44 protein-coding genes are annotated in these 45,761 nt (G+C 54.4%); 22 read left to right on the forward strand and 22 right to left on the reverse strand.

What is annotated here, in order from left to right; genetic code table 11:
• Window positions 1-396 precede the first annotated feature (396 nt).
• From MKMG_RS02955 to MKMG_RS02975, 5 genes are all read left to right on the forward strand, one after another.
• Window positions 397-1,737 (forward strand): DnaJ domain-containing protein, encoded by a 1,341-nt coding sequence (locus tag MKMG_RS02955; protein WP_165075386.1) that lies wholly within the window; start codon window positions 397-399, stop codon window positions 1,735-1,737.
• A 96-nt stretch (window positions 1,738-1,833) separates the two neighbouring features.
• Window positions 1,834-2,979 (forward strand): glycosyltransferase family protein, encoded by a 1,146-nt coding sequence (locus tag MKMG_RS02960; protein WP_165075390.1) that lies wholly within the window; start codon window positions 1,834-1,836, stop codon window positions 2,977-2,979.
• Between the two features lie 276 nt (window positions 2,980-3,255).
• Complete coding sequence (locus MKMG_RS02965) at window positions 3,256-4,284, forward strand: DUF2117 domain-containing protein (RefSeq protein WP_165075393.1); 1,029 nt, start codon at window positions 3,256-3,258, stop codon at window positions 4,282-4,284.
• A 38-nt stretch (window positions 4,285-4,322) separates the two neighbouring features.
• The gene (locus MKMG_RS02970; RefSeq protein ID WP_165075490.1) at window positions 4,323-5,444 is read left to right on the forward strand and encodes a hypothetical protein; all 1,122 of its coding nucleotides are present in this window, start codon (window positions 4,323-4,325) and stop codon (window positions 5,442-5,444) included.
• A 45-nt stretch (window positions 5,445-5,489) separates the two neighbouring features.
• Window positions 5,490-6,251 (forward strand): hypothetical protein, encoded by a 762-nt coding sequence (locus MKMG_RS02975; protein ID WP_165075396.1) that lies wholly within the window; start codon window positions 5,490-5,492, stop codon window positions 6,249-6,251.
• Here the strand turns inward: MKMG_RS02975 and MKMG_RS02980 are convergent.
• Both MKMG_RS02980 and MKMG_RS02985 read right to left on the reverse strand, forming a co-directional pair.
• Window positions 6,244-7,884 carry an ATP-dependent DNA ligase gene (locus MKMG_RS02980; protein WP_165075399.1) on the reverse strand — a complete coding sequence of 547 codons (1,641 nt, stop codon included), beginning with the start codon at window positions 7,882-7,884 and terminating at the stop codon, window positions 6,244-6,246. The genes MKMG_RS02975 and MKMG_RS02980 overlap by 8 nt on opposite strands.
• 9 nt (window positions 7,885-7,893) lie before the next feature.
• On the reverse strand, window positions 7,894-8,670 hold the full coding sequence (locus MKMG_RS02985) for an MBL fold metallo-hydrolase (RefSeq protein WP_165075402.1): 777 nt from the start codon (window positions 8,668-8,670) through the stop codon (window positions 7,894-7,896).
• Window positions 8,671-8,944: 274 nt separating this feature from the next.
• On the opposite strand from MKMG_RS02985, the gene MKMG_RS02990 reads away from it, so the two are divergent.
• The 5 genes from MKMG_RS02990 to MKMG_RS03010 all read left to right on the forward strand — a co-directional run bounded on the left by MKMG_RS02990 (window position 8,945) and on the right by MKMG_RS03010 (window position 12,904).
• Entirely contained in the window at window positions 8,945-10,129 is a 1,185-nt protein-coding gene (locus MKMG_RS02990; RefSeq protein ID WP_165075404.1) for a putative sulfate/molybdate transporter, read from the forward strand.
• A gap of 399 nt (window positions 10,130-10,528) precedes the next feature.
• The gene (locus MKMG_RS02995; protein ID WP_165075407.1) at window positions 10,529-10,699 is read left to right on the forward strand and encodes a hypothetical protein; all 171 of its coding nucleotides are present in this window, start codon (window positions 10,529-10,531) and stop codon (window positions 10,697-10,699) included.
• Window positions 10,700-10,833: 134 nt separating this feature from the next.
• A complete protein-coding gene (gene hisD, locus MKMG_RS03000; RefSeq protein WP_165075410.1) occupies window positions 10,834-12,081 on the forward strand; it encodes a histidinol dehydrogenase in 1,248 nt (415 codons plus the stop codon).
• Between the two features lie 197 nt (window positions 12,082-12,278).
• A complete protein-coding gene (locus tag MKMG_RS03005) occupies window positions 12,279-12,494 on the forward strand; it encodes a type II toxin-antitoxin system HicB family antitoxin (RefSeq protein ID WP_165075413.1) in 216 nt (71 codons plus the stop codon).
• Window positions 12,491-12,904: a type II toxin-antitoxin system HicA family toxin gene (locus MKMG_RS03010; protein ID WP_165075416.1), complete on the forward strand. Its 414-nt coding sequence runs from the start codon at window positions 12,491-12,493 to the stop codon at window positions 12,902-12,904. The genes MKMG_RS03005 and MKMG_RS03010 overlap by 4 nt, the downstream gene beginning before the upstream one ends.
• Before the next feature lie 225 nt (window positions 12,905-13,129).
• Here MKMG_RS03010 and MKMG_RS03015 read toward each other — a convergent pair whose 3' ends face one another.
• Window positions 13,130-14,533, reverse strand: a complete 1,404-nt coding sequence (locus tag MKMG_RS03015; RefSeq protein ID WP_165075419.1) for a condensation protein — start codon at window positions 14,531-14,533, stop codon at window positions 13,130-13,132.
• 218 nt (window positions 14,534-14,751) lie between these two features.
• On the opposite strand from MKMG_RS03015, the gene MKMG_RS03020 reads away from it, so the two are divergent.
• Both MKMG_RS03020 and MKMG_RS03025 read left to right on the forward strand, forming a co-directional pair.
• Complete coding sequence (locus MKMG_RS03020) at window positions 14,752-16,320, forward strand: hypothetical protein (protein ID WP_165075421.1); 1,569 nt, start codon at window positions 14,752-14,754, stop codon at window positions 16,318-16,320.
• A gap of 123 nt (window positions 16,321-16,443) precedes the next feature.
• Window positions 16,444-17,325 carry a hypothetical protein gene (locus MKMG_RS03025; RefSeq protein ID WP_165075423.1) on the forward strand — a complete coding sequence of 294 codons (882 nt, stop codon included), beginning with the start codon at window positions 16,444-16,446 and terminating at the stop codon, window positions 17,323-17,325.
• A gap of 25 nt (window positions 17,326-17,350) precedes the next feature.
• On the opposite strand, the gene trpA is transcribed toward MKMG_RS03025, so the two are convergent.
• From trpA to MKMG_RS11420, 14 genes are all read right to left on the reverse strand, one after another.
• Window positions 17,351-18,169, reverse strand: a complete 819-nt coding sequence (gene trpA, locus MKMG_RS03030; RefSeq protein ID WP_165075425.1) for a tryptophan synthase subunit alpha — start codon at window positions 18,167-18,169, stop codon at window positions 17,351-17,353.
• Window positions 18,156-19,322, reverse strand: a complete 1,167-nt coding sequence (trpB, locus tag MKMG_RS03035) for a tryptophan synthase subunit beta (RefSeq protein WP_165075428.1) — start codon at window positions 19,320-19,322, stop codon at window positions 18,156-18,158. The genes trpA and trpB overlap by 14 nt, the downstream gene beginning before the upstream one ends.
• Window positions 19,319-19,888, reverse strand: coding sequence for a phosphoribosylanthranilate isomerase (locus MKMG_RS03040; protein ID WP_254059066.1), 570 nt, complete (start codon window positions 19,886-19,888; stop codon window positions 19,319-19,321). The genes trpB and MKMG_RS03040 overlap by 4 nt, the downstream gene beginning before the upstream one ends.
• Window positions 19,879-20,628: an indole-3-glycerol-phosphate synthase gene (locus MKMG_RS03045; RefSeq protein ID WP_165075430.1), complete on the reverse strand. Its 750-nt coding sequence runs from the start codon at window positions 20,626-20,628 to the stop codon at window positions 19,879-19,881. Before MKMG_RS03045 ends, MKMG_RS03040 begins: the two co-directional genes overlap by 10 nt.
• The gene (gene trpD / locus MKMG_RS03050) at window positions 20,625-21,641 is read right to left on the reverse strand and encodes an anthranilate phosphoribosyltransferase (protein ID WP_216842865.1); all 1,017 of its coding nucleotides are present in this window, start codon (window positions 21,639-21,641) and stop codon (window positions 20,625-20,627) included. The genes MKMG_RS03045 and trpD overlap by 4 nt, the downstream gene beginning before the upstream one ends.
• Window positions 21,638-22,213, reverse strand: a complete 576-nt coding sequence (locus MKMG_RS03055) for an aminodeoxychorismate/anthranilate synthase component II (RefSeq protein ID WP_165075435.1) — start codon at window positions 22,211-22,213, stop codon at window positions 21,638-21,640. The genes trpD and MKMG_RS03055 overlap by 4 nt, the downstream gene beginning before the upstream one ends.
• On the reverse strand, window positions 22,210-23,700 hold the full coding sequence (locus MKMG_RS03060; RefSeq protein WP_165075438.1) for an anthranilate synthase component I family protein: 1,491 nt from the start codon (window positions 23,698-23,700) through the stop codon (window positions 22,210-22,212). The genes MKMG_RS03055 and MKMG_RS03060 overlap by 4 nt, the downstream gene beginning before the upstream one ends.
• Before the next feature lie 295 nt (window positions 23,701-23,995).
• Window positions 23,996-25,273, reverse strand: coding sequence for a serine--tRNA ligase (gene serS, locus MKMG_RS03065; RefSeq protein ID WP_165075495.1), 1,278 nt, complete (start codon window positions 25,271-25,273; stop codon window positions 23,996-23,998).
• Between the two features lie 115 nt (window positions 25,274-25,388).
• On the reverse strand, window positions 25,389-25,769 hold the full coding sequence (locus MKMG_RS03070) for a cupin domain-containing protein (RefSeq protein ID WP_165075441.1): 381 nt from the start codon (window positions 25,767-25,769) through the stop codon (window positions 25,389-25,391).
• 171 nt (window positions 25,770-25,940) lie between these two features.
• Window positions 25,941-26,510, reverse strand: a complete 570-nt coding sequence (locus tag MKMG_RS03075) for a hypothetical protein (RefSeq protein ID WP_165075443.1) — start codon at window positions 26,508-26,510, stop codon at window positions 25,941-25,943.
• Window positions 26,507-27,070, reverse strand: coding sequence for a hypothetical protein (locus MKMG_RS03080; RefSeq protein WP_165075445.1), 564 nt, complete (start codon window positions 27,068-27,070; stop codon window positions 26,507-26,509). Before MKMG_RS03080 ends, MKMG_RS03075 begins: the two co-directional genes overlap by 4 nt.
• Window positions 27,071-27,225: 155 nt before the next feature.
• A complete protein-coding gene (gene tsaA, locus MKMG_RS03085; protein ID WP_165075448.1) occupies window positions 27,226-27,804 on the reverse strand; it encodes a tRNA (N6-threonylcarbamoyladenosine(37)-N6)-methyltransferase TrmO in 579 nt (192 codons plus the stop codon).
• 18 nt (window positions 27,805-27,822) lie between these two features.
• Window positions 27,823-28,068 carry a hypothetical protein gene (locus MKMG_RS03090; RefSeq protein ID WP_165075451.1) on the reverse strand — a complete coding sequence of 82 codons (246 nt, stop codon included), beginning with the start codon at window positions 28,066-28,068 and terminating at the stop codon, window positions 27,823-27,825.
• Between the two features lie 884 nt (window positions 28,069-28,952).
• Window positions 28,953-29,159: a hypothetical protein gene (locus MKMG_RS11420; RefSeq protein WP_216842866.1), complete on the reverse strand. Its 207-nt coding sequence runs from the start codon at window positions 29,157-29,159 to the stop codon at window positions 28,953-28,955.
• Window positions 29,160-29,228: 69 nt separating this feature from the next.
• On the opposite strand from MKMG_RS11420, the gene MKMG_RS03100 reads away from it, so the two are divergent.
• Window positions 29,229-30,224 (forward strand): hypothetical protein, encoded by a 996-nt coding sequence (locus tag MKMG_RS03100; protein WP_165075453.1) that lies wholly within the window; start codon window positions 29,229-29,231, stop codon window positions 30,222-30,224.
• Window positions 30,225-30,603: 379 nt separating this feature from the next.
• On the opposite strand, the gene MKMG_RS03105 is transcribed toward MKMG_RS03100, so the two are convergent.
• Both MKMG_RS03105 and MKMG_RS03110 read right to left on the reverse strand, forming a co-directional pair.
• Window positions 30,604-32,016, reverse strand: coding sequence for a COG1361 S-layer family protein (locus tag MKMG_RS03105; protein WP_165075456.1), 1,413 nt, complete (start codon window positions 32,014-32,016; stop codon window positions 30,604-30,606).
• Window positions 31,950-33,248 carry a COG1361 S-layer family protein gene (locus tag MKMG_RS03110; protein ID WP_165075458.1) on the reverse strand — a complete coding sequence of 433 codons (1,299 nt, stop codon included), beginning with the start codon at window positions 33,246-33,248 and terminating at the stop codon, window positions 31,950-31,952. Before MKMG_RS03110 ends, MKMG_RS03105 begins: the two co-directional genes overlap by 67 nt.
• 300 nt (window positions 33,249-33,548) lie before the next feature.
• Here MKMG_RS03110 and MKMG_RS03115 point away from each other — a divergent pair, with 300 nt between their 5' ends.
• Entirely contained in the window at window positions 33,549-35,759 is a 2,211-nt protein-coding gene (locus MKMG_RS03115) for an RND family transporter (RefSeq protein WP_254059067.1), read from the forward strand.
• Between the two features lie 23 nt (window positions 35,760-35,782).
• Here the strand turns inward: MKMG_RS03115 and MKMG_RS03120 are convergent, their stop codons facing one another.
• Genes MKMG_RS03120 through MKMG_RS03130 form a run of 3 tightly spaced genes read right to left on the reverse strand, consistent with a single transcriptional unit; the run spans window position 35,783 to window position 38,098 of the window.
• Window positions 35,783-36,823 carry an HD domain-containing protein gene (locus tag MKMG_RS03120; protein ID WP_165075461.1) on the reverse strand — a complete coding sequence of 347 codons (1,041 nt, stop codon included), beginning with the start codon at window positions 36,821-36,823 and terminating at the stop codon, window positions 35,783-35,785.
• A gap of 29 nt (window positions 36,824-36,852) precedes the next feature.
• Window positions 36,853-37,575: a glycosyltransferase gene (locus MKMG_RS03125; RefSeq protein WP_165075463.1), complete on the reverse strand. Its 723-nt coding sequence runs from the start codon at window positions 37,573-37,575 to the stop codon at window positions 36,853-36,855.
• A 7-nt stretch (window positions 37,576-37,582) separates the two neighbouring features.
• Entirely contained in the window at window positions 37,583-38,098 is a 516-nt protein-coding gene (locus MKMG_RS03130) for a DJ-1/PfpI family protein (protein ID WP_165075466.1), read from the reverse strand.
• A gap of 97 nt (window positions 38,099-38,195) precedes the next feature.
• Here MKMG_RS03130 and MKMG_RS03135 point away from each other — a divergent pair, with 97 nt between their 5' ends.
• The 8 genes from MKMG_RS03135 to MKMG_RS03170 all read left to right on the forward strand — a co-directional run bounded on the left by MKMG_RS03135 (window position 38,196) and on the right by MKMG_RS03170 (window position 45,750).
• Window positions 38,196-38,612 (forward strand): PaaI family thioesterase, encoded by a 417-nt coding sequence (locus tag MKMG_RS03135; RefSeq protein ID WP_165075468.1) that lies wholly within the window; start codon window positions 38,196-38,198, stop codon window positions 38,610-38,612.
• Between the two features lie 129 nt (window positions 38,613-38,741).
• On the forward strand, window positions 38,742-39,188 hold the full coding sequence (locus MKMG_RS03140; protein ID WP_165075471.1) for an NfeD family protein: 447 nt from the start codon (window positions 38,742-38,744) through the stop codon (window positions 39,186-39,188).
• 4 nt (window positions 39,189-39,192) lie between these two features.
• Complete coding sequence (locus MKMG_RS03145; protein ID WP_165075474.1) at window positions 39,193-40,302, forward strand: SPFH domain-containing protein; 1,110 nt, start codon at window positions 39,193-39,195, stop codon at window positions 40,300-40,302.
• A 221-nt stretch (window positions 40,303-40,523) separates the two neighbouring features.
• Window positions 40,524-42,110, forward strand: a complete 1,587-nt coding sequence (locus tag MKMG_RS03150) for a CTP synthase (RefSeq protein ID WP_256366057.1) — start codon at window positions 40,524-40,526, stop codon at window positions 42,108-42,110.
• A gap of 6 nt (window positions 42,111-42,116) precedes the next feature.
• Window positions 42,117-43,034 (forward strand): glutamine-hydrolyzing GMP synthase, encoded by a 918-nt coding sequence (gene guaA / locus MKMG_RS03155; protein WP_165075479.1) that lies wholly within the window; start codon window positions 42,117-42,119, stop codon window positions 43,032-43,034.
• Window positions 43,035-43,062: 28 nt separating this feature from the next.
• Window positions 43,063-44,196 (forward strand): aspartate aminotransferase family protein, encoded by a 1,134-nt coding sequence (locus MKMG_RS03160; RefSeq protein WP_165075481.1) that lies wholly within the window; start codon window positions 43,063-43,065, stop codon window positions 44,194-44,196.
• Entirely contained in the window at window positions 44,177-45,241 is a 1,065-nt protein-coding gene (locus tag MKMG_RS03165) for a histidinol-phosphate transaminase (RefSeq protein WP_165075484.1), read from the forward strand. Before MKMG_RS03160 ends, MKMG_RS03165 begins: the two co-directional genes overlap by 20 nt.
• Window positions 45,238-45,750: an adenylate kinase family protein gene (locus tag MKMG_RS03170; RefSeq protein ID WP_165075487.1), complete on the forward strand. Its 513-nt coding sequence runs from the start codon at window positions 45,238-45,240 to the stop codon at window positions 45,748-45,750. Before MKMG_RS03165 ends, MKMG_RS03170 begins: the two co-directional genes overlap by 4 nt.
• Window positions 45,751-45,761 lie beyond the last annotated feature (11 nt).

The raw sequence follows: 45,761 nt of genomic DNA on the forward strand, positions 1-45,761 counted from the left end.
ATGGGAGAATTTAGGTAAAATACTCGCATAGCAGGCATTTTAGATTGGTATTGAGGGGTGAGTCTGAGAGAAAGGGTCTGCCGGATTTTAAAGTACTGTTACTCTGCAGAACGGTGACGACCAGCCTGCACTATTTTTTTTGCATGGCTAACGCACATGGCCGATCTCCTCCAACGTCAACTACCCATGACTACAGTCGTGGGCTTCCCGCCTGTTTGATCGTGAAGATGCAAAAGGAGTGCCGGCTAAAGGATCGATGCTGCCGGTTTTCAAAAGATTCATATTAATAATTTACTCAAATAACGATCCAATTGTAAAAAAATATAAATAATATTACAATGATCACCATTTAAATCATCCATTACAGACGATCAAAAATAGTTAGCAGATGACACAATGGAAACAGAATGTCAATATTATGAGACACTGGGACTGAGCCGTGATGCAAGCCCCTCAGAGATCACCAGAGCATACCAGATTCTCGAAAAAATGCATCATCCCGATGCATCGTCACATCCAAAAGCACAGAAAAACTTCCGAAAAATTCATGAGGCGTATGCAGTTCTTTCAGATGCAGAAAGGAAAGAAGCATACGACACCTCTCTCAACACCCCCGGACAGAACCGTGAGTCAGAGAACGAGGGCATCTGCTTTGAACATGAATTTTATGTTCAAAACGAGAGTTTCAACAATGAAGGGGGAAATTTCGTTGTTGACCATGTTCACCACCTCATCATCAATGGTGAAGAGTTTCTGGAATGTAATGGAGAATTATTTACATACGAAAGAGATAGGATTCCTTTTGATCTCCACGACATCGAAGCTGAGTATTACACAACCAATGAGACCATAACAATCGACGGAGTCGACTACCGCTTCGAAAACGCCCACCATATCGTCATCAATGGTCGGGAGTATATCGAATATGACGGGGATTATATTCCGTTTAACAGGCCGGGATACCCGGAGCATACAGACAACAACAGGGAAAAGCCCCATCCGGTGTGGAATACCAGAACGATGCTGGTCAAACTGGTGATCATTTTTGTTGTTGTATTTACGGCCACCCACGGCATTTTAATGATAAAATCATCCGCAAATACCGATCTTTCACCCGGCAGTCTTATCCGTATACTTTCCGCCCTGAATATCCCGTCTCAGGAAAAAGAGTGGGCTTTGCAGATTAGGGATGCGATGGATGCACAACACCCGACAACAAGGGATTATGCCCTTTCACTGATTGACAAATCCCATACGGGCGAGAGAAACATTGCTCAGCTATGCGACATATGGGAAAAAACGCATAAAAAATGGACGTATGTCTCCGACCCGAAAGGACTCGAATACTTTTCTCCTGCAAGCAATACCATCGAACTCGGCCTGAAAGGGGATTGTGACGATTTTGCGATTTTAATCGCATCACTGGTTGAAGCAACAGGGGGTGATGCCCGTGTGATTATGGCAGAGGGCGCAGACGGAGGGGGCCATGTCTATGCTGAGGTCTTTGTGACCGATAATAAACAGGACTTCGAGTCAATTTCACAGTATATATCAGATCGATATAACTGCCGGACCGTGGCATACCGTATCGTATCCGATGAGAATAAAGAACCTCATTACTGGCTAAACCTTGACGGGCAGTCCCACCATCCCGGGGGAGAGTTCTATGACAGCAACGGGAAACTGACAGCATATAATTCCAACGGGCAGTATCACAGGCTCAGATCCAACACCTGACATCGCGCCCTGCGTTCGGTGCTCACCACACCCATACCATGCTTTTTTTCTGTTTCTTTATCCAATGTGTGTTCATACAGGAGCGAAGCGTTGCAGATGACAAAGAGAGAGCACCAAACCCCTGCCAGCCAGTCAGGCCACCCGGTCATCCTCTTCTTTGTCTGCGGAGAAGGGCTGGGACATACCTCACGCTGCCTGAAGGCGGCACAATACTGTGAAGCACAGGGTGCCGTCTGCCATCTCGCCGCCTACGGCCAGTCCCACACCTTCCTCACCAAAGCAGGGTGGCCGCGCCTCCGCACCACTCCCCGGGAAGTGACGCTCGCAGGGAACATGGGGCTCTTCTGCATCAGAAAGACGATCTGGAATTCAAAAAGCGTGCCGCGTGACCTCGCCCGGTCATACCGGCAGGCACGAAACCTGATAGCAGACATACAGCCTGACATCGTCATCGCTGATACGATGTATGCGCCTGTTGAGGCGGCCCGGCGTGATGGCGTGCCGGTGCTTTTCATCACCAACCAGAACCGGTTCTCCACCCTCGCAGGCGGCGGAGAGAACGGATGGGCTGCCCTGGGCCGGCTGGTCTCATGGTACCTCACCCTGCCGGACAAGGTCATCATCCCCGACTTTGCCCCGCCTGCGGCCGTGAGCCGCTACAATATCGCAATACCACCCGGACATGAGAGCCACTACCGGTTCATCGGCCCCCTCATCGACATCTCCCGTGACGAGTATCCGTGTAGAGAGAAGACCATCTTTGCATCATTCGGCGGCGAACCGTTCAAAATCCCCCTCTACCGGCACCTGGCAGAGATTGCCGGACGGCACAGTGACCTCTCCTTTGAAGTCTTTGCCCAGGCGCCGGGACTGCCGGATACAACAGACAACTTCCACACCCATGGCTATGTGCCGGACCTCTTAGCCCATCTCTGCTGTGCCGAAGTTGCCATACTCCACGGCGGACTCACCACCCTGCACGAGGCACTCTTCTTTCAAAAACCGGTGGTGATGGTAATCGACCCGCACCACCCCGAACAGGGCAATAATGCCCGTGCCATCACCGAGATGGGGGCAGGGGTGATGATCCGCGGGGATGAGGCGGACACAGAGCGGCTGGAAGCGGCCATCGAAGAGGCACGGAGACTCTCTGTGCCGGACTTCTCCCCACGGTATGCGGCAGAGAACGGAAGAATGCTTCTCTGGAACGAGATTCAGGAAACCCTGCGTCATCCACGGTGACGGGTGGCAGACGGCACGCTCACTGTTGCCATCGGAACATATCAGTCATCCGGAAACTGCCGGGCAGCACCATAACCATTTTTTCCTGCGTCAACCAACGCTGGTGTATGGACCGCGATACGATCATCCGGGTTGAGGCAGGGGACGCATTCTGCACCTGCCCAAACTGCCATTCCCGCTTTGATATCGGAATGAAGACACGCGAACCATTTATCTAACCCCCCATGACCAAAAAAATACCCGAAACAGAAAGGCCTGCAATGAGGAGATACCAGAATGCCTGAAGGCTGCACCATCATCGCCCACGGGCCGGAGGTCTTTGATGCGGGCGACATCGAGATGGTCAGCGCCGCACTTCTCCCGGAAGAGATGATCGTGGCAGGCGTGATGGCCCGGACAGCAGCAGAGGAATCCGGGTTTCCCTGCCGTTTCAATACCCGGCCGCCGTCGCTTGTAATCCGGCACCTGCCCCCCGGAACGGATGCATGGCTTCTCAACCGGGGCAAAACACCTGCTTCAGGCGAGGAATTCGGACGAATTGTGGCAGCACGCTGTGACCGGCCGGTGTATCATATCGAATGCAGCAGCAGGATTGTCTTTGGGTGGAACGGGACGGACCCACGCCGCACAGAGGAGGCAGCACGCCGCCTCGGGTTTTCCGCAGTGTTCCGGACCGCAGACGTCAGGGTGCAGAAAGACTGCATACGGGAAATCCGCGGGTGCATACCGGGGGAGCCTGTCTTTGTCAATGGCATCGTCATCGGCCATGCCACTGCAGAGACAGCCGTACTTGCACCGGACAAGGAAGGGATACAATCCGTATCCGGCATCACTCTCAAGGCCCACGGCATCGAAAAACTCCTCAGGAACGGGCCTGTTGACATCTCCCGGGCATGGTGCAAGTCAGGCCCTGTCCGGTCACAGAGAGCACAGGTGGCAGAGAGACGAAAACCCTCCGGGCGCATTGCAGTCATCGACCACGCCGCCTGCGACCTATACGCCCATGTGGATACCACCACCTGTGGTGTTGTCTCCATCGGCGATGACACCACAGCAGTCTGCGGCCACATCTGTGCCCACCTGGGCATTCCCATATTCGGCGTGACCGACGGTGACGCAGACACCGTTGTTGATCACTCCTGCTGCAGGGGTTCTGTCATTGTGGAGGTGACCGAGGGCAGGGATGATGAAAAAGGGCTTGAGATTGCAGAGACAGTTCCCACAGCACCGTGCCACTGGGACCACTGGGTGACAGCCACACTCCGCACCCGCCGGGACATCCGCATCGTGAGGGATGCCCGGTGAGACCCGGCCAGCTCTGCTCACAGTGCAAGGGCAAGGGTATGTGCGGCCTCCCCCGGTGCCCTGTGATGTCACGGTTCCATGCCTCCATCCGGGTGAAAGCCTCTGACTCCTATATGGGCGGGGCACCGTCGGTCTTTGTCGGGACACATGCCTATCCAAAGATGGCCGGGGGGCCGCTCCTCATCGGTGAGAGCGACAATCCGGAAGTATGGGTGGAGAAGGCATACAGCATTGATGACATCGTCAGCGTCCGGTCCCGGACCATCCGGGGGAATACCGCCGCCACATCCCGCGGGGCGGATGCCATGCAGGAGATTGCCCTATCTGCTGTCCCCCTTGATGTGGAGGTCGCGTTCACACGGCCGGTCGCATTCGACCTCCGGTTTGACGGGACGATTGCCCCGGTCGGCCTCTCGGGGGATATGAGAAAGATAGATGTCCTGGATAATGCCAGGACCCCCCGCCCGGTCGAAAAAGCAGTGGGCGACACCGATCTGAAGGCAGCCGATGCGGTATGGGACCTCTACCAGGACGGTGTGGGCGTGCATCAGGTCTCCCAGCTGTTGAGTGCCGGCCTTCTGGGCAGACAGCGGAAGGTGGTCCCGACCCGGTGGAGCATCACCGCAGTCGACGACATGCTGGGAAAGGCAGGCAGGGCAGCCGTCTCCCGGAACACGGCACTCGACGAATATCTCGTCTTTACTGCCACCCTGCACGGGAACACCATCGTCTGCATCCTCACCCCCGGAGATTTTCGCTATGAGATGATCGAGCACTGGCAGGCGGGCAGTATGTGGGGCGGCACGACGGGCGCCGTCATGACAGACGGGGAAAGCAGGAAAGGGAAATCCGGGTATTCCCCCATAGCCGGTGCCTACTACTCCGCACGCCTCGCTGTCCTCGACTATCTGCGCACCACCGGCAGATCAGCCCGGGCCATCGTCATCAGGAGTGTCGCCGGTTCATACTGGGCCCCCCTCGGCACCTGGGTCATCCGGGAGGCGGCACGCCGGGCGATGGCACAGCCTCCCGCAGCCTTTGAAGACCTCGCAGGGGCACAGGGATATGCCACCGCCATACTGGGCACGGAGGCATGGGCAGGTCACAGCACCCTGCTCCGGGAGATTACCACCCAGAAGAACCTCTTCGATTTCGTCTGAATAAATCACGATAATTAAATACCTAAAACCTGAAGCATAATTTATATGAATATGTGTTGGGGAACACTATTTGGGTCCGGGGTGGCAGCAGCGATTGCTGTGCCCGTCCGGGCAGCAGGGGTACATCAGGTCTACGACGGCCTGAGTGCAAACCAGTATCTGGAGATCATGATTGCAGCGCTCATCCTGGTGGCCGTCTTCATCGGTATCTTCTACTTCATCGGTAAGAGAAACACCCGGCGGACAAAAGTGAACCCGGTCGCAAAGAGTCTGGCTCTGATTCTTGCTATTCTCTACCTGATTGTCGGGACATTTCTCCTGATAACAGACTTCATTGTGCTCATTGAACCGTATGTGGCAACAGATGCATTCGCCTATGTTGTTCAGATATTCCGGTATTATTTTCCCGAACCGGTCTTTGGCATCATCATCGTCGGTGCGGCGGGTCTCCTGCTCTATCTGGTCGGTTTCTACATCATGATCTTTGTGCGGGACTCGACAGGAATAGTAAAAGATGCAGAATCCTATCACATCCAGACCTCTTCTGCGGTGGATATGGATGCGGGCAGGGAGAGGGCGGACCACACCAGACTTGCGTTTCGTGTCACGGACTGGGAAAACGGGGAACCACTCTCAGACGGTAAAATCTGTCTGGAGACAAAAGATGGCACCCTGATGATGATCAAATACAGTGATTTCACGGGAGAGGTGGACTTCGGCAAACTCCGTGGCCATGAGGATGACTACTATGCCTATGTCGAAGGTGATCATGAGCGGCAGGAATACCGCATCGTCACTCTCACCTAGCAGACTGTGCGGCAAACCGTTCTTCAATCATCCGGAGGGATTCAATCTCCTCCGGGCTTTTATCATCACGCAGACGGATAAAACGTGGGAACCGGAGGGCAAATCCACCGGCATAACTGGGGCTCTTCTGAACTTCCGCATACCCCACTTCCACCACAATCTGCGGTTCAACATGAACCTGTTTTCCTTCCTCTGAAATAACAAGACCGGAGAGGGCCGCATACATATCCTGCAGGGCCTCGTCCGAAAATCCGGTCGCCACCTTGGAGAGCGGTATAAACGACCCGCCTTCACCCAGACAGGAGAGAAGGAATGACCCGAAGACATGCGCCCGTTTTCCTTCACCCCACTCCGCACCGGTGACCACCAGGTCGATGGTGTCCACCGCTGGTTTGATCTTCACCCAGAATTTGCCCCGGACACCCGGCGTATACGGGGAGCGGGGGTCTTTGATCATGATACCTTCATGCCCGTCGTCGAGGGCCGTGCGGTAGAGAAGATCAATCTCATCTTCATCCCCGCTCACCAGCTGCGGGGCGACATATGTGTCAGATACGGCTGCCTCCAGACGCTGCCTGCGCTCGGCAAAGGGCAGGTCGATGAGCGTCTCACCGTCTATCCAGAGCATGTCAAAGATATTCGGTTTGAGGGTTATCTCTTCAATGTGCGAGGCGATGTCATGTTTGCGTCTGAATCTCCTGAGCACATACTGGAAGGGCAGGGGACGACCGTCACGAACAGCGATGACCTCACCGTCAAGGATGATATCATGCGGTGTGGCCGCATCGAGCATTGCCACGACATCAGGAATCGCATGCGTCACCTCTTCCAGTCTCCGGGAGTACATCCGGCAGGTGCCGCCCACTTTATGGAACTGAAACCGGGTGCCGTCATATTTGTATTCTGCTGCAAGAACCCCAGTCTCACTGAGCATACCGGTCACCGTCCCCTGTTTGGCAAGCATCATCTTCAGCGGCCGGAATGGCTCGACATGAACCTCATTCAGGGCATCCTCACCACTGCGTGCGATGAGTGCCACCTCACCAAGGTCATTTGATGCCTGACAGGCATGCTCCACGGCAGCGGGGCTGACTCCAAAGGCCCCTGCGATCGCATCCCGCATCGTCCCTTCGCCGATGCCGATCCTGAGCTCACCAAGGAGGAGACGGGCAAGATACCGCCCTTCGAGAGGGGAGGCGTTCGCAAAGAGCCTGCGCAGCACCCGGTCCTTCTCCTTCTGTGACTTATTGCCGCCGGTTGCGGCAAGGAGAGTGAAATCACGCCCGATGTCAGCAAGTGTCAGGGACTCTGTAAAAAAGGACGTCTGCTCTTTTTTTGCGAGCAGAGACTCAACTGTTTTTCCGGGATCACCGCTGCGGTTGACTGCACTGACAACCGCCCGGCGGTCCCTGCCTGCCACATAGGCCACCGCGTCATAGACACTGCCCGGCCCGACACCGATCTTCTCCTGGCCCCAGTCAGGGAAGGGCCGCCCCATCAGGTAGCGGATGAAAAGCGGGATGTCCGCCTCATCCAGAGACGAGAGGGCGTCCCGGACAAGAGCTGTCATGGCAATTCTGCCCGGGGTATCTTCCAGTGTCTCACAGATCTGGGAAAATTCCAGAAAATCCATCGGCATCTTTCACACCTCAATGGTCCGGGTCACGGCATGCTGCAGGCCGACTTCCAGTTCCACGTCATGAGAAAAGAGCGAGAGTGTCTCGCGGGCTGTCGCAAGGGCCTTCTCCGGCGTATTGTTCTCCTCTGAGAGATGGGCAAGCACCGCTACAGAGAGATCGGGGCAGAGTTCACTCAACACATTGGATGCCGCCCGGTTGGAGAGGTGGCCCCGGTTTTTGTCTGCAATCCGCTGTTTTAGAAATACCGGATAGGGACCGTTTTCAAGCATCACCGGGCAGTGGTTGCTCTCGAGGACGAGGGCATCACAATGGGAGAGAAATTCCATCATCACAGGGGTCACCATCCCGGTATCGGTGCAGACACCCATGGTCACCTCACCGTCTGATATACAGAACCCGGTCGGGTCTGCTGCGTCATGGGAGGTGGAGAACGGGGTCACCGAGAACGTGCCGGTATCAAACACCTCCCCCGGTATGACCCGGTTAAGGGAGGTTGTTCCCGGGGATTTCAGGGTCTCTTTCACCCCGGCAAGCGTGCCCCCGGTGCCGAAGACTGTCATCGGACACTGGCGGGTGAAGACATCAACGCCACGTATGTGATCGGAGTGCTCGTGGGTGATACAGAGCCCCTCCACAAGAGAGATGTCCCCCCCGCAGGCCTCAACAGATGACCGGATACGGCGGCTGCTAATGCCTGCATCCACCAGAAGGGCACCTCCGTCACCTTCGATATAGATGCTGTTTCCTTTGCTGCCGCTCGCAAGGACGGTTACCTTCATTGTCAATATGTTGTCTCCCGCAGATGGTAAAAGTCACCTCTTTGCACCCGCTGTCACCCGGCGAAGAAAAAGAGATGGGCGGGCTTAATCCGCCGTGATCAGAGTGCCGGGATTTTCACCGTTGAGGGCACGTTCCAGTGTGCCGCGCTCATGGCCGTTTATGATACGTACCTCCCTGATATTTTTTACTGCAGAGAGACAGTGATACCACAATACCTATGATAAAAAAAATATAATACTACTTTGATTTCCCCGGGAATGAGGCGTAGACTACATGAATATTCTGACACAACACCCTGATAATGCAGACAAACTCCCGAAACCTGCCTTTACCCTGAGGGAGGCTGCAGGGTCGGTTGGCGACTTCGGGACCATTCTTCCGATCGTCTTTGGGGTGGCCCTCGTCTCAGACATGAATATCAGCCATATCCTCTTCTTTTTCGCTGTCTGGTTCATCATTTCCGGGTTATACTATCGCCTGCCGGTACCCATTGAGCCGATGAAGGCTATCGGGGCCGTGGTTATTGCAGGCTCACTCACACATGACATCATCGCTGCGTCAGGCATCATCATCGGTATCTTCTTTCTTCTGGCCGGACTGATGCGGTGGATGGAGGCACTGAAGCGATACATACCGCAGAATGTCATCCGGGGTGTGCAGGCGGCCCTTGCACTCCTGCTGCTCCGCTCAGCCTTTGGGTTTGCGACAGGGGACATCATTCCGTTTGCTGTGGCCACGCTTGTCATCGGACTCTTCTGGGTCGGTGCGAAGTACACCCGGATACCGGATATCTCGGCACTCCTTGTGGTCTTCGGCGGTGTGGGAGCAGGAATTCTCATCTCCGGAATGCCGGAATTTATCATTCCCGCCCTTCCCAGGTTCTTCCTGCCCTCACCGGAGGTGTTTTTCCCGGCATTCACTGACCTTGTCCTCCCGCAGGTGCCGCTCACCATCACCAATGCCATTCTCGCGACATCCCTGCTGACCCTTGACCTCTTCCGTCACGAAATCAAACCGGACCGCCTCTCTGCAACCATTGGAGTGATGAATCTGGTCACTGTTCCGTTCGGTGGATTTCCCATGTGCCACGGCGCAGGCGGTATGGCCGGACAGTACCGCTTCGGTGCACGCACCGGCGGGGCAAATATCATCGCAGGCATCATCCTGCTGGCCTTTGCCATCTTCTTTGCATCAGCCGGCGTGCTCTCAATCATTCCCACCGGCATATTCGGTGCCCTCCTCCTGTTCGTGGCGATTGAGCTGGGCATTCACGCAACCAAAACAGACTCGCTCGCCGTGACCGGCATCATGGCGGTCATCTCCTTTGTGGGCAGCATCACCCTCGCGTTTGTGATCGGCATGATACTTGCATGGGGCCGAATCTGGTACCGGAGACGCAACGGGCTCGAAACAAACGCTGAGAAGAGCAGTGCTGCAGAAGATGAAACGGAAGAATAACAGAGGAACCGTCGTATGGGTGCAATATGTCAGAGACACCCGCTATGACGGAAGGCCACCAAGGACAGAGCCGGAATGAGCGGGCCGGTTCAGGCTGAAAAGAACTCTGCCTGAATACAAAAACCACCTGGGCCGCTCACCGGGTTTGTGGAAAGCATGGTGTCACTGGAGCGGTATATATCCTCTGCCCTGTCCCACAAGGGGGCCGGGTGCGAGAGAATCAGGCCTTATGATACGGCCGCAGGTTGTGAACCCCTGTCCCTGAGATTGATTTTTCTCCCATACGGGAAGAGTTGATGATTCCACATTGGATAAATGGGACAGGGGGGCACAGGTTCGTGCAGGGCGGAAGAGGGAGGAAAACACCAGAGACAGCCCGGCCGGAGGAGTGAGAATACGTTGAATGAGCGTATGGGCGAGTATCCCGTAAACGGCCGGGGTGTCTGCATGAGGCACGAAAGACACGAGGTGTGGTTCTGTGCCGCCGTACCTGCGATACCCGAAGCCCCCTTCCGCAGGGCCTTCGGCATCCGGTTCAGATATCCTCACCAGAGCATCGGGCGTGTCTGAATATAATCCTTTACATTTGCATGAATGTTAATCTCAATCACTTGACCAGACCCGACCAGTCTGCCGGGTTTTCATGCAGCAGGAATACCTGCCAGACGTAGTATTATGACATTCTGAAACGAACGCATCTCCATATGTTAAAACCGCTGCAGGTCGGGGCCTGGGTGCAGTCCCGCCGGTCCGACATTGATGGTGTACGTGAGCCGGTTGAGGCGATCATCCAAGAGGTGCAGGAGGGGAAGGACGCCGCTCTGCGTGACCTGACTGCCCGGTTTGACGGAATCGATATCGAAGATTTCCGCGTGACAGAAGATGAGATTGAGGCGGCCTATGATGAGGTCGAAACCGAGATCACAGAACGCCTCATCGAGGCAGAGGCCCGTATCACCCAGTTCCACGAACTCCAGAGACGCACCGGTATGTGGCTGCAGGAGACCGAGCCCGGCATCACCCTCGGTGTGAAGACGACGGCGCTCTCCCGCATCGGCGCCTATGTGCCGGGCGGGCGTGCTGCATACCCGTCCACCGCCCTGATGACCGCGGTTCCCGCACGGGTGGCAGGGGTCAAAGAGATCTGCTGCTGCACACCGCCGCCCATCCACCCCCTGACTCTGGTGGCTCTCGATATCGCAGGCGTCTCTGAGATATACCGCCTCGGCGGGGCGCAGGCCATCGCAGCAATGGCCCTCGGAACCGAGTCTGTGGCACCGGTCCAGAAGATTGTGGGACCGGGGAATATCTATGTGACAGCGGCAAAGATGCTCCTGCGTGACCATGCAGAGATTGACTTTCCGGCCGGTCCCTCTGAAATAGGCATCATCGCAGACAGAAGTGCTGTCCCCGAGTATATCGCAGCAGACATCCTCGCCCAGGCGGAGCATGACCCGAAGGCCGCCTGTATTCTCATCACCACCGACCCTGCCATTGCAGAGGCAGCATCAGCGGAAGTGGCCCGGATGTTTGAAAAGAGCCCGCGTCAGGAAATAATCCAAAAAGCACTGGATAACTCCGGTTACATCATCGCGGAGACGCTGGACGAGGCCGTCAACCTGATGAATGAGATTGCACCCGAACATCTCTCCATCCAGGTGGCGGACACCTTTGCGGTGCTCTCGAAAATAGAGAACGCAGGCTCCATCTTCGCCGGTCCCTTCACCGCGGTTGCCTGCGGGGACTATGCATCAGGGACCAACCACGTGCTCCCGACGGCAGGATACGCACGCATGTATTCGGGCCTCAATGTGGATCACTTCTGCAAAACCTCGACGATTCAGATGATCGACAGGAAGGGGCTTGAGGCGATCGGGGATATTGTCGAGACGCTCGCGGATGCCGAAGGGCTGCATGCCCATGCAGAGTCGGTGCGGGTGCGGCGGAAATAAAAACAACCCCTTGTTTTTTGAACCATTTGTATGCGATCTCCTGAAATGAGAGCAAAGACGAATAATCATCTCATTAATAGACACCGAATAATCATCTCATTAATAGACACCGAATAATCCGCATAAATCAGCATCCTCACAAAAAGCTAATACCTACGCGACAAATACCAGGATACCAATACGGGGACATATTATTCATGAAACTCGATATCGTTCTTGAAAAGGAAGAAGACGGAGGATATTCAGTCCACTGTCCGGCCCTGAAGGGCTGCCATTCTCAGGGAAAGACCCGTGAAGAAGCACTCGAAAATATGCAGGAAGCCATTGAACTTTATCTTGAGGTCGCCCACGATATTGCCTCCCGGAAGGTAACATCACAGCCGGGTTCAATCCTCGTTGATCTCGCAGTATGAGTACAAAGCGTCTTCTTCCGATATCTGGGAGTGAGATGGTTCGTGTCTTTTCAAAAGTAGGGTTTGAGATTGAACGCAAAAAAGGCAGTCACATCATTATGAGCAGGGGTGTTTGCAATGTTACAACCACTTTGCATAAAAAAACAGGAAATATTGCAAAGTCAGACAATGGCCGGAATACAACGTATTCTACAAAAGAAGAAGAATGTACAGAGATATGTACAGAGAATAGAGAGACTTCGCGTACTTTACATGAGTCATACAGCAATCCGGGTGAAGGGGCCCTCTCTGATGGGTACGTGTGTGACCCAAAAAATATTGTAAACCGATCAACAAATTCTATGCAGGAGAGGCAAATTGACAATTCAGATAGGGAAATGCGCCCAAACAGTTTGCAAACCGGATTGTAAAGTGACTGCTAACTATCTAAATGCAGAGAAAAAACAGCAGTGAGGGGGCCACCCTCACGCTCCACGGAATCTCCAACCACCCACTGCTGCAGAGATATCTGACCCTCCCACTATTTAGTAACAATTCCTTAGTACCAACACCGGTAATATCCAAAATCCTTTTGCAGGAAATAATCCAAAAACGGCTGCCACCGCAGTAATGTATCCGTTTCCGCACGTCCCTGTTCACGGCAGATACCCGTCCACCAACACCAGAAACTCCTCGACCGTCTCCCCCGAATACGGCCCCTCCTCATAGGCCGTGACAATCGTCATCGCATCGCGGAAGGTGGAAAGAGACATCAGAAAGCCATACGGCCAGCAGACACACGGGAGAAAGCTGATATCCCGGAGACTGAGGGGGCGACCGTCAGTTCCGGCTGTTTCATCCATTCCATCCATTCCATCTGTTCCATCTGTTCCTTCCTGTGGAAGAAAATCATCTTCCCGGAATATTCCGACATTCGAGAAGACCGGGTTTTTCTGGCCGATTGTTTCGTAGCCCTGCATCATCCCGTCAAAGAACTCCCTGACCGCAGGCATCCCACCCGCACAGATCTCCTCGTAGAAGAGAATGCAGCCAAGCCCCATCCCCAGACCCTCCGCCTTCCGCTGTTTCGTCACCGCGGTCACCTGACCGATGACATCCTCAAGTTGTGCGTCTTCACCGGCGGCGAGGGTGACTTCAAAGGCGACCGAGCGGTTCATCGGCAGAGATGTGTCCGTGCGGGATGCGTTTTCCTCCGGGCCGCACGGAATGTCGAGGAAACGCCGGAGGTCTGCCGAGGTCAAGAGGGAACGGGGCGCACCGATATCCGTGGGATCGTTGCGGATCTTCTGGAAGGCAAGGAAGAACGCAGCGATCATGATGTCGTTTATCGTGGCCCCGTGCGTTTTCCCGAATCTTTTTGCCCGCACCAGGCGTGCGGGAGACAACGTCCGGGAGGCAATCCGGGGCGTTCCCCTCCCCGTTCTCTCACAGGGGAAATGCCAGCGGTCAACGAAGGGCTCCTCGTTTTTCTGTGCCGCCTGCATCTCCTCTGCGCTGAACCGGGCAAGAACCGGCGCCATGCTGCGGTCGTACCACCCGGCGGAAGCGGGCCGGAAGTCCGGATCGGTTTCAATTTCCCGGCAGGTGGCAAAGAGCTGCCGGGCCAGATCCCGGAGCCCGCCTGCGTCACAGAAGCCGTGATGGCAGGTGACCGTGACCTGATCGCCTTCCTCTTCTCTCAGGAGTGTGACCCGCAGCTGCGGCCCCTTCCGGACATTGAGCGGTGCGGGAGGAGTTTCGGGAGGAAATGAATGGGCATTTATCTCTCCGCCCTCCCCATCGGAGGGGATAATAACAAAGGCCCGCTCCCACTCCACTTTTGGGATCTCCTCCCAGCGGGGCATACCTGCTCCTTCGGTAAACCGCGACCTCAGACAGGGGTCGGATTCAAGCAGCCGGAGCGTGGCCGTCCGCAGCACCGCTTCATTAAGGTGCCCGTCGAAGGCAAAGACTAGGTGCATCGTCGGGTCATAGATACGCTCGAAATAGACATTGAAGAGGTCGAAGGCAGGGGCGGGATGGCCGGAGGGGAGGGTCATATCACATACTATTCTTTCAGAGGAGGATATGTGCTTTCACCCACCGGTTCGCTTTTTTCACCGGGAAACAAAAAAGAATACCGGAATCCATCCTGTTTCCAGATACCACGGAGGAAACGGCAAACAGGGATGAACGGTGCGATAATATCCATCGTAAGATTACCTTTTTCGTGAACGGTGCTCTATTCTCAATATGAAGCGACTCCCGAAGGCGGCTGATGACTGACAAACATCCTGCCTTTTACAGTGCCATCATCGGTATCATTGCCGGGGTAATTATCACCGGGCTCATATCCCTCTTCTCCAAAGGCTGGTGGGATCTCATTTCATATAACCAGAATCTCATGGGAATAGAAATCGTCCACATGTTGATATCCCTTCTGCTGGTGCTCTTCGTTGCCGGATGCTGCATTCCCTTCATGCTTCATACCGATTCCCGGCGCACGATTCTCCTGCATGCCGCCATGACCGGCCTCATCGCCGCGGCCGTGGCCCGTGTCCTGCCGTTTATCGGGAATCCTGCCTATATTATCTCCTCACTTCTCTCAACCGTGCCACAACTGCTCATCATCCTCGCCTGCGGAGTACTGGCGGCCACCTTCGGGGCACTCTTTGCCTCATTCATCGGAAAAGATGAGGAACAGGGATTCGCCCCTCTTCTCCCGGTGGCCATTGTCACCGTCGCCGTGATCGTTCTTCCGCTGCTTCTGGCCGCAGGGGGCGTATCCACGGGCATCATTCCCCCCGCTCCGTATTCATGCGGCCCGTCTGAACAGCCAACCGACCTCTCTGTAATCAAACTCTCCCCTGGTGACAATCTCGAATGGAAAACAACCGTGGACATCAGCACCTACGACGGAGCAGACACCCTCACCGAATATGCAGACGGCTACGCCATCGCAACGACAGAATACCGTCAGGAGTCCGGTCTCGTGCATCTGATTCTGTTTGACCGGGAGGGGAACTACTCCCGGCAACCGGAAGTCAGAACCGGATTAGGTCAGGTATCAGCCATCGTCCCCGCCCCGAACGATGGATTTATCCTCGCAACAGGAAGACCGGGTATCCTCCGCATCGATCACAAGGGAGAAACCATCTGGACAAATTCTCTGGGATACGAGAGTCATAGCGTGCCGCCCGTCTCCCTTCTGGCCCGTGCAGACGGCAGCTTCGTTGCTGCCTGGGCGAACCAGACCGCCTGCCTGACCGACAACAACACCGTGCTCTGGAACACCCCCCTTAACACCAGCAGCGGGCCAGAGGAAATATTCCTCTCACCGGCGGATGCAGACGGCATCCTCGTCTGCACCGCGGGGAAACACATCTTTACCGGCGAACATTTTGAGATTCCCCTAAAGGCAATTCGTCTGGATACAGACGGCACGATACTCTGGGAACAGACCATCGCCACCGGGATTGGAGATACCCTGCTGGGCGTCTGGCAGAACCCACCGGGCCACACAATTATCTACCGGACAACCACATCCGGGACTGATCTCTGGGGCAAATTCGTGCACACATATACTCTTCACCTCATCACTCTGGATGACGCAGGCACCGTAACCGGATTATATGAAGTGGAGGACATCGGCAGGGACGTGATCCCGTCACCCGTCAGAGGATACCTCTCAGTTGACATCGGTGAGGAGAGCATCGCCGTTACCGGATATGAACTCGGTCAGAAGGCCTGGGAAAATGAGTATGATTTACAGGCCAGACCATATTCTCTCAAAGGCATCGGAACAACTGACGGCGGGTATCTCATCGCCTTCTCCTCTCCCCGCTAACGGGTATCGTATGATGATAGGCAGGGAGATCTGCCCAATCAATCCTTCCCCCGCATGTGCCGGTAATGCAATATCGGCAGACATATGGACACAGACCTGATATCTGCAAAACAGAGAACAAATATGAATATTATACAAACCATCTTCGACGATTTCTTTCATTCATTCGCTCTGGTCAGTGTTGCCTTTGCATTGTTTTCGGTTCTGATATACCTGATAGTACGGAAGATCAGGAATGAGAACTACCAGTTCATTACCGCAATTGCAGGCGGTTTTTTCCTGGTGGCAGTCTCCGGCTTTGTTTCCGGTGTCGATTTAACCAGTGATATTACCCGGACGATTGGGACTGTGCTGATACTCATCGCACCCCTGATTGTCTTTAAACGATATCTGCATACAAAAGACGAACTGATAGCAGTGTTTCTCATATCTGTCCTCTACCCGGCATACTTTCGCTCCTCACAATACCAGTGCGGAGGCCCTGCCATGGTCGGATACTACCCGTGGTACGTCGCGGTTCTGGGAGACTGTATCGGCCCCCTCATTCTTTCACTCGCTGCGGTAAGCACTCTGATTGTTATCAGACAGGTCTATGAAAAACTGAAGCCGGAAAAATACCAGTTGATTATATTGGGGTTACTCATTCCCACCACAATATGGTTCACCTACTCCGTCGCATCAGCCTCGGTTGCAGTGCTGATACTCATCATTCTCAATGCATGCATGAAAGATGCAGGGAATCACCGTGATTTCAGGATTTCAGCAACAATGGTCATCTCAGCGGTAGTGATCGCTCTGCCCTGGCACTTCGTGGCAGAACTTCCGTGCATCCGGAATGTTTTCCCAATATGGATTATTCCTGTTCTTGCGGTATCCGTTGGAGCCGCTGCTCCTCTCTCCTGCATACGATCAAAGATACCGGAAAAATGGATGGAAATCTCTGCCTTCACATTCTGTTTCATCGTTTCAGTGTTGATATTGCCTTTTACCGGTCTGATCAGCTGATGTTCAGAGAAATATCTGTGCTGTCTCACACAGAATTCTGATCTTCATCCGCCGGGACGGAACCCACCACTGCTGCCTTCATCCGCGAGATGTAGTCCGAGAGTTCCCGTTCCATGCCCTTTGCATCCCCGACATGTCTCTCCACAATCTCCACGATGGCGCTGCCGACGATGACTCCGTCAGCGCCTGCCGCCACCGCCTGCCGGGCATGGGTCTCGGTGGCAATCCCGAAGCCGAGGGCGAGTGGCATATCCGTCTCTTCCCGGACGCTTTGGATCAAAGGAAGGGCAGCCTCCGAGAGCGTCTCACGTTTCCCAGTCACCCCGGAGAGGGAGACGAGATACAGAAACCCGCCCGCATGCGCTGCAATCTTTTTTACCCGCTCGGGCGGGGTGGTCGGGGTCACCGTGAATATCGGCGCAATCCCGGTCTCTGTTGCATACGCCAGCACCATATCCGCCTCTTCGATTGGCATATCAACAATTAATATCCCGTCCACACCGGCCTCTTTTGCTTCCCGGTAGAAACGTTCCGGCCCGCGGGCAAAGACCGTGTTGCAGTAGACCAGCAGCACAACCGGGACATCCGACTCCCTGCGGACATCCCGCACCAGTGCAAAGGCCGAGTCAGTCGTCGCACCGGCACAAAGTGCCCGTTCATCGGCCCGCTGGATAACCGGCCCGTCACCCACGGGATCAGAGAACGGGATGCCCAGCTCAAGGATATCCGCTCCGGACTGGATGAGCGTCTGCGCCACCACACGCGAGGTCGCCGGGTCAGGGTCGCCTGCCACCGTAAACGCGATGAACGCCGGCCGCTCAAAGACCGTTTCAAATCTGTTCATGCACCACCTCCCGTGATATATCCTTGTCACCCCTCCCCGAGAGGTTGATGATGACAATGTCGTCTCTTTCAAACCGATCCTGCTCCCGGATAAGATAGGCCACCGCATGCGCCGACTCCAGAGCCGGCACGATGCCCTCCCTGCGTGAGAGGTAGCGGAAGGCCTTCAGGATGTCAGCATCCGGCACGCTTTCATAGTGCACCCGGCCGGCATCTTTGAGCATGCTGTGCTCCGGCCCGACCGCGGGGTAATCCAGACCCGCTGCCACCGAATGGGTATCGATGACCTGTCCGTCATCGTCCTGTAGCAGGTAGGAGAGGGCGCCGTGCAGAATCCCCGGACGGCCGCTCTCCAGCGAGGCACCGTGCTCACCGGGTGCGTTGCCCCGGCCCCCGGCTTCGACACCAACAAGCCTCACATCATCCTGCAAAAAGGGATGAAACATGCCGATGGCATTGGAACCGCCGCCCACACAGGCGATCACCTCATCCGGGAGACGCTCCTCCCGCTCAAGAATCTGCCGCCGGGCCTCGGTTCCGATCACGGTCTGGAAATCCCTGACCATCTCCGGGTAGGGGTGCGGGCCGACGACAGAACCGAGGATATACGCCGAATCCCCGCTGCTGGCCGCCCATTCCCTCATTGCCTCGTTGACCGCATCCTTGAGGGTTGCCGTGCCGCCCTTCACCGGGATGACCTTTGCACCCATCAGCTCCATCCTGAAGACGTTGAGCTGCTGGCGTTTACAGTCAGTCTCCCCCATATACACCTCAACCGGGAGGTTCAGCACGGCGCCTGCTATCGCTGTCGCCACACCGTGCTGCCCGGCACCGGTCTCGGCAATCAGTCGTTTCTTGCCCATATGGCGTGCAAGAAGACCCTGCCCGAGAGTATTGTTGAGTTTGTGTGCCCCGCTGTGAAGGAGGTCTTCCCGTTTGAGATAGACTTTGCAGCCCATATCGTCAGAGACATTCCGGCAGAAGGTGAGAGGTGTTTCCCGTCCGGCATACTCCTTCAGGTAGAACGAAAGCTCGTCCCGGAACTCCTGCGTCGGACATATCACGTTCCGGCCTTTTTCCAGCGCCGTTACCGCAGCCATGAGAGTTTCGGGGACAAACTGTCCGCCATAGTCACCAAACCGTCCGTTGCTCATGGGAACCTCCTGCATGCACTGACGAATGCACGCACCAGTCTGAGATCTTTTACTCCGGGCCGGCTCTCGACGCCTGACGCCACATCAAGGGCATAGGGGCCAAGGGCCGCTGCCGCCCCGACATTGTCCGGGGTCAGCCCTCCGGCAAGAACAGCCGGGAGGGGACAGTTCTCCAGCACCTGCCGGGCAAACTCCCTGTTGAAGGGCAGTCCCTTCCCCCTGCTTGCGTCGATGACAACGGCATCGCAGTGTCGGGATGGTCTCTCTCCGGGGCCCACCATGCGCAGGACACGGGCAGGGGTGCGGGGGATGGAGACATCTGCCCCCACCTGCACGGCCGGGGGCCGGAGTGCGAGCATATCATCTATTTCTTCAGTGTTTTCTGTTGCCGTCACACAGACCCCGGTGATGAAGGGGCCAAGGGAGTCAAGAATTTCTCCCGCACGCTCCACTGCTACCGAACGCGGCGAATCGCTGAAGACGACGATACCCACCGCATCGGCACCCGCCTCTTCTGCAAGACAGGCATCCCCGGGTGAGGTCACCCCGCATATCTTTATGCGCATACCAGTTCCTCCAGCACCGTTTTCGGATCCTTTGCTGACATCAGGGCCGTCCCTGCAAGGAAGGCATCGGCATGGGGGGCAAGCCGCCGGATATCCTCCGGCCCCCCGATGCCGCTCATCGAGACAACGAGCCTGCCGGCATCGCGTATGGGTTTTGCCAGTGCGGCCGTTGTCTCCGGCCGGACCTCCATCGTGCGAAGGTCACGGTTGTTGATGCCGATCATCTCCGCACCGGATGCAAGCGCCATATTCGCCTCATCGGGTGTGTGCACCTCGACGAGGGGTTCAAGCCCTGCGGCACAGGCAGCGGAGACAAAGTCACTGAGCCGTTCTTCGAGCAGACCGGCAATCAACAGCACGGCATCCGCCCCGAGGGCTCTCGTCTCTGCAATCTGGCGTTGATCGATGATGAAGTCCTTTCTTAACACCGGAAGGGGGACGGCGCTCTTCACCGCTGCAATATCTTCCGGCCTTCCCCCGAAGAAATCAGGTTCGGTGAGAACCGAGAGAGCCACACAACCGCCCTTCTGGTATTCTTCTGCTATCTCCCCCGGACTGATCCGCTCCCGTATCCGGCCCGCAGACGGTGAGGAGAACTTGATCTCGGCAATCACCGCGTGCCTGCCCTGAACAGACGTGATCGCCTTTTTCAGGCTCAGCGGGCTGTTGCTTGTCTCTGTGTCCTCTTCAGGCTCCCGGATGCGAAGCTGTGTCGCCCGGATAATATCATCCAGTATCATGGTGTTTCTCCTGTCATGGTAATCAGTGACGCCAGTTTTTTCCGGGCCCGTCCCGAATCAATCGCATCCTCCGCACGGCGTATACCCTTTTCAAGCGAATCTGCCTCTCCGCCGATGCAGATCGCGGCCCCGGCATTCATGAGCACGATGTCGCGTGCCGGGCCCTCGTCTCCTCTGAGCACATGCCTGAATATCGCTGCATTCTGTTCTGCATCGCCTCCCCTGAGCATCGCCGGGTCGGCTTTGGGGATGCCAAAGTCACGGCACTGAATCTCGTAGTGTTCTATCGTTCCGTTCTTCAGCTCTGATACCCGGGTTGTCCCGGTCGTGGTGATCTCATCCAGCCCGTCACCGTGGACGACCATCGCCCGCTCTGTGCCGAGCATCTTCAGGGCTTCGGCGACGGTCTCCGTCAGTTCAGGGCGGTAGACGCCAACAAGCTGGGCCTCTGCCCCGGCAGGGTTTGCCAGCGGCCCGATAATGTTGAAGAGGCTGCGTGTCCCGATCTCCCTTCTGGGCCCCGCCAGCGTTTTCATGGCCGGGTGGTGAAGGGGTGCATACAGAAAGCCGATGCCAGTCTCTTCGATGATACGGCACGTCCGCTCTGCCGGGATGGAAAGGCAGACGCCCAGCTTCTCCAGCAGATCCGCAGAACCGCATTTGCTGCTCACACCCCGGTTTCCGTGTTTGACAACAGGGACACCTGCACCGGCGGCGACGAACGCGGCCGTCGTGCTGATATTGAAGGTCCCCCGCATATCCCCGCCGGTGCCACAGGTATCAACAAGCGTGCCCGCCACCTGAGGGTGTATTGATGCGGCATGTTCTCTGAGCACACGTGCACAGGCGGCAATCTCTGCTGTTGTCTCTCCCTTCATGCTCATTGCGGTCAGAAAAGCGCCGATCTGCGCATCGGTGGCACCGCCGGTCATCATCATATGCATGGCGGATGCGGCTTCACCCGCAGTGAGGTCAATCTGAGCCGCGGCCTTTGCGATGCTCTCCTGCATCACCGGCACCCACTCCCGAGGAAGTTCTCCATCAAATGCATGCCCTGTTCTGTGAGTATGCTCTCCGGGTGAAACTGGATGCCCTCCACCGGATAGTCACGGTGCCGGACGCCCATGACGTAGCCGTCATCACAGCTGACCGCGGTCACTGCCAGTTCATCGGGCAGCGTCTCCTTATCCGCGATGAGGGAATGGTACCGGGTCGCCGTAAACGGATTATTTATTCCCGAAAATATGCCTGCTCCGTCATGCGATATTTTGGAGGTCATCCCGTGCATCAGGTGCTCTGCCCGGACTATTTCCCCTCCAGAGTTCAGGCATATCGCCTGATGCCCGAGACAGACCCCGAGTGTCGGAATATCCTGTGAAAATGTGTTGAGTGCGTGCAGACAGAGCCCGGATTCCTCAGGGCGGCCGGGCCCGGGTGAGAGGATGACCCGCTCGACATCCCGGAGACTGACCTGTTCCGGCGAATGGTCATTGTGCACAACCACCGGTTCTGCCCCCAGGTGGCCGATCATCTGGCAGAGGTTGTAGGTGAAACTGTCATAGCAGTCAATCACAAGCACCTTCATGATCCCTCCTCCACCATCCTGATCGCTGCAAGCATGGCCCCGGCCTTCATCGTGGTCTCGGCAAACTCCTTTTCCGGCACGGAATCTGCGACGATGCCCGCTCCTGCCTGGACAAAAGCCTTTCCGTCTTCAATGATGACGGTCCGGATGGCGATGGCAAGGTTCAGGTCACCGTTCAGCCCGATGTAGCCTGCCGCTCCGGCATATATGCCCCTCAGGTCGTCTTCGAGTTCATCGATGACCTGCATCGCCCGTATCTTCGGCGCACCGGAGACGGTTCCTGCGGGAAAACAGGAGACAAAGGCATCAAACCGGTCGCAGTCATCCCGGAGTTCGCCGCTCACCCGTGAGACGATATGCTGGACATGGGAGAACTTCTCAACTGCCATGAAGGTTTCCGGAGCGACCGAGCCATATGTGCAGACCCGGCCAAGGTCATTGCGTGCGAGATCAACAAGCATGAGGTGTTCTGCACACTCCTTTCTGTCGGCGAGCAGGTCTCTGGCAAGTTCGATGTCCTCTTCACCATTCCGACCCCGTGGACGGGTGCCGGCGATGGGGACGGTCGTGACCGTGCGTCCTTCCACTCTCACCAGCATCTCCGGGCTGGATCCGATTATTTGTCGCTTCCCGAAGTCGAGGAAGTACATATAATTGCTCGGGTTTACTTCCCTGAGGGCGGAATACAGGGCGAAAGGCGGTGCAGTGAAGGCACATGTCATTCTCCGGGAGAGGACTGCCTGGAGAATCCCGCCCGCGTGGACGTAGTCCCTTGCCTGTGTTACCCGCTCTTCAAAGATTTCCTGTGTGAGGTTTGCGGACGGCTGTATCTCTACATGCTTTACGGGTTGATTCTCCTGTATTGCAGTTTTTTCCTGCATTGCTGTTGGAGACGCCCGTTCCCGGATGCGTTGTTCTGCCTTTTTGTATTCCTCTGAAGGGGTTGAGTCTTCCGTGATCAGCGGATAGCTGAAGAGATAGCTGTTGTTCTCATCGTGATCGGTGACGATGCTCTCACGGGTGAGCATAAACTCAGCCAATGGCGTTTCGCTCTCTCCTCTCCGGCACTCCGGGAGCTGGTCAAAGAGTGAGTAGATGAGATCATAGGCAAAATAGCCGGCAAAACACCCGGTAAAATCCGGTGTGTTCTCTGTGCATACCGTGAAGGCATCAACAACTGAGCGGATGGTATCAACCGGTGTCCTGCCCACCGGCGCCCGGCGTGCACAGGCAACATACCGCTCGTCACCGGTCAGGCTGAGTGTGTCTCCGATTGATATGGTTAGAACAGGATTGATACCCATCACCGAGTAGCGTGCATCCCGTCGCTTCGTATTAAGGGATTCAAGGATAAACCCATATTCACTTTCGGGAAGGAAACCTTCCGGCAGGGCTGTACAGAGAGGAATGATCAGGGGCTTTGTGCAGTTTTTTGCAATCGTTTCGAATGCTTCCAGATTTATGTTCAGTTTTATTGCGGTTTCCATTCCACCGGCATCACCTGTGTGCATATTTGTACTTCATTGTATAAATATGTCGAGTAGATTTCACTTGTGTTTTGTCGGTGAGAATTGATTCCAGAGAGAAATTCCATTACAGAAAGGGCACCAACAATGCCCTGACAGAAGCATTGCCCTCATTGAGAGGTTGTATTCCGCTGAGACTGGTATTGCTACTTACGAAAAAAACAGGCAGAAAGTCCACGACTTTAGTCGTGGGAGTATGTCAGCAGTTGGTCTTTTTAGAAAAGGTATGAGATATTAAAAAGATTGAAAAAAAGTATCAGAGTGTCTCTGCGCCGTTCATATACGGCCGCAGTGCTTCTGGAATGACAACCGTGCCGTCTTCCTGCTGATAATTTTCCATAATCGCCCGAATCGTGCGTGTTGTTGCAATCGCTGTGCTGTTGAGGGTATGAACGAAATTTTTGGTCTCGAAATCGTGGGCCTCACGGGACTTGATATTCAGCCTCACCGACTGGTACGCCGTGCAGTTGGAGCATGAAACAACCTCGCGATACATCTTTTCGCGTGGCATCCAGACCTCGATATCATATTTCTTTGCAGCAACGGTTCCGATGTCTCCGGTGCAGATGTTCACCACCCTGTAGGGGAGACCGAGTATCTGGAGGAGCTCCTCTGAGTTTTTAAGGAGCTCTTCATGCATCGCCCACGAATCCTCAGGTTTGCAGTAGACGAACTGCTCGACCTTGTTGAACTGGTGAACCCGGAAGAGACCACGTGTATCAAGCCCGTGCGATCCGATCTCGCGCCTGAAGCAGGGGCTTACACCCGCAAGTTTTAACGGGAGGTCTTTCTCCTCAAAGATCTCGTTCATGTACATCGCGGCCATGGGATGCTCGCTTGTGGCAATTAAAAACTCGTCCTCGCCGTCAATCGCGTACATCACGTTCTCAAAATCCCCAAGATCGGTAACACCCTCGTATGCGGCACGGTTCATCATATAGGGCGGGATTACCGGGGTGTAACCGCGTTCGCCAAGGACGTCAAGGGCCAGACGCTGGAGGGCGAGGTCCATGAGCGCCAGGTTTCCTTTCAGCATATAAAATCCTGAACCGGAGATCCTGGCCGCCCTCTCGAACTCTGCCAGGCCCTTTTCGACCGCAAGCTCACCGTGATTTTTCAGCTCGAAGGAAGGAACGACAGGCTCACCCCATCTTTTTACCTCCACATTCTCTGAATCGTCGCTACCGACGGGAACACTCTCATGAAGAATATTGGGAATCCGCATCTGGTAGAACTTTATTTTTTTGTTTATCTCCTCAAGCGCGGCTTCGTCTTCCTTTATCTTGCCGGGAAGGGATTTTGCCTCATCAAGGAGCCCTGTGATATCCTGTTTTGCCTTTTTGGCTTCCTTTATCTCCCGGCTGATGATATTGCGCCGGTTTCGCATGGTATTAATTTCGATCTGCATATCACGCGATTTTATATCTTTTTCCAGCAGATCGTCTATCCAGGCAAGCTTTTCGTCATCTCCCCTCTTCGTGAGATCAGCCCTGACGACATCCGGGTTGTTTCGAATAAACTTCAGTTCAAGCATAAGTTCATTCATTTATGCCCATCATATGGGATTATTGTTACGAGCACCTGTTCATGACTGCAACCAGAGCCTTCAGTATTCACAGGGGAGATATGAACCATCCTGAATATCTCCTCTATTCATCACACGGCGAGGTCTGCCTCCCGGTCTTTCCCGAAAGAATCGGGACGGCGCAGATCATCTTCAGTATGCCCGTTCCGGTATTCATGAACAGGTGATTCTCGCAGGGGAGGGTTGAGATTACATCGCCTGCACGTACAGCAGTCTTCGTTTTGTCATCACCGACGACGACCCCTTCCCCTTCGAGCAGGTATATCTGGTGCTCTTCCTGGTGACGGTGCCAGTCGGTGGACCCGCCCGGACGAAATTCCAGAAGCCAGAGAGCAGATCGCGGGTTGTCATCGGCGGAGGTCACGAGAAACCGGGCGGTCATGCCGGAAAAACCCGCCCATTTAATCTCTTCGGCGGGGACATCATCTGCGTGTCTGATGATCATACACGGAACTGGCAGTAATGGAATAAAAGGTACTCCCCAACAGGCTGTAGCCGCACTGCAGACAGCCATCATATGTAATTGGCATATGCAACCTTCATCCGGCTGTTCGCCTTATAAAAATACAGGAGATTATAGATTTTATTCCGGATTGTGTGGCCATATAAGGAAATTTCAGAGACTCAGAGGAATATCTGCGACAATAGTGTCCTGGTGATCTTCTTCGGTGATAATCATCCGCCAGGTGCCGTGAACAGGGAAGGGCTCGACATGATACCCTGGTCCGTATATCCGCTTCAGGTCATTTGTGATCCAGTAATCCGCCTCCTGGGAATTTGCCAGATCGTAGTAAAAGATGTAAAAATCTTCTGCAATGTCAACGGTATCGCCCTTCATGGTGATAGACTGCACAACTTCATGACCATTGCCATCAGGATCATACAGTATTATTTTCATACCTTCAATGCCGCTGTGCGTCCCCTCCGTGTAGCGCTGTTCTAAGTCATCTCCATGAGCCCGGTGCATTCGTATTACCGGGACATTCTTCTGCCCGTCATTTCCCAGTCCCCCAATTATTTCGGTGGAAAAAAATACAAATGCCGGTTCCTGCAGATATGTCTCATCAACGGAACTGAAAATGTATACCCCGACAACCAGGGCCGCTGCGATTACCAGAAAAACAATAAGCATTGAGGAAATGACTTCTGATACCCCGGAATCGTCCTTCATATCATAACCAGTCATATCACCACCTCTTCGTCTGCAATGAGAACTCCCATCGTGTCATCCTTGATCTGGACCCGCCATGTTCCGCCTGCAAAGGGCTTCATATATGACCAGCCGCCCCCCCATGTGCTGTCATCTGCAATTCTGGAGTAGGCGTTTGTGATATAATACCGGTCGTTTATATTGGATGATACGGTAAAATAATAGAACTCCGCACCCGGATTAATCTTCTGCCCCTGCATGGTTATGGACTGCATCGCCTCATGCGACCCGCCGTCCGGGTCAATGAGCATGAATTTAATGCCTTCTGTTCCGGCATACACCCCTTCATCATACTGCAGATCAAGTTCATTTCCGGCAGTGAATCGAATTTTTATTGAATCCGCATCCCAGGTGTCAGGCGCCGAGAGTGCGGGTACAACCTTAGCATCCACAATGGCATACTGGGGAGTATAGTCGCCGATGGAACTGTCCTCCTCGATATTCATCACATATACGAAAGCCACACTGGCAAACAGCACCACGAGAAATATCATGAGAAGATTTCCGATATTCTGTGACACACCCGAATCATCCATGATGTTTTTGTTGGTATGATGGAGTATATAAATATTTAATAGAACATGGATTGTAAGAAAAAATGGGAAATACCATGGGAACAGGGGGGATAAACCCAGAGGACAACACCCATCCTGTCCCGTCTGATTAGATATCAGGTATTACAGACACCAGATCAGGCATCATGCTCTTCAACAATTTTCTGCATCCAGTCCGGAATCCGTACATCATCCTGTGGATAGAAGTCTGTGACATATGGCTTTATGTCAATGACCGGGCTCCGGTCAATCGCATCCAGACCTGCAACGGCAAGGACATTCCCTCTGACCTGTATGAGACGGACGACTTTTGTCAAAACAGGATTCGGACGTGCCGGACTGCATGTGCAGAAGAGTCCGGTAAGGGGATTGGTTGCGACACCCATCGGATGAACCTTCCTGAGCGAGCGTCCTTCCTCTGTAATTTCATGGCCCCAGTAGATGATGACCAAATGGGAATACTGCTCAATGTCTTCAAGAAGTTCAGTGTATTCCTCTTTCAGAGTAATCTCTGATACTGCATCATGAACTTCACTGAATTTCTTCATTGCCTCTTCTGATTCACCGCTAATTTTCAGACCGTCCTTTCCGGCGACAAGGAGGGGTGTTGAGACATTGTTTCTGACGATACCGATTGGCCGGAGAGTGATATCCCCAAGTTTCTCAATTTCGGAATCTGATGCATTTTCATATGTTTTTTCAGATTTGTTATCCATAATAAGCTCCGGTATATCTCAAATGATCTTATGAAAGTATATTGATATTAAATCATTAAGAAGGCTGGTATCTCCACAGAAGTAGTCAGTTGTTTTTTTCCAGCCGTCAAACTGACGCTGTAGTTCATCCCCGTCGGGATTTGAGGGTGTGGATTCCCAAACACCCCGGATGAACGGTTCAGCCCGTCGCAACACGAACAGGCCATTACCAAATCCCGTCTGCCTGGTTCCGGCGGGGTGCCCGTGGCGGGGCAGTCTCTGCATTATTTTCTTCCCGGCCCGGAGAACATTTCACCCTTTCACCCGGTTTTCACACGCAAAGTGAAAATACAGAGACAAAAAATAATGCCCGTATTGATGCGTATTCTTCTCAATAAGCATAGTATAGAGATATATGTACAGATAGTAAGGGATGTTTTCATGCGATCGGAGGAACATACAGCATGTCTGATTACTTTGCGGGTATGTGTCTGCGTCTCTGTGATTCCGGGAAGAGTGAAAACGAAGAGACGGATGTAATATGCACGTCAAAACAAGCAGTTAAAGGTCTTAAACGGGGGATTTACCCATATTTACACGGAATGATAAACAAAGAAACCGTATGAAAAGGTGAAAGACCACCGGCTGAATATTGGAGACGGGGCCACCCTTTTTTATTCACGTGACAGGGAAATCGGGGGGCAGAGCCACCATATTTTCGGTTCATAGTTACAACCCGAAAAACACGGGCGCAGTGCCATTCGTCTGCTCAGATATCAATTCATTACAGACTATCAAGGGGTCTCTATTAGCGGATATTATTGGAGGATGTATTGGTTGTCTCAACGGAGAACGGCCCGCTCCGGGCTGCTGTGTGAATATTTTTTCCGGGGCACAGAACAGCGGAATCGATTATTTATGTGTTGTTTGCCGCAGACATCAGGATTAACCCATACATGGCAGGGATACGGTCGCGGACGGCTTTGGGATATTCTTTGTGTGTGGTGATGGCTCATGCCCCCGTGATCCGGTAACCCGGTGTCCCGATAAGAGTTTGGAATGTGTTCACTGCCTGATGATACATCCGTAGGGCAGCCGGTCATATGCTGCACCGGCCACCCACCCAAAGAAGAGAGAGAGACCTGAACTTCCGGCAGGGCGGCTTCCCCTCAGTGTGCCATCACCCGGGCCGGATTCCAGCCGCCCGTCATCCGCTCCGCCCTGATGAGTCTGGATATCCGGTGCAGTGAAGAATGCACCTTCCGGTACCTGAGGTTGGCCAAAACCTCCTCATTCAGAAAGAGACCGATGATCTCTCCCTCGCTGGTCAGAATCTCTTCGGCAAGGATGAGCGACAGATCAAGGCGACGGCTCACAGATTAGTCCTCATGCTTCGCTTGTTGTGTTACTCTGACAAAACGGGGTGAAATCCGGAGAATAAAAATATGGATACCATTACCAATAATAGTATGATACTTGAGGAAAAGATATCCTTTGATGAGGAGTTTACTGCCCTTGAATTTATAGACTGGCTTACTGAGTTCGGGTGCAAGGCCAAATTACATAAAACGTTTGAATATTTTACCGAGGATGTCATCAGCGGCAGTATTGATGACATTGACAGCTGGTGCAGTGAAATGAGCACTGATGATCCGGAACTGTCTCTTGAGTATCTGGACATTAAACAGAAGAATTTAAACGTAAAATATGCCATGCAAATCATCCTTGAAGGTCGTTCTGTCGGAGATCTGATCTATACCCGTAAGGATTGGAAATTATCAGATGTAAAACTCATGTCAGCAATAACAAAAAGTCCGGTCGTAGACATACTGGATTTTTCATCAGAGAGATTCAATAACGAGATTTTCAATAAATTGCCCCTGTCCTATATTCATCTGCTCATCAAAGATAGCGATTGCATTTCTGAATCTGAGGATGGTTTTACGCTTACCAGGGACATAACTCCTGGGGAGATAATAAATGAAATGACCATTGATTCACTGAATTTGTCTGATCAGGTGGAATACCCGGGATTATGCAATATATTCAATTACATCCCCGATATCAGCTATGAAGTGATATTTTCACTGCCATCACACATTCATCTGGAACCTCTCCATCTTGCCCGTAAATTGGGTGAACTGGGTATTCATCAAAAGGACATCCGGGAATTAATTAACCCGTTTTCATTAAAACGCCAGATTATTCTAAAGATTCTTGAAATTATTGAAGACAATAAGGTGATATCCACTGAAGAATTAACAAATAAGCTTAGGGATGTCCAGCTGGGCGGTGCTGATGAATGGGGACATTCCATTTTATTAATCGATATCATCGTAACACAGCAGTTTGTTTTTGAGCTACGCAAGGCAGGATACATTACCGGAAATGATCAAAAACTTAGAATCCCGTCAAAACCGGGAAAGAGACGAAGAAATTAAGCAACTGGTCAATCAGACCTTCATGAAATATATTCAGGAACAAGGATGACTCGCTTACATCCCCTTGGCTAAAGACCAAGGGGTTTTACGCTTTATTTGTAAATAGTCAACGGATTTCGGACTATTAAGGCGCCGCCATTGGCGAATATTTTGGGAGGACATTATCGGTTGTCTCAAATGAGATCCGCCTGCTCCAGGCTTCTGTGTGGACATTTTTTCAGGGGCACAGAACTGCGGGAGATATAATTTATGCGTTATTTTGACGCAGATACCAGAATTACTCCCTAAATGACGGGAATCGGAATCCGTAGCTGCATCATTCATCCTCCACATAATGATCCCCCTCTCCACCGCCGCACATGATTCAAAAGCCCCGACCTTACCGGTTCTTCCGCCTGCCGGCATACAGATAGTATACCGCAAGCAGCACTATCCCCGCAATCACCGCAAGGGAGACCGGGTTCACCAGTGCGTCTCTGATTGGATTACCGGCCGTCCCGTCCACCTGCAGCACAATCTGGTCAGAGAGAATCAGGGTATCCCGTGCATCCCGGTATTTAATCTCAGCATTCAGGCCGTATGGCACTTCAAGCGACCCCGATGCCAGCGTAATCGTAAAATCGGCTGTCTTTGTCTCGTTTGGTGCCATGTCGCCGAGAATAGCCGTATCCACCGGTGCAGTCAGTGGTTTGCCCGGCACAATCCGTGCCCGTGCATCATACGCCGGTGCGTCACCCGTATTTCTGAATGTCACCCGGACGGCCTTCGTCTCACCGGGTACGATTTTGATGGGGCCTGAAACGATGGCAAAGGATGCCCCCTCACCGACAGGTATACCAATCCTCTCAGATACCGACTGCTGCGGCTCACCGTATTCATCGGTGTAGAGAATCACCACTTCCTCCGGGTAGGTGCCTGCACCGACCGCGTCATTCACATAGGCAGAAAAGGTGACATCCGTCACTGCACCCGGGGCCAGATCACCGATGTAAACCCCGCTGTCCACCAGCCGGAAGACACCGGATATACCGCTCAGTTCAGCAGCAGAGGCAGTGCCTTTCGCATACCCGACATTCTTCAGGGAGACAATGATACTTCCAATCTGACCGGGATTGAGGTTCTCTGCCCTGAGGGAGAGAATTTCCGGCTTCACTTCCCCTTTAATCCGCACCGGCACATCCAGACTGACGGTCTTCTCCTCATAGGTATACTCCCACTGCCCGGAGGGGAGCATGTGCTGGGCCGCCGCATAGTGATAATTCGTGCTGACGATGAGCGTATACATCCCCGCGGAGGCATTCTCATCCACATGGGCATACACCGTAAACGAACGGCTCACTCCTGCCGGAATATCACCGATGAGATACGGTTCAGAGTGAACAGAGACGGGCGCTCCCGCAGCATCAAGCCCGGCAATTGTGCCCAGTGCAGTGGTCGGGTTAATGGAGAAGGGAGTATATTCCAGACCCAGCAGGACGTCATTGTCCACCCCCTGATTCTCGACGACGAAGTCCAGCCGGATATCACTACCGGGAGAAAACTCATTTGTCCCCTGAAGCGTCGCATAGAGTGAGGGTTCACTCCGGAGAAACCCCTCGCCAGCACCACAGACCGGGCCAAAGAGTGCACAGAGCAGAAGACCTGCGAGGATACAGCACAGAACAGCCCGCCTGATTTCCTTGTTTGTCCTGCCCGCCACGGAAGGGGACAGGAGACGCTCATGCCTCACGGTTCCTGCCTTCCGTTCTGCTGTTTCCTGCGGTACATACAGAACCCGCCGCCTGCGACGCACAGCACACCAATGACCGCAATGATGCAGGTCACAGTGTTGTCGGCCGGCCGGACATCGACGATGACCTTCACGGTGTCAGAGACATAATTGTTGTTCAGGGCGTCATTGTAGCGTATCTCAGAGTCCAGTGAATATGTCTTGATGGTCGCATCCTTATTCACCAGGATCCGGTAGACAGCCTCCGCCGACTCTCCGGGTTTCAGGTCACCGAGATAGACATTGGAATCACTGCTGGAGAAGGGGTCGACGACACTGATTCTGCCCTGTGCCTGGTATGCGGTGGCAGCACCCGTATTCTGATAGGTCACATGAACCAGATTCTCTTTGCCAACGATTGCCACCGCAGGGTCACTCACCGCAGCAAAGCTTATTTTGCCCAGGAAATCCACACCGATGAGCACCGGACTGGTCATGGCATCCTGCCCCTCATAGTCCTTGTAGAGACCAAAGACCGTCAGCGGGTAGTGCTGGGTCTCATCCGCATCCTCTGATACCGATACCTTCACCCGCGGAGTGATTATCTCCCCTGCGGCGAAGTCTCCGACATATATATTACCCTCAACGGGGGTGAGCGGGCCTTTTCCACCCGGTTCAATATAAAGGGCAAAATGAGCGGCGTCATCGCTTCCCGTGTTTTTAACGCTCATCGTGACATAGCCCTCGCCCCCGGCATTGAGAGCAGAGGACTGCACATCAGTAATCTCAAGGATGACAGACGGTGTCACGACAACCGTCACCGGAATGTCTTCTGTGACCGTCTTGAAATGATAGGTGATGGCATTCATCCCTGACTGATCATACGACTGCATAAACTCATACTCCACCCGGGCCGTCATCTCATAGGTGCCGGAGGCGGCATCTGCCGGGATGTGAATATCAAAGGTGGGCCGCTCCACAATCCCTGACGGAAGAATGCCAAGCACCTGCGTGTCAGACTTCACCTTTAGAGGAGCATCCCCCGGCAGAAGGCTCACCTTCACCGACCGTGCCGTATTGGGCAGGTAATCAGGAGTCAGATAGTCTAACTGGACCAGTTTCATATCAATCAGCCCCCTGTTTTCAACGAGAAGGGGCAGTTGTGCATCCTCGTCGGGACTGAACTGATTGCTCCCGGATACCGAGACTGATATGACAGGTCCTTCGGTGAAGAATTTTTCTCCCGCAAGGCCGGGCGATACTGCCAGTGTCAGGATCAGAAGACAGGCAGTCACAAAGAGATATATTGATTTCATAGATACACCAGCGTTTACCGGAACAATTCATTTTGTCAGAACAAAATGGTAATTCCGGCACTAACATTATCATACGTTTTCTTTAAACATCTTTACATCAGCGAAGCCGGATTCAGAGGATTCTTTTAAGGACAAATCAGGATCATACTATAAATCAGGGTTACCGGACAGATACCTCCCTGACACAGGATTTCAGGAAGTATCCGCCGGGAACACACGGGACGGTGCACAACCATCACAATCAGCATTCCTTCAGTATACAGCAGCCTTGCAGGGGCCATACACCGGCATCACATACCTGTGCTTGCAGTCATGGTCATCCTCTTTGCTGCAGGACTCTTTGCCGCAACCGGCATTCAGTTCGAGTCATCATCTGACCAGTACCTGGACAAATCAACCCCCGCGGGGATACGCTATGACCAGTACAATGAACAGTTTGTCTCTGACACCTACATCCTGCTCATCCAGACGGCGGACCCGGCAGACCATACACTGCTACAGGACCTTTTGATACTGGAAGAGGAGATAAAACGCCTCGAATATGTGACAGAGACAAACTCGCTCGCAGATGTCCTGAAAAAAGTTAATGGCGGTATGATGCCGCAGAATCCCGAAGTAACAAAAGATATCATATCTCTGCTGCCCGCTGAACTGAGAGACACCTTCATCCCCGACAGCCAGACGGGGCTGCTGTATGTCTCAATCAAACAGGGCATATCAACAGATATATCGCAGACCATTCTCCCCAATCTGGAGACACTCACCAGTGAAGCAGACCTGCCGCCCGGCACCGTCATCGATGTGACCGGGGCAACACCCTACAATGTTGAACTGCAAAATGACATGGTCCTGTCAGGAGTGGTCCTCATCGTGGGTGCGCTCATATTGATGGCAATTGTGCTCTTCATCCTCTTCTCCAATATGCGGCACTGGTTCCTCCCGCTCATCCTTCTCTCATTCGGTCTGGTCTATACCTTCGCCATGCTGAGCATGCTGGGAGTGAAAATAAATAACGGCGCCATTGCATCGTTTCCCATTCTTCTCGGGCTGGGCATTGACTATGCCGTCCAGTTTCACGCACGCTTTGATGAGGAACGGCGGGAAGGGGCCACGATGGAGACGGCCACGCGGAATACCCTGAAAAATACCGGGCCTGCCGTTCTGCTTGCCATGCTTGCGACCTCGATGGGTTTTATCGCCATGTTCATCTCACCGGTGCCGATGATCAAGACGTTTGCCATCGTCTCCATCATCGGGGTCACCTGCTGTTACCTGACCGCACTCTTTGGGTTTCCCGCCCTTGCAGCACTCATCGGGTATATACCGAAATCAGGAAAACCGACACTGATGATGCGGATAATGAACCGCTATACCCATTTTCTGGAGGGGCTTGTCGCACGCGTCTCCGCCGCCGCTGTCCCTGTTCTCATCGTTGCAGCGGTCATTGCTGTTGCAGGCATATCGCTTGACCCCGGAATTCCCATCGACACCGACACCAAATCCATGGCACCGGCAGACCTTCCGGCACAGATTGCCCTTGACAAGGTGCAGGATGTACGGGGTTCGGTGACCCCGTTCCCCCTCTATATCCGCGGAGATGACCTGAAAAGCATTGATGCCATACAATGGATTGACACATTCAGCACCCGGGCCGTCTCTGACCATGACGAAATAACCAAGGCAGACAGTATCGCTGCACTCGTACGCAAAGAGAACAATGGTCTGATACCTGACGATCAGGGGACACTGAATGCAGTCCTTGCAAAAATCCCTGAAGCAAAGAAAGACCCCTACCTGAACGGCGACACAGAAGCGGTCATATCATTTACCACGCTTATCCTCACCATCGATGAACAGAACGAATTAAAAAAGCAGGTAATGGCAGACGTGATCTGGTCTGAACCGCCGCCCCACATCGAAGTATACCCCACCGGGGACTTTGACCTCTACACCAACCTGATGGACATGATTGCATCCAGCAAAGAGGCGATGACAAATCTCGGGTTTGTTTTGATATTCCTCTTTTTAATCCTTGCCTACCGGAGAATATATGCCATCACACCGGTGGTTCCCATCATCTGCATCGTCGGCTGGAATGCCATCGCCATGATCCTGATAGGCCTGCATTACAACCCGATCAGCGCCTGTCTGGGATCAATGACCATCGGGGTGGCAGCAGAGTATACCATTCTTGTCATGGAACGGTTCACCGAGGAGAAGGAACTGGCTGATGACCCGTCAGATGCCATCAGGACGTCGGTGCAGAAGATCGGTTCTGCGGTGACCGTCTCCGGCCTGGTGACGGCAGGCGGATTTTCGGCACTCATGCTCTCGGTCTTCCCGATCGTCTCCAGTTTCGGCATGTCAACCGTGATTGCGGTGTTATTCTCCCTGGTAGGCGCAATCGTGATCATGCCCGCTGTGCTTACCCTGATGGTAGATGCAGAAAAACGGCTCAAAAAAAGGAAGACAGACGGCCATCCCGGCAGCTCTTCAGGCAACCGGGGATAACCGAAATATAATATTATAGAGTGCTAAAACCACTGGGAAAGGTCTGACTTCCCATCCTCTTTTGCGCCGGGTGCAGGGGCATGCATCTCCGGCATGGCCGGTGGTGCAGGATAACGGTAGACCGGTCCCTTCAATCTCGAACCGAACCGCCCCTCCCCCGGATTGGTATCCTCCACATCCGAGGCCACCTCATGGAGGAGGGCACTCGTGTTGTCAGCCTGGTGGACAGCCCACGCCTCCACGGTCTGGGGTTTCGGGTCGCTGTATATGCCATGGTGGGTCTGGACGATATGGAGCAGGTGGCTTAAGTCCTGCCCGTCCACCGCCGTCTCTTCTGCCACCTGTTCAATGATGGAGATGCCCGGACTGATATGGCCGAGAAGGGAATAGGCAGGAAGCTGAGAGAAGGAGAAGCCCTGCTCTGCAAAACATACTGCCTTTCCCACGTCATGAAGTAAGGCTCCCGCCACCGCGACATCCCGGTCGGCAGAGATTCCCTCCGCACCTGCAAGGAAGGCATCGGTGTAGCGCACCACCTCCAGCGTGTGTTCGGCAAGCCCCCCGCGATATGCATGGTGCTTGGCCCGTGCGGCGGGGACCAGGAAGAAGGCGTCATGCGCCGCGAAGACCCGCTCCACCAGCTCACGCAGTCCCGGACGAATGATACCGGCCGCCGTTTGGAGAAGCTCTTCACGGTTTTTGGTGCAGTCGGCGGGTGAGAAGACAAAGTCACCGGGGTCAAGCAGGGCATGGTCTGCAGAACCACTAATGAGATGATCGATGCCATCGTTCACGTTCATCTGCAGTTCGCTGTTGTAGACCTGGGCTTTCCCGGCGACCCGGTGAACCATCCCTTCCCGGATGGCAGCATAGGCTTCTTTCACCAGGGCGTTGAGTCCGTTTTTCCCCCATACCTTGCATGCCATCGTGCCTGTCGCATCACTGATGGTGCAGGTGATATACTGCCCCTTGCTCCCTTCCCTGATCTCAGCATTGCTGATGACAAAGAGGGCATCAACCGCATCCCTGTCTGCGATTGACTGAATGGTATCCTTCTTCTCCATAATATCTGAATATCTCCGTGTATCTGATCTCAGTATCTGTCTTCGTTACTCTGTGGCCGGTGCCCGAACCGTATCTTCATGAGCCCTTTCAGCATGGCAAGACCGGTCGTGCTGCCGACCCGTGAATCCGGCTGGTCCTCCCAGTGGATGGGCACTTCCTCTACCACAAATCCCTGCCGTTTCATCTGCCACAGGAGTTCAACGTCAAACTCAAATCCCCGTGACTGCACAGACGAGAGGACCGCCTGCACGACTGTTGTCCGGAATACCTTCGCCCCGCACTGGGTGTCGTGATACGGCAGTCCAAAGAAGAGCCGGACAAAGAGGTTGAAGAGCCGGCTCTGCACCTGCCGCCCCGCACTCTGCCGGACCGGCACACAGGCCCCTGCTATCCAGCGTGACCCGATGGCCCCGTCTGCATCAGTGAGGGCTGCAAAGAGCCGCCTCATCTCCGGGACTGTCGTCGAGTTGTCGGCATCCATAAACCCGGCATACGGGGTTTCTGCATGCATCAGACCGGCTGCCACCCCACCGCCCTTGCCCAAGCGCTCTTCGTATTCCCGGCACTTGAGCCGGCACGACGGGTGCGCTTGTGAAAATGCAGAAACAACACCTGCGGTATCATCATCGCCGTCACAGACGACGATGACCGGCCCCCGGTATGCTGCAAGCCCGTCCAGTAATCCCCCAATCCGGCCCGCTTCATTGTAGGCCGGAATGACGATGGTGCAGTCCTCTTCACTGACCGTCATATGCCGTTCAGCAGGAGAGGGCAGCGATTACTTCTTCTGCAAATGCAGCAGCAGCAAGCGGGCCGTTGGCAGTGATTATAGTGCCGTCCACCACCACCGGGATGTCGGTGAAGTTCGCACCCTTATCGGCAAACGCCTTCTCAGAGAGACGGGTCTTAAAGACTGTTGCCTGCCGTCCCTCAAGTATACCTGCATAGGCGAGGACAACCGGTGCAAGGCAGATGGCGGCCACCACTTTTCCGTCAGCATACATCGTTTTGACAAGGGCCCGCAGGTCTCTGTCTGCCCAGAGGTACTCGGCAGCACCGGCGCCGCCAACGATCACAATACCGTCATAGAGAGATGAGTCCGTCTCTTTGATGGACTGTGTCACCTCAACCGTCTCCCCCAGCATGCCCATGCAGGACCCCGGCTGATCAGTGGCCACATCACAGGCAATGCCTGATTCAGCAAAGGCCTGTGCAGGGATCAAATATTCCTCATCCCTGTATTTTTCGTGTGCGATGACCATGAGCAGTTTCATACTGTTAGGTCGGCACCACAGGTTCATTAAGCCTGCGCAGGCAATGCGGACGAAAAAGCCCAATACATAAGGGGAAAGACCACAGACATACAGATGAATGAGTTATCTCGAAGAGATCTCCCTGAGAGGCCAGGATGCCAACCCCTTCTTCCGGATGATGGGAATTGACATCATATCATACGCTGAGGGACAAGCGGTTCTCTCCATGGACGTCCGGCCCGATATGATGAACGGCGACGGATGGCTGCAGGGCGGTGTATATACCGCCCTTGCAGACGAAGCAATGGCCCTCGCCCTCTTCACCGTCCTGAAGGAGAACGAGATCACTGCAACCATCAGTGAAACAACGTCATTCTACCGGGGAGTGCAGGACGGCACCATTGTTGCAGAGGGCACGGTTATCCGGAAGGGCAGGAGAGTCGCCTTCACCAGAGGGGTGGTCAGGCGGCCGGGGGAAGACGGTGAATGCCTGGCCGAGTCCTCGGCATCCTTTGCTGTGATAGAACAGCGGTAATCCAACAATAGATTCCCATAGTATACCGGCACTACCCCCATCATCCCTAATATTTCAAAAACACCCCCGCCAAAAGGCATCACCTCAATTATCTTTATACGATCCTAACCTGCATTTAGCAGTGTAATAATGGAAATGTTAGCTCTTGGATGGATTCTGATCTCAATCGGAGTCATACTGCTCTTAGTTGAGGCCTTCAACCCGGGATTCTTCCTCGCAGTCCCCGGCACCACCCTTATCATCATCGGTGCCGTCTCACTGCTCTTCCCGGAGATCTTCAGTTCAAGCTGGATCATTCTGATAGGCATTGTGACCGCGCTTGTTGCGGCAGGCGGCAGTGTATGGCTGTATGCACGGATTACCCCGGACAAGGTGCCGTCCACGATCAGTAAGGACTCTCTTGCCGGGAAGACCGGCATTGTAACCAAAACCGTGGTGCAGGATACCATCAAAGGAAAGGTCGTCATCGATAATGTGGACTGGAGCGCCCGGTCTGCAGACGGCAGTATCGCTATTGGAAAAAAAATCCGCGTCGTGAAATCCGTCGGGGTGCACGTCGTCGTTGAGGAGATATAACAATATGGCATTAATTGACCTGGGAGAGACCTTCTTCACCATCATTCTCGTGCTCGCAATCATCCTCATCTTTGCAAAAGGTGTCGTGATTGTGCAGCCCTACCAACAGGCGCTGGAGATCAGGCTGGGCCAGTACAGGGGCCGGCTGAACCCGGGATTCCGGTGGGTGATTCCCTTCATCACGGATATCATCAAGATTGACCTGAGAACACAGGTGATGGACGTCCCACGTCAGGAGGTCATCACCAAGGATAACTCACCCACAAACGTGGACGCCATCGTCTACGTCCGGGTGGTTGACCCGGAGAAGTCCGCCTTTGAGGTAGCCAACTTCCGTATGGCCACCGTGGCCCTTGCCCAGACAAGTCTGCGTGGCATCATCGGTGACATGGAACTTGATGAGATACTCTATAACCGCGAACTCATCAACAACCGTCTGCGTGACATTCTCGACCGCGAGACCGACCAGTGGGGGGTAAAGGTCGAGCGGGTCGAGATCAAAGAGGTGGACCCGGTCGGTGCCGTCAAAAAGGCGATGACCGAACAGACGGCAGCAGAACGTGAACGCCGTGCTGCCATCCTGCGTGCGGATGGTGAGAAGCGCTCAGCGATTCTCTCCGCAGAAGGAAAACGCCAGTCCATGATCCTCGAAGCAGAGGGTGACCGCCAGAGCAAGATTCTCCGGGCAGAGGGTGACCGGAAATCCCGTATCCTGCAGTCCCAGGGTGAGGCACAGGGTCTGCGCATCCTCTCTCTCGGGTCGCGGGCGCTTGACAGGAAGGCCATCACGGTGCTCTCCCTTGATGCCCTCAAGCAGATGTCTGACGGGCAGGCAACGAAGATTATCTTCCCGTTCGAACTTTCAGGACTCATCAAACAGAGTGCAAAGTTCCTCGGTGAAGAGGCAGAACAGCTCATCGACGAGGACTGGAAGGATATTGAACTGGACGAATCCATCCTCGGAAAGTCCCCGGCAGAAGAGGGCATTGAGGATGCGACAGAGTATGTGAAAGAAATCGAGAAGAAGATTCAGACGCTGGAAGACCCGACCACCCCGGTGAATCTGGATGCGACCGTCGAACCGTCAAAACCCCCACGGACAGAACGGGAATAACTCTCTTTTTACACATTTTTTTCGTTTCCAAAGAGATGTCCGCCTGACACAGACCACTCACCGCGCTGACATATTTCCGGTTCACCGCCCTTCATCCGTAAGCTCCTCATACTACAAGACCAGCCCCGGGCAACCTCAATGATAAAGTGCGGTTACATTCAATAATATAGGCAAGGAGTAACAGTCGGCTCTATATGCTCCGGCCGGGAAGGGGAAATCAGGTGAAATATATTGTTGTAACTGGCGGTGTGATGAGTGGCCTTGGAAAAGGCATCACCACCGCATCAATTGGCCGTCTGCTAAAAAACCGCGGGTATGCAGTAACCGCGGTAAAAATTGACCCGTACCTGAATATTGATGCAGGTACGATGAACCCGGGCCAGCACGGGGAGGTATACGTCCTCTCAGACGGCGGCGAGGTCGACCTTGACCTTGGCAATTATGAGCGGTTCTTAGACATTGAACTCACGTCCGCCCATAACATCACCACCGGAAAGGTATACCGGGAAGTCATCGATAAGGAACGGCGCGGGGACTATCTGGGCGCAACGGTCCAGATCATCCCGCACATCACCGCCCAGATCAGGGAATCTATCGCAAATGCCGCAACACTACAGGTCACACCGGGTGAAGTCCCGGAGATCTGTCTGGTGGAGGTCGGCGGCACGGTCGGCGACATCGAGAGCATGCCGTTTCTGGAGGCGGTCCGTGAGATGCGCGCCGAACTCCCGAAAGAGGATATGGCCCTCGTCCATGTCACCCTGGTCCCCGCGGACAATATGGGTGACCACAAGACCAAACCAACCCAGCACTCGGTGAAGGCACTGCGGGAACTGGGCCTGCAGCCCGATGTCATTGTCGGCAGAAGTGACTGCATCATGAGCGCTTCCACAAAGAGGAAGATATCCGCATTCACGGATGTGGCAAGCAAGGCGGTGATCAGTGCGATCACGGCGCCTGACATATATCTGGTGCCGATGGAGATGGAAAAAGAAGGGCTTGCGGAAGTGATCACTGAACAACTCCACCTGAAGGTCAGGGAACCGGAGAACAGTTGGTATACCCTCATCAACCGGGAGAGTACCGCCCGTGTGACCATTGCCATCGTGAGCAAGTACGGCATTGAGGATGTCTATATATCCATCAAGGAGTCACTGAAACATGCCGGGTTTGCCCTTGCAACAGAGGTGGATATCCGGTGGCTGGATGCAGAGACATTCTCCTGTGATGAACTTGCCGATGTGGACGGCATTCTGGTGCCCGGCGGATTTGGCCAGCGGGGCATTGAGGGAAAAATCAGGGCGATTGAGTATGCCCGGACCCACGGGAAACCCTATCTCGGTCTCTGCCTCGGGTTCCAGCTCGCGGTCATCGAATTCGCCCGCAATGTGGCAGGCATCACTGACGCGACAAGCGAGGAGATGGGGCCCGGCAGCCATGTCATCGCCATTCTCCCGGAACAGGAAGAGGTGGAAGATCTGGGCGGCACCATGCGCCTCGGAAACTGCACCGCAGACCTCCGCAAAGGCACCCGGGTGCATGCACTCTATGACACCGACACCATCACCGAACGGCACCGACACCGCTATGAGGTGAACCCCGAATATATCGGACAGCTGGAGGATGCAGGACTCATCTTCTCCGGCACCTGCGGGCCGCGGATGGAGACCTGTGAACTTGATCAGGATGCGTTCTTCCTCGCGACCCAGTTCCACCCGGAGTTCAAATCAACCCCGACCCGCCCGTCACCCCCCTATGTCGGCTTTGTGCAGGCATGCCGTGAACAAAAAATACAGAATCAGGAGTAGGCAATCATGGTAAAAGCAGAGAAATTTATTGATGAAGCAATCGCGGATATCCGGCAGAAGGCAGGCGATGACTATGTCGTCATGGCACTCTCCGGCGGTGTGGACAGTTCAGTCTGTGCAGAACTTGCAAAAAGGGCGATAGGCGACCGCCTGATTCCCATCTACGTGGACACAGGTCTGATGCGAAAAGGTGAGAGCGAGCGGATTCGTGAACTCTTCAGTGACATCAGTCTGAAGATGGTTGATGCAGGCGATGAGTTCATCTCAGCCCTGAAAGGCGTTACAGACCCGGAAGAGAAGCGCAAAATAATCGGTGAGAAGTTCATCCGTGTCTTTGAGCGTGAGGCACGCGAGACTAAGGCTGCCTACCTGCTGCAGGGCACCATCTATCCTGACATCATCGAGAGTGAAGGCGGCATCAAAAGCCACCACAATGTCGGCGGCCTGCCTGTTGACATCAACTTCAAAGGCATCATCGAACCACTTATTGATCTCTACAAGGATGAGGTCAGAGAAGTGGCGGGTGCCCTTGATATGCCCACCGAGATCCAGCACCGGATGCCCTTCCCCGGGCCGGGCCTTGCCGTCCGCTGTGTGGGCGAGGTGACAGAGGAGAAGATTGCCGTGGTCCGCGAGGCAAACGCCATCGCCGAAGAGGAACTGGTCGAACAGTTCTCCCCGTGGCAGTGCCTTGCAGCAGTCATCGGTCTGGGGACCGGCGTGAAAGGGGACATCCGCCTCCACGGCTGGATTGTCGCTGTCCGTGCGGTATACTCACGTGATGCGATGACCGCTGAACCGGTCGAGGTCCCGTGGGAGAACCTGCACCGCATCGCATCGCGGATAACAGCAGAGATTCCGGGCGTCTCCCGTGTGGTCTATGATATCACCCCAAAACCCCCGGCAACGATCGAATACGAGTGAGATAAATAAAAAAGAGGAAGCGAAAAAAATGGTACAGGATGAATATCGGGATATATGTGAGACATACCTGATGCGCAACTTCAGCCGTGATCTGATGATCACGCGTGGGAAAGGAGCACGGGTATGGGACGATAAAGGGAATGAATACATCGACTGTGTGGCAGGCATTGCTGTCTGTTCCACCGGCCACTGTCACCCAAAGGTATCAGAGGCCATCTGCCGTCAGGCACATGAGCTTATTCATATATCAAACCTCTTCTACATTCCCGGACAGGCAGAACTCGCGAAACGGATTGTAGAGAAGGCAGGCATCAAAGGCGGACGCGTCTTCTTCTCCAATTCAGGTAGTGAAGCCGTTGAAGCAGCCGTTAAACTCGCCCGTGTCCGCACAGGGAAGAAACGGTTCATCGCATTTAAATCCGGTTTCCACGGCCGTACCTACGGCGCCCTCTCCCTGACACACAAGGAAGACTACCGACTCCCATTTACCCCCCTGCCGTATGAATGCGAATTCGTCGAATACGGCGACATCGAGGGCCTGAAGGCCGCGATGGACGAGACGATTGCCGCTGTGATACTTGAACCGGTGCAGGGCGAAGCAGGTGTCTTCCCCGCACCGGACGGGTTCCTGGAGGATGTCCGCAACGTATGCAACGAACATGACGCCCTCATGATCATCGATGAGGTGCAGACCGGATTCGGCCGGACCGGCAAATGGTTCGGCTTCCAGCACGCAGACATTGAGCCTGATATCATCACGATGGCAAAGGGCATCGCCTCAGGGTTCCCGATGGGCGCCATCGTCGCACGCGAGGGGCTGGAATTCCTTCCCGGCGAGCACGGCGGCACATTCAACGGCGGCCCGCTCGCCTGTGCCGCGGCACACGCCACCCTTGATGTCCTTGAGGAAGAAATCGACGACATTGAGCGCAAGGGTGAGCGCTTCCGTGACGGACTCGCCGCCTACAATCCCCGCCAGAGAGGTCTGATGATCGGCGTCACCCTCGGTGACCGCTGTGCACCGGTGAAGGATTACTGTGAGGAACACGGGGTGCTGGTCAACTGCACCAGCGGAAACCTCCGCCTCATCCCGCCGCTCGTCATCACAGACAAGGAGATTGACCAGGCGGTCAGGGTTATCAATGAAGCACTTGATTCGTAAGGAATTTCTGGAAAAAGGGTATGTCTTTGCGACACGGGCAGCAGAGACTGCCCTGGCTTCCGGCCACACCCGCCCGGCACGTCTGGCAAGCAACGAAAACCCGTATCCGCCGTCGCCGAAGGCAGTCAAAGCCGCAGCAGATGTCCTGCCCCACACCAACCGTTACCCGGACGAGACAAACAAGGAGTTCATCGACGCACTGAAGAAACGGCACGGCGACTACCGGTTTGTCGCGAGCGTCGGCATGGACGGTATCATTGATACCGTCATCCGCACCCTTGTTGCAGACGGTGACCGGGTGGCGGTGGCAACACCCACCTACTCCTACTACGGGCTTGCGGTTCAGGCACAGGGAGGAGTCACCGTATCCGTGCCACGGAAGGCTGACTTCTCCGTTGACCCGGCCACATTCTGCAGGGACGCGGCGGGGACAAAGCTTGCCTTCCTCTGCACCCCGAACAATCCGACGGGGACAACAGAGACCCCGGAGACGATCGCTGAGATATGCGAGAACTATGAAGGAGTGCTCTTCCTTGACTGTGCATATATCGAGTTTGACGGGACCGACTACCGCCCCCTGATGAGGAGATACTGGAACCTCATCATCGGCAGGACGATGTCCAAGGCCTATTCGCTTGCCGGTCTGCGGGTTGGATACGCCTTTGTGCCGGAATGGTATGGACCAGTTTACCAGCGGGCGGCCACCCCCTTCACCCTCAACATGGTCTCACAGGCAGCCGCCGCAGCGGCACTGAGAGACACCGTGCATGTGAAGAAGATCGTATCGGTCGTGCAGGAATGGCGGCAGCGGTTCATCGATGAATGCCCGTATCCTGTCGTGCCCGGCGGGGCAAACTTTGTGATGGTGGATGTCGCGCCCCAAAAAGCGGATGATGTGGTGACTGAACTTGCCAAGAAGGGCGTCATTGTCCGGTCCTGTGCCAGTTTCCCCGGCCTGCCGGACCACTATATCCGTGTCTCCATCGGTGAACCGTGGGAGAACGAAGCCTTCATTGCAGCAATAACCGACATATACCAGCCATGATGACTGCACTTACCGGGACACCCGGCACCGGAAAAACGACCATTGCAGAGCTCCTCACCGCCCGTGGTATGCAGGTGGTATACCAGAAGGAGACGATGGGGCCCTATATCCTTGAACATGACGCTGAGCGCGACACCGATATCATCGACGAGGAGGCATGGGTGGACGCCTTTGTGCCGGTGGAGGGCATCATCGAAGGCCACCTCACCCACCTTCTGCCGGCAGACCGGGTGGTGGTTTTGCGCTGCCGCCCGGATATCCTCGCCGCACGCCTGAGAGCACGCGGCTACGGGGAAGAGAAGGTGCAGGAGAATGCGGAGGCGGAAGCGCTGGACTGTATTTTTGTTGAGGCACTCGAGGTGCACCCGGAGACGCATATCATGGTGATTGACACAACAGAACAAAATCCTGAGGTGACCGCGGATGCAATAGAGGCATTTATCCGTGGTGACGCGCCACATCACCTCGCAGTAGCTGACTGGTCAGAATATTTAGGAAGACGTGTATGACAGTTGACAAC

Origin of the sequence: Methanogenium sp. MK-MG, from assembly GCF_009914725.1 — an archaeon.
Classification (GTDB): domain Archaea; phylum Halobacteriota; class Methanomicrobia; order Methanomicrobiales; family Methanomicrobiaceae; genus Methanogenium.

Excerpts from the sequence above, each read along its gene's own strand:
- MKMG_RS02955 (WP_165075386.1), top strand. The coding sequence starts at position 397 with ATGGAAACAGAATGTCAATATTATGAGACACTGGGACTGAGCCGTGAT.
- MKMG_RS02960 (WP_165075390.1), top strand. The coding sequence starts at position 1,834 with ATGACAAAGAGAGAGCACCAAACCCCTGCCAGCCAGTCAGGCCACCCG.
- MKMG_RS02965 (WP_165075393.1), top strand. The coding sequence starts at position 3,256 with ATGCCTGAAGGCTGCACCATCATCGCCCACGGGCCGGAGGTCTTTGAT.
- MKMG_RS02970 (WP_165075490.1), top strand. The coding sequence starts at position 4,323 with ATGTGCGGCCTCCCCCGGTGCCCTGTGATGTCACGGTTCCATGCCTCC.
- MKMG_RS02975 (WP_165075396.1), top strand. The coding sequence starts at position 5,490 with ATGAATATGTGTTGGGGAACACTATTTGGGTCCGGGGTGGCAGCAGCG.
- MKMG_RS02980 (WP_165075399.1), bottom strand. The coding sequence starts at position 7,884 with ATGGATTTTCTGGAATTTTCCCAGATCTGTGAGACACTGGAAGATACC.
- MKMG_RS02985 (WP_165075402.1), bottom strand. The coding sequence starts at position 8,670 with ATGAAGGTAACCGTCCTTGCGAGCGGCAGCAAAGGAAACAGCATCTAT.
- MKMG_RS02990 (WP_165075404.1), top strand. The coding sequence starts at position 8,945 with ATGAATATTCTGACACAACACCCTGATAATGCAGACAAACTCCCGAAA.
- hisD (WP_165075410.1), top strand. The coding sequence starts at position 10,834 with ATGTTAAAACCGCTGCAGGTCGGGGCCTGGGTGCAGTCCCGCCGGTCC.
- MKMG_RS03005 (WP_165075413.1), top strand. The coding sequence starts at position 12,279 with ATGAAACTCGATATCGTTCTTGAAAAGGAAGAAGACGGAGGATATTCA.
- MKMG_RS03010 (WP_165075416.1), top strand. The coding sequence starts at position 12,491 with ATGAGTACAAAGCGTCTTCTTCCGATATCTGGGAGTGAGATGGTTCGT.
- MKMG_RS03015 (WP_165075419.1), bottom strand. The coding sequence starts at position 14,533 with ATGACCCTCCCCTCCGGCCATCCCGCCCCTGCCTTCGACCTCTTCAAT.
- MKMG_RS03020 (WP_165075421.1), top strand. The coding sequence starts at position 14,752 with ATGACTGACAAACATCCTGCCTTTTACAGTGCCATCATCGGTATCATT.
- MKMG_RS03025 (WP_165075423.1), top strand. The coding sequence starts at position 16,444 with ATGAATATTATACAAACCATCTTCGACGATTTCTTTCATTCATTCGCT.
- trpA (WP_165075425.1), bottom strand. The coding sequence starts at position 18,169 with ATGAACAGATTTGAAACGGTCTTTGAGCGGCCGGCGTTCATCGCGTTT.
- trpB (WP_165075428.1), bottom strand. The coding sequence starts at position 19,322 with ATGAGCAACGGACGGTTTGGTGACTATGGCGGACAGTTTGTCCCCGAA.
- MKMG_RS03040 (WP_254059066.1), bottom strand. The coding sequence starts at position 19,888 with ATGCGCATAAAGATATGCGGGGTGACCTCACCCGGGGATGCCTGTCTT.
- MKMG_RS03045 (WP_165075430.1), bottom strand. The coding sequence starts at position 20,628 with ATGATACTGGATGATATTATCCGGGCGACACAGCTTCGCATCCGGGAG.
- MKMG_RS03055 (WP_165075435.1), bottom strand. The coding sequence starts at position 22,213 with ATGAAGGTGCTTGTGATTGACTGCTATGACAGTTTCACCTACAACCTC.
- MKMG_RS03060 (WP_165075438.1), bottom strand. The coding sequence starts at position 23,700 with ATGGAAACCGCAATAAAACTGAACATAAATCTGGAAGCATTCGAAACG.
- serS (WP_165075495.1), bottom strand. The coding sequence starts at position 25,273 with ATGCTTGAACTGAAGTTTATTCGAAACAACCCGGATGTCGTCAGGGCT.
- MKMG_RS03070 (WP_165075441.1), bottom strand. The coding sequence starts at position 25,769 with ATGATCATCAGACACGCAGATGATGTCCCCGCCGAAGAGATTAAATGG.
- MKMG_RS03075 (WP_165075443.1), bottom strand. The coding sequence starts at position 26,510 with ATGACTGGTTATGATATGAAGGACGATTCCGGGGTATCAGAAGTCATT.
- MKMG_RS03080 (WP_165075445.1), bottom strand. The coding sequence starts at position 27,070 with ATGGATGATTCGGGTGTGTCACAGAATATCGGAAATCTTCTCATGATA.
- tsaA (WP_165075448.1), bottom strand. The coding sequence starts at position 27,804 with ATGGATAACAAATCTGAAAAAACATATGAAAATGCATCAGATTCCGAA.
- MKMG_RS03090 (WP_165075451.1), bottom strand. The coding sequence starts at position 28,068 with ATGCAGAGACTGCCCCGCCACGGGCACCCCGCCGGAACCAGGCAGACG.
- MKMG_RS03100 (WP_165075453.1), top strand. The coding sequence starts at position 29,229 with ATGGATACCATTACCAATAATAGTATGATACTTGAGGAAAAGATATCC.
- MKMG_RS03110 (WP_165075458.1), bottom strand. The coding sequence starts at position 33,248 with ATGAAATCAATATATCTCTTTGTGACTGCCTGTCTTCTGATCCTGACA.
- MKMG_RS03120 (WP_165075461.1), bottom strand. The coding sequence starts at position 36,823 with ATGGAGAAGAAGGATACCATTCAGTCAATCGCAGACAGGGATGCGGTT.
- MKMG_RS03125 (WP_165075463.1), bottom strand. The coding sequence starts at position 37,575 with ATGACGGTCAGTGAAGAGGACTGCACCATCGTCATTCCGGCCTACAAT.
- MKMG_RS03130 (WP_165075466.1), bottom strand. The coding sequence starts at position 38,098 with ATGAAACTGCTCATGGTCATCGCACACGAAAAATACAGGGATGAGGAA.
- MKMG_RS03135 (WP_165075468.1), top strand. The coding sequence starts at position 38,196 with ATGAGTTATCTCGAAGAGATCTCCCTGAGAGGCCAGGATGCCAACCCC.
- MKMG_RS03140 (WP_165075471.1), top strand. The coding sequence starts at position 38,742 with ATGGAAATGTTAGCTCTTGGATGGATTCTGATCTCAATCGGAGTCATA.
- MKMG_RS03145 (WP_165075474.1), top strand. The coding sequence starts at position 39,193 with ATGGCATTAATTGACCTGGGAGAGACCTTCTTCACCATCATTCTCGTG.
- guaA (WP_165075479.1), top strand. The coding sequence starts at position 42,117 with ATGGTAAAAGCAGAGAAATTTATTGATGAAGCAATCGCGGATATCCGG.
- MKMG_RS03160 (WP_165075481.1), top strand. The coding sequence starts at position 43,063 with ATGGTACAGGATGAATATCGGGATATATGTGAGACATACCTGATGCGC.
- MKMG_RS03165 (WP_165075484.1), top strand. The coding sequence starts at position 44,177 with ATGAAGCACTTGATTCGTAAGGAATTTCTGGAAAAAGGGTATGTCTTT.
- MKMG_RS03170 (WP_165075487.1), top strand. The coding sequence starts at position 45,238 with ATGATGACTGCACTTACCGGGACACCCGGCACCGGAAAAACGACCATT.